Origin of the sequence: Bacillus sp. SIMBA_005 (genome assembly GCF_046535585.1) — a bacterium.
GTDB classification, from domain to species: domain Bacteria; phylum Bacillota; class Bacilli; order Bacillales; family Bacillaceae; genus Bacillus; species Bacillus pumilus.
On the sequence record NZ_JAWRWI010000005.1, the window covers coordinates 288,184 to 345,854 of the forward strand.

The following is a 57,671-nucleotide window of genomic DNA, read 5'->3' on the forward strand; positions in this document are numbered from 1 at the left end:
AATGAATTGAATGTTCTCGACCTGGCGCAGCGATGCACCAATCGTTTTATTCAAGTTGGCTGTTTCACAATTGACGAGCCGGTTCACGGAATTCCGCATATCACGGACGATCCGAACGTCTTCGAAGCGAAGAAGTGAATTATGTGCACCTACAACACTTAAGAATTCGGTAATTTTTTCGGCTTCTTTCATATATGTGATGTAGCCTTTTTTACGCTCAAGTGTTTTACTGTTGAGATGGAATTGGTTCATCAGCTCACAAAGGGCATCATTGTGTTCTTTATATAGTGAAAAAATCTCAAGGTGATAGGAAGACGTTTCTGGATTATTTACAGAACCGCCTGCTAAAAAAGCACCTCTCATATAGGAGCGCTTACAGCATCTTTTCTTTACAAGCTCTTCTGAAATATTGCGCTCAAATACAAATTGCTCACCTAATATTTTCAAATCCTCTAAAATGGTTTTCGCTCGTTCTACCAGTCTGACAATATACACATTATTCTTTTTTAATCTCATTTTCTTACGAACGAGCAGCTCGACTGTGACATCATATTTCTTTTTCAGCAGCGTATAAATCCGTCTTGCGATAGCTGCGTTCTCTGTTTGTATATCTAAAATTAATTTTCGATTAGAGAAAGATAATGAACCGTTCATACGGATGAGGGCAGAAAGCTCTGCTTTTGTGCAGCAGTCCTTCACGTCCAGATTAGTCAGCTCTTTTTTTGTTTCGGATGCAAATGACATCCTTGCCACCCCCATTCCTATTTTTTCTTATGCAGCAGGTCGACAAGCAGCGCAGCTACTTTCAGCGTGTCGTGACGAATCACATGCTGGTCGTATGTAATGATTTCTCCAGGAATGACTTCCAGTCCCATTGCCTTGAGTACATCTGTGTCGAACTGTACAGGCTGTGCCTGTTCTTCTGCATATTTTGCTTTGATCTCTTCTGGAATTTCTTTGTTATTCACAAAAATGGTATCAATAAATGGACGATCCATATGATCGTTTAATGCCTGCACATGATCAGCTGCACTGTAGGAGAGCGTTTCCCCTGGCTGCGTCATGACATTGCAAATATACACTTTTTTCGCCTTAGAACGAATCACTTCTTCGCCAATATGCGGTACAAGCAAGTTTGGCAAGATACTTGTATACAAGCTGCCAGGTCCAAGGACGATCAAGTCGGCTTCACGAATGACTTGAATCGATTCTGGGAGCGGCTCAATCGTATCGGGTGTGAGGAACACTCGTTTAATTCGCTCACCATAGGTTGGGATTTTTGATTCTCCTGTTACCACTTGCCCATTTTCTAATTCAGCATGAAGAACAACACTTGAATTCGCTGCTGGTAAGACTTTTCCTCTCACATTTAAGACCTTGCTCATTTCTGTGACGGCATGAAAAAAATCACCGGTTATATTTGTCATGGCCGCAAGAATGAGGTTGCCAAGAGAGTGGCCTGTTAAGTCATTCCCTTTGTTAAAACGGTGCTGAAATAAGTCTTCTACAAGCGGTTCAACATCAGAAAGAGCCGCAAGGACATTCCGAATATCGCCTGGAGGCGGAATATTCAAATCATGCCGCAGTCTGCCTGAGCTTCCTCCGTCATCAGCAACCGTTACAATAGCGGTAATATCCACTGGCTTTGTTTTTAGCCCTCTGAGCAAAACAGATAAGCCAGTGCCCCCGCCAAGAATGACCACCTTTGGAAGTGTCGTCATCTATTTTCTGCTTCTCTTTTCAATGTCCCGGTGAGTGACATGAGTATAGTAGTCATTTTTAAAATACTCCGATAAGTAGTTCGCTAGCGTCACTGATCGGTGCTGTCCGCCTGTACAGCCAATAGCGATCACAAGCTGACTTTTCCCTTCTCGTTTATAGGCCGGAAGCATAAAGCTGAGAAGGTCAATTAATTTCTCTGTGAATTTTTGTGTCTCGCTCCATTTCATTACATAGGAGCGCACTTCTTCATCGTTTCCAGTCTGTGGACGCATGCTCTCAATATAGTAAGGATTCGGCAGAAATCTCACATCAAATACAAGATCAGCATCAATCGGCAGACCGTATTTAAAACCGAAGGACATCACATTCACTGTAAACACCTGCCCTTGGCTCGTGGCAAAGTGTGCGACAATTTTTTCTCGAAGCTGTTTGGGTTTTAAATCCGATGTATCAAAAATCATTTGAGCCCGGCCTTTTAACTCTTCTAACAGATCGCGTTCCATCTCGATTCCTTCGAGCGGCAAACCTGTAGTCGCAAGAGGATGCGAACGTCTCGTTTCTTTGTATCTTGAGACAAGTACCTTATCGTTTGCATCTAGAAATAATATTCTTGGTGTGATCCAGCCAAGATCACTCATTTCATCTAAGGCTGCAATTAAGCTGTCAAAGAATTCTCGTCCGCGCAAATCCATCACAAGGGCAACCTTGCTCATCTTAGAATTCGATTCTTTCATGAGTTCTAGAAACTTTGGTAAAAGTGATGGCGGCAAGTTATCTACACAGAAGTAACCTAAATCTTCAAAGCTTTGAATGGCAACGGTTTTCCCCGCACCTGACATTCCTGTAATAATCACAAGCTGAATATCTTCTTGTTTGTGCGTATTCATGCCTGCTTCCTCTCCTTCTTTATAAAAACGGTTCATATATTAGTCTCCTTGAGGATCTAACCGATAAGCAATCAATTCAAAATCAGGTGTATACGTAAAAGTACCGTGCAGAAGTCCTTTTCCCTTTAGCATGAAATCAAGAATATGAGAATCTCCTGGTGCCATCGGTAAATGCGGCACATCCTTTACTTCATGCCACTTTAAAATGCCTTCCTCTGACTCTGTCACGTTTTTTCCAGTAAATGAATCTGCCATAAAGGTAAACATCATCCACTCTTGAACGATTTGATCGCCTTCTTTTATGATAAAGGTAAAAACACCTTTTAACTGTGGATTTAAAATATAAATTCCTGTTTCTTCCCTATATTCTCGAACGACTGAATCCTTAACCGATTCTCCGCTTTCCATTTTGCCGCCCGGCGCTACCCACCAGCCCCGTCTTGGCTTTTGCAGCAAGAGAACTTGATCTTCGTGATGCAGCACACAATTGGTTACTCGTTGCATCAGCTGTCACCTACTCTTTTATGTCTTTAACTTATTATACAGGTTCATCCTGACTCCCACAATGAACATGCCCCTTCTTCACCGAAATCAGACCGAATTTCGTCTGAAAGGAGTGGCGGGCAATTTCTCTACTCTTTATTTTACAGCATCTAATGGTTCTCCATGCGTCATTTGTGAACATCTCATGAATTTCTGATTTTAAGCAAAAAAAAGACACGGATTCTCATCCGTGCCAAACATGTATTCCTTATAAAAGGGGGTCAATTACTAGTTTTATCATAACGGAAAATTGTTTCACCCGTGTTACATTCCAGTTAAAAGCCCATGACGCTATATTAAGGATTTACGACAGCCTTTTATTTCGCTGCTTTCAGCTTTTCAGCAAGTTCTTCTACATAATGCTGTGCGCTTTGTGCGGCAATACTTCCGTCACCTGTTGCTGTCACAATTTGGCGGAGTGTTTTTTCACGAATGTCACCAGCGGCGAAAATGCCTTCCACTCTTGTTTCCATTCTTTCGTTTGTCTCGATATATCCTTCTTCATTTGTAATGCCGAGATTTTCGAATGGTTTAGATAGTGGGAGCATCCCGATATAGATAAAGACGCCGTCTGTTTTAAAATCTTCTTCTTCACCAGTCACCGTATCAATCAGGGTTACACTGCCGACTTTACCGTTTTCTTCATTGATTTGTTTAACGGTTTTGTTCCACATGAAGTCGATTTTTTCATTATCAAAAGCACGCGCTTGTAAAATGCTTTGGGCACGAAGTTTATCGCGTCTATGAACGATTGTTACTTTTGACGCAAAGCGTGTAAGGTATACGCCCTCTTCTACCGCAGAGTCTCCTCCACCAATGACGACGAGCTCTTTGTTTTTAAAGAAAGCACCGTCACATACTGCACAGTAAGAGACGCCTCGGCCGCCAAGTTCTTTTTCACCTGGTGCACCGATTTTTTTGTATTCCGCACCTGCTGAAATAATGACAGAGCGTCCTTTGTATTCTTTTGAACCGGCTTTGACGATTTTGTACTCTTCACCGTCAACGATTTCTTTGATATCGCCATATGCATACTCAGCACCGAATTTCTTCGCATGGTCAAACATTTTATTTGAAAGTTCTGGCCCTAAAATGCTTTCAAAGCCAGGATAGTTCTCGACATCTTCTGTATTAGCCATTTGACCGCCTGGAATCCCTCTTTCAATCATCAATGTTGAAAGATTTCCACGTGATGTATAAACAGCGGCTGTCATTCCGGCAGGTCCCGCTCCAATGATGATCGTATCGTAGATTTTTTCTTCTGACACAACTGTCACTCCCTCTTCAATTGCTGCTAGCATTTCTTATTAGAATGCCCTTGGGTGATGCTTCCATTCATGACAGAAAGCATCAATTCCACTCTTACTTTTATTCCTTACCCATATCCTATTAAATCTGCGGATAATAAGCGAATCATTTGCTCATATCTTCAAAAAAAGAAAAAGCTTCCTTAAACTGCTGTTTAAGGAAGCCTGTTTACGGTTATATAGTAAATAATGATTTATTCAACGACTCTTCTTACAACGCCATTGAATGCTTTTTTCCAATAAACATTGCTCATAGAGTCAACTGAAACACCGCGAGAGCTGTTATCGTTCAAGAATGTACCGTTTCCTAAGTAAATACCAACGTGTCCATTTACTTTATACGTATCAAAGAACACAAGGTCTCCGCGTTTCATGTCAGATGCACTTACAGCTCTTCCTTTACCTACAAGCGTATCTGTTGTTGTACCGCCAACTGGTCCAAGGTTGATCCCTGCTGATGCAAATGCCCAGCGAACGAATGAAGAACAGTCAAAACGACGTGCGTTAATATCAGCTTGTGATCTGCCGCCAGCCCATTTATATGGAGATTGTCCAACAATGGAAGAACCTGTGCTGATCGCACCTTCGATTCCGCCTACGTTACTGCTGACAGGTGATCCACCGCCAGTAGATGGCTTCTTGCTTGGTGAACTGCTGTTGTTGTTATTATTATCGTTGTTGTTTGAAGATCCACTGTTACTGTTATTTGAAGACGGGCTGCTGTCGTTAGTTGAGCTGTTGTCTTCTGCTTGAACACTAGCTTGACGCTGCTGTTGTCTTTGTACTTTTTCTTCCTTTGCTTTTTGAGCTGCTTCTCTTGCTTCTTTTTCAGCTTGTTTTTGAGCAGCGATTGTTGCGTCTTTTTCAGATGCAATGCTGTTAGCCTCACTGTTTAATTCGCTGATTTGAGAAGAAGCACTTCCTTTTTGCTTTTTCACTTGCTTGAATAGCTTGTCTTTTTCATCAAGCTGTTTATTCAAGTCAGTTTGAAGTGTTTCAAGCTTTGCAAGTGTCTTTTGAACATCTTCAAGCTTTGTGTTTAATTCGTTTTCAGACTTTTGAAGCTCAGCTTTGTCTTTTTCTTGCTCTTTAATGATTTCGCTGTCTGCGTTGATGAGTGTAGATACTGCACCTGCACGGCTGATGAAATCGCTAAAGCTTTTCGCTCCTAGTAACACATCTATGTATTTCGTAGAACCGCCGCTTTCTTGAAGCGCACGTACACGCTTTTTCAAGAATTTGTTTCGATCTTCAATACGTTTTTCAGTATCAGCAATGTCTTTTTTCAGTGCATTGATTTCTTTTTTCGTTTGTTCATTTTCTTTTTGTTTTTCTTCGATTTGATCACTTGTTTTTAAAGCTTTCTCGTCAATTTCCTTTAGCTTTAGTGCAAGTGCCTCTTGTTTTGCTTCAAGCTTTGAAAGCTCATCTTTTTTCTTTTGAAGGTTTTTGTTGACCTCAGATTGCTTGCTGTCCAGCTCTTGTTTCTTTTGTTCAAAGTTCTGTGCGTTTGCTTCATGAGTAAATGGGATAAATAAACCGCTCGCTCCGATGACCGAAGCTAAACCGAAAGTAATAAACTTTTTCACGAATAGTTCCTCCTTTGACAATTTCCAAGCGACATTAGAAAGCAGCAAATTCTCTGCGACCAATCTGTGCTATCTATGTCTTTCTTCCTGATTGATCAGTCAGATGTTGACCAGATTGTTTCTATCACTAGGTGTTTCATTATGTATAGTAAAATATCTAAATATATGTCTTTGTTTTAATCCACGATTTTCATTATACATGAGACATCGACAAAATGAGCTAATATTTTTATTACATTTATGTTTCAAAAACATGTCGTGATTGTCATACTTCGCCAAATCCTTGCAAATCCCACCTTTTTATCCAAGAAAAAAGCATGACCTTTTTGGCCATGCTGCAATCTTCTAAATCTATTTACCTATTTAATCAATTAATGTACAAATGACTTGTTCATATTTAGACAGTGTTTGAACACTGATTTGAAAAGAGGATGCAATCTCTTTTTTGCTCATAGATTCTTCTTGCTCCTGCATCCATAAATAATAAGATGCTGCTGCCCATGCAGGCGCATTTTTCTTATCTATGCCAGAAGCACGTGCCTGCTGAATGATATGGAATAACCAAAAATAAGGCATATGGCTGTCAGGCTGAACAGCTTCTTCCAAGCTGGATGCCGCCTGTTTTGTGAAAACCGCATCTTCTGAAAAAGACCGTTCTTTCATTTCATCTTCGTATAAGAGCAGTTCAATGAATTGCTGTTCAAAGGCTGTTTTTGCTGCGCGTGCGTCAAGGACAGATTGAAGAACGTCACGTTCCCCTTTTTGTTTGCTTACATAGTACGCCGTCAGCCGCTCCTCAATGGAGACCATTGGCTCAGTCTCCTCAGGTTTATCCTGCCATGGCTTGATTTCATCTGCATCGATATCTTCTTCGACCATCTTATCCCAAACCGTCTGCGCAAGCGTTTTATGACCTGTATAATAAGCTGCGCTTGCAAGCCAGTATAAAAATGTACTATCTCCTTGAAAGCCTGTTTTGTATAAAGAATAAAGCCATTTAAAGGCCCATTCAAATTCTCCAACTAGGGCAAATGTTGCGCCAAGCTTATAACGCTGTTCACTTAATATTGGATACACGTGCGTTAATTGCTTTGCTAACGTCTTGACCTTCTCTTCTTCTTTTTCATAATGATAGAAGACTAGCTGGTTGCAAAGGGCATGCAGATTACCCGGATTTTCATGTAAAACCCGGTTCAGCATCTCTTTTGCCTGATGGATTTGACCAGAATAAAAATAGGCCAATGCGAGATTATTATACGCTGACCAAAATTCTGGATACTCAACAATCATCTGTTCCAGCATCTCAATGGCTTCATCAAGCCTGCCGCTTTCCAGTAAGTGATTTGCTTGATCCTGCTTCACAATCAGGTCATCCTGATCGTAAGGAAAATCTTCGTCCTCTTCGTCACTCATATCGAGCAAGTCGAGAAGGTCATCATTTTCATCTGCAAATTCTCCGTTCTCTTCTAATGAAGCATAGGCAGTCGCTGACCTATATGCCTCTTGAAAGAGTCCTAAATTCGCATAATTATTGGCTTTAAAATAGTGACACTCAGACATATTTTCATCAATATGCTCAAGGATGAAATCAAGCAGTTCATTTGATTGTTGGTAATGACCCATTTCAGTATAAATAATAGCAAGCTGTGACAGCATTTCTACATTTTCAGGCTCGAGTACGATAGCCCGCTGTATGAGCTTACTTGCTCTAGATAGATTTCTTTCTCTATAAGCTTTTAGACCTTTATGAAAAAAGTAATGCCCATCTTGGAAGAGCTGGACGACTTGTGTGTGATTATTTTGAGAAGTGTATTTACTCACTGATACCCTCCATTTCGAACAGTGTACCGTGTGTAGTATAACATACTTCAAGAGTCGTCACATAGAACAAAAGAAAAGGAAGGATTTGTTTTACACTTGGAAAATAAAAAGCCAGAGGTGCCTCCGGCTTTTCACTCACCTTGATGACGTTTTTTTAATACTTTTAATACATCATCAAGCGGCAATTGCTGTTCACGTAATAACACAAGCAGGTGATACAGAAGATCGGCTGTTTCCCATTTCAATTCTTCTTGATCCCTGTTTTTCGCGGCAATGATGACCTCTGACGCTTCTTCCCCTACCTTTTTCAGGATTTTATCGACCCCTTTTTCAAAAAGATAGGTTGTATAAGCCCCTTCTGGCATTTCTGCCTGACGTTTCGCAATCACCTGTTCAAGTTCATTGAAAATGGCAAAACGATCCTGCTCTTCCGTTTGACGCTTCACGCCTTCTTCCGAAAAGCAGCTATAGCTGCCAGTGTGGCAGGCTGGTCCACTTGGTGTGACAAGAACAAGCAGAGCATCTTTGTCACAGTCATATCGAATGGATGTGACTCGCTGAGTATGTCCAGATGTGGCGCCTTTGTGCCAAAGTTCGTTTCTTGACCGGCTGTAAAACCATGTTTCTCCTGTTTCTAGTGTTTTTTCATAGGATTCTTGATTCATATACGCCAATGTCAATACTTCCTTACTTTGAGCATCCTGTACAATCGCAGGTATCAGTCCTGCCTCATTAAAGGATAATTCGTTTGCCTGTTTCATCTGACCTTCACCCCGTGTTCTCTCAAGTATGTCTTTACTTCTTGAATTGAAGTCTCTTTATAATGAAAAATGGAAGCTGCTAAAGCTGCATCCGCTTCTCCTCTTGTAAATGCCTCCAGCATATGCTGAGCATTGCCAGCGCCTCCTGAAGCAATGACAGGTACGGTGACAGCTTCTGACACAAGCTTTGTTAATCGATGATCAAAGCCCTTTTTCTCGCCGTCAGCATCCATACTTGTCAGTAAAATCTCTCCTGCTCCCCTCAGCACGGCTTCTTTTGCCCAATTGCTAACCTCTATATCCGTTTGACGGCGCCCTCCGTGTGTATAAACCATGTACGCTTTTTTCTCTTCATCGTACTTTGCATCTATTGCGACGACGATGCACTGAGAACCAAAAAAATCGGCACCTTCTGAAATCAGTTTTGGTCTTAAAACTGCCGCTGTGTTCACAGATACTTTGTCTGCACCCGCTCTTAATATGCGCTTCATGTCATCAAGGTGGTTAATTCCGCCGCCTACCGTAAAAGGGATGGCAAGGGTTGACGCTACTTGCTTGACCACATCCACCATCGTTTTCCGGCCTTCATGAGAGGCAGAAATATCAAGAAAGACGAGTTCATCCGCCCCTTCCTCATCATATATCTGCGCTAATTCTACCGGATCACCAGCATCCTTTAAGCCGAGGAATTGCACCCCTTTGACCACACGCCCTTCCTTCACATCGAGACATGGGATGATTCGTTTTGTCATCATACGCTGTCAAGCCCTTCAATTGCTTCAGCTAAAGTAAACCGCTCCGTATAAAGTGCCTTTCCAATGATCGCACCAGAAACGCCTGACTGTTTTTGAGCTGACAGCTTTTGAAGATCGGCTACCGAACTGATACCGCCTGAAGCAATGACTTGTTTGCCTGTAGCTTCTGCTAAGCGAACTGTACTTTCCACATTAGGACCAGCCAGCATGCCATCCATTTGAATATCTGTGAAAATAAAGACCTCCGCTCCTTCATTTGCCAACTCTTTGCCGAGATCCTCTGCCTTCACTTTCGATGTTTCAAGCCACCCCTCAGTCGATACGAATCCATTTCGCGCATCAATGCCAATTGCTATTTTCTCCCCATATTGCGCAAGCATTTTTTTCACAAAGGCAGGGTTAGAAACAGCCGAGCTGCCAAGGATGACTCTAGCTACACCATTGTTTATATAAAAAGCAACGTCTTCTTCTGTTCGAATGCCGCCGCCTATTTGTACATTTACGTCTAAGGATGAAGCAATCGCCAGCACATGCTCATGATTGACGCGATTCCCCGCTTTCGCACCATCTAAGTCAACGAGATGAATCCACTTTGCTCCTTCATTTGCAAATCGCGTCGCCATATCGAGCGGCGAATCTCCATAAATGGTTTCTTGATCATAATCTCCTTGCACAAGCCGTACACATTTGCCATTTCTCATATCAATCGCTGGATACAATGTAAATTCACTCATCTGTTCACCCTCTGTTCGTTTGCTAATTGAATAAATTGTTTGAGCAGCGCCATGCCCGTTGTACTGCTTTTTTCAGGGTGAAACTGTGCACCTAGCACATTTCCCTTGCCGACAATTGCTGGTACTTGAACGCCATAGTCTGCGCTTGCTAATTGCTCATCTGCATTCATATCCCTCACATAATAAGAGTGAACAAAGTACGCAAATCCTTCCGGTACCCCGTCAAACAATGGGGAGGGCTGATGAAATGTAAGCTCATTCCAGCCCATATGAGGCACCTTCAGCCTTTGCCCATCCTGGTCACGATCCTTTAAAAGAACGACACGCCCTTTTAGCAGCCCCAATCCTTTTGTACGCCCTGCCTCTTCACTCTCTTCAAATAACAGCTGCATCCCAAGACAAATGCCAAAGAGCAGCTTTCCTTCCTGCACTACTTGGTGGATAAACACCTCAAGCCCTGTCTGTTTTAACAGCTGCATCGCATCACGAAACGAACCAACCCCAGGCAAAATATAAGCATCTGCCTTTTTGAGCTCCTCCACATCAGAGGAGACGATATAACTGGCGCCTGCTCGTTCCAGTGCTTTTGATACGCTGAACAAATTTCCCATTCCGTAATCAATGACGCCGATCATTAGAGCATCCCCTTTGTCGAAGGAATCCCTTTCACACGTGGATCAATGGTTGTTGCTTCATCTAAAGCACGTGCCATTGCTTTAAAAATAGCTTCAATCATATGGTGCGTATTGGTTCCATAGTGAACAATTACATGAAGATTTATACGAGCTTCTAACGCAAACTTCCAAAGAAACTCATGTACGAGCTCTGTATCAAAGGTACCGACCTTTTGACTTGGAAAGGCCGCTCTCATTTCCAAATGAGGACGATTGCTTAAATCGACCACAACCTGAGCAAGCGTTTCATCCATAGGAACAAAGCTGGAGCCATACCGCTTAATCCCCTTTTTATCACCTAACGCTTCCTTAAACATTTGCCCAAGCACGATGCCGATATCTTCTGTTGTGTGGTGATCATCAACATCCGTATCTCCTTTCGCATTGACGGTCAAATTAAAGTGTCCATGCTTCGTAAATAGATCGAGCATGTGTGTCATAAAAGGGACATCTGTTTGTATATCCGCTTTTCCTTCCCCATCAATCTCTAACGATAACGAAATATTCGTTTCATTTGTTTGTCTCGCTGTTTCCGCCTGTCTCATGACGATTCCTCCCGCTTTCTCGATTCAATCGACCTTGCATGTGCCTCGAGCCCTTCTAACCTGGCAAAAGCCGCAATGCTATCCCTGTGTGTCTCAAAGGCTTCTTGACTATATGAAATAATGCTCGTTTTCTTTTGAAAATCGGTCACACCAAGCGGGCTAGAAAATCTAGCTGTTCCGTTGGTTGGCAGCACGTGATTCGGCCCTGCAAAATAATCGCCCACCGGCTCAGGGCTATAACGTCCTAAAAAAATCGCCCCTGCGTGCTTGATTTGACCAAGAAATGATTCTGGATATGCTGTCAGCACCTCTAAATGCTCTGGCGCTAACTGATTGACGACGTCTACTGCACGATCCATGGAATCTGTCACGTATATACGGCCATGATGTTGTATGGATTGTGCGGCGATTGATTTTCTTGGCAAGGTATTCAGCTGCGTTTGCACCTCAGCTTGCACGTTTTCCGCAAGTGTCTTAGACGGAGTCACCAAAATACTAGATGCCATCGCATCATGCTCTGCCTGAGAAAGTAAATCGGCCGCCACTTCATGTGCTATGGCCGTGTCGTCTGCTAGAACCGCAATTTCACTTGGACCGGCAATCATATCAATATCTACCTGCCCAAATACTTCCCGCTTTGCCAGTGCGACATATATGTTGCCTGGACCTGTGATTTTATCAACAGGCTGGATACTTTCTGTCCCATACGCAAGTGCCGCGACCGCCTGTGCACCGCCCATTTTATACATCTCTGTAATACCGAGCTCCTTCGCAGCAACGAGTACAGCGTCAGAGAGATAGCCGTCTTTCCCCGGAGGTGTCACAAGGACAATTCGCTGAACACCAGCGACAAGCGCCGGAATCACATTCATTAAAACAGATGATGGATAAGCAGCTGTTCCGCCGGGGACATACACACCAACTGCATCAAGCGGTGTCACCTTTTGTCCGAGCATCGAGCCATCTTGCTGGTGATAAAACCAAGAGGATGCCAGCTGACGCTCATGGTATGTGCGAATATGACGGATAGCCGTTTGGATCACCTGAATCATGGCTGGGTCCAAGCGTTCGAAGGCTTTTGTCATTTCTTCCTCTGTGACAAGCGAGTCTTCAAGCTGCACTCCATCAAATTGCTTCGTAAAAGACTGTACCGCTTGATCACCATTTTTCCTCACTTCTTGTATAATCCGCTGAACAGCCAGGCGCTGCTCTTCCGTGCCTGTATCTAAAGTCCGCTTGAGTGAGAGTGTCTCTGTCTCACCTTCTTTTATGTAGGTGATGTTCATGATGTTTCCTCCCCTTCAATGATTCTTGCAAGGCGCTGCGCCATTTCATCGATCACCGCATCCTTCATCCGATAGCTCACAGGATTGACAATAAAGCGTGACGTAATATCACAAATATGCTCCGTTTCAACAAGGCCGTTTTCCTTCAGTGTTTGACCTGTAGAGACAATGTCAACAATACGATCGGCGAGTCCGATGAGCGGTGCTAATTCAATGGAACCATTCAGCTTAATGATCTCTACTTGCTCCCCTTGTTCTCTAAAATAGGAAGATGCGACATTTGGGTACTTTGTTGCCACACGCGGCGCGACACCGCCCCAGCTGGCTCCCGGCAATCCGGCAACCGCTAAATGGCATTTACTGATGTTTAAATCAAGCACCTCGTACACATCACGAGCTTCTTCGAGCATGACATCCTTCCCTGCAATGCCAACATCTGCTACACCGTGCTCTACATAAGTCGTCACATCCATTGGCTTCGCTAAAATAAAGCGGAGGTTTTCTTCCGGTACATCAATGATTAACTTTCTTGAATCCTCGAATTCCTCTGGCAGTTGATATCCCGCCTGCCTTAACAGCCCTGCGGCTTCTTCAAATATCCGGCCCTTCGGCATCGCCATCGTCAACACTTTACCCATTTTGCTCTCCCTTTCTAGCGCCGATAAAATAAGTCACCTGCTCAAATGCCTTGGTCATCGCGTCAATATTTTCAATCCCTGCTAAGTCTTGCAGCACGATCTTTTTCCCTTTTGACCGCTCCTTTTCTGCAAAAGCAAAAGCCTCCAGCCGTTGTTCTTTACTAAAAATCACTGCCTCCTGCGACTCATTGATTTCTTTTGCATCAAGTGCTTCAAGCAGACGGTCTAATCGAAGTCCGAATCCTGTAGCTGGTGCAGGTGCATCGAAATGAGCAAGCAATTGGTCATATCTGCCGCCACTTCCGATGACTGACCCAACATGATCTGCAAATACTTCAAACAAAATACCCGTGTAGTAGCTCATATGACTCACCATGCTTAAATCTAGACGGATATATTCTGTACAGCCGTAATCTTCAAGTGTCTCCCAAAGCGACTTTAACTGCGTGAGCACCTCTTTTCCTTCTTGTGAAACGACGATTTCCTCTGCCCGCTCTGTGACTTCCTGGCCGCCTCTTAACTCTAAGAGCTGTAACAGCCTCGTTTTATCGATAGAGGAGAGTGGTAATTGCTTCACATGCTGACGGTATCCTACATAATTCTTTTCATATAAGAATCGGCGAAGAACGTTTGCACGCTCTGTATTTCCCAGCACATCTACAAATAACGTCTCTGCTAAAGCGACATGCCCAATCGCGATTTTGAAGGACTTGAGCCCAGCATTCTTTAATGCGAATACGACAAGCGCGATCACTTCAGCATCTGCACTAATCGAACCGTCACCAATCAACTCAATTCCGACCTGCTCAAATTCTGATGGCCTTCCGCCTTCTCTTTCCTGCGCCCGGAACACATTGGCCGCATACCCAACGCGAAGCGGATATGCCTGTTCATGAAGCTTTGATGCTGCCACTCTCGCAATAGGTCCCGTCATATCAGGTCTGAGTACAAGGGTTTGCCCGTTCTGATCTAAAAGCTTAAAGAGCTGTGTATCTGTAATCGCTGATTGAACACCGACTGTATCGTAAAATTCAAGCGTTGGTGTCTCCATCAACCGGTAACCCCAACCATTCATAACCTCTGTTAAGGAATGTCTCGCTTTTTTCTTCGTCTCATACAATCCTGGTAATGAATCCCGCATACCATATGGTTTCTCAAACATAAACATGTTCTTCTGCACCTCCAACACATTAAAACAAAAAATTCCGAATCCTTTAGTTCGCTAATATGATAATATGCTAACAAAATAAAGTGATTAAATCAATCATTTTTATTTTCTCTCTATTTTCATGAAAAATTTGTGGAATTATTACATTCAAGTGACACCTGTCCCTTTTCTATATGTTCGATGAAAGAACGTGCTATAATACATAAAAATATTGAATAAAACAGGAGATTACAGTGAAGTTCATCCAGACATTAATCTTAACTTTGTTGTGCGCATGCCTTGTTTATTTCGGCTTTATATACGTGACACAAATCGACCAAGTCAAAAAGACAGCTTCACCACACGAAGCAGCCAATGAAAAAGAAAACGATACAGCACTCGCAGCTGAAGAAACACGATCAACGAAAAAAACAGACACCACCTATTCTTCCTTAAAAGGAAGCAAAAAAGCCATGGACGTCATCCTTTACAATCAAATGGATGCCCCAAAGCTTTATAATGGATGCGAAGTTACAAGCTTAGCGATGCTTCTTCATTACAGCGGCTACGAGCAAGTGACGAAAGACGCTTTGGCAAATGAAATTAAACGTGTTCCGCTCAATTATGAAAATGGCTTAAAAGGAGACCCACATGACGGATTTGTAGGCGATATGGAGAATGGACCAGGTCTTGGTGTGTACCATGAACCTATTTATCAGCTTGCGAAAAAATATGCGGGCGCTCAAGTCGTCGATTTAAGCGGAAAACCTGTCAAAAAGGCCATCTATCAATCACTTGAAAAAGGGTATCCTGTTTGGGTGATTACCACATCCACCTTTGACAAAACAGATAACATCGAAACATGGAATACACCAAATGGCAAAATAGATGTAAGCTTTAATATGCATAGCGTGGTCATCACAGGCTATGACAAGGAACATGTCTACTTAAATAACCCATACGGAGAAAAGAATCAAAAAGTCGATCGCGACCAGTTTGAAGATTCTTGGGAACAAATGGGCAGTCAGGCGATTATCATTAAAGCATAGAACAATTTTTCTTTGAAAACATGAAAAACCATCCTCTATCCGAATAGAGGATGGTTTTTTTCATGATGATGCTTCTATGATTTCCTTCAGGCGCTCCTCAAGCTTTTCAGCTGTCATCGCTCCTCCGCCTACATTGAAGTATTCATCCCCTTTTTTTAATAAAAGGGTAGGGTAGCCATTCACTTGAAGCTGATGAACCTTTGCAAAGTCGGCATACGCATCATTGATGACTTCTTTTGTTTTCATTCGTTCAATGACGATATTAGGATCAAGTTGATGTGCCAGAGCGATTTCCTGATACGTTTCATCATCGCTCAGGCTTTTTCCGTCTTGATAAAAAGCCTTTTGCATCGATGAAGCCAAGTACCATGCACGATCTGGAGCAACGGATCTTAATGCTGAAAAACCAATGGCTGCAGCCTCAGAGTCTAAGACAAATGTCCCGTTTGCTAGCAGCTTCTGATAACGTTCACCAAACTCAACGCCAGTTAGCTGACTGATCCGCTGATTCGCTTCTGATATATGTGGATTTTCCTTTATTGGAAGACTTCTTTCTCCTACAAATAAGCCGCCAGATACTAGCGTCAGTGACATTTCAGGATGATTCTCATGCAAAGTACGGATACTGTTGGAAAATCCATAACACCAGCCACAATACGCATCCCATACATAAATGAGAGACAATTCTTGATCATTCATACGTTAAACTCCTTACTCCTCGTTTTTTAGCGGCAACGAATTGATTTATTCTGCTTCAGATACAACAGTAAAACGTTCTCCAACATGGGCAGCCTGCTCCATTTCATCGACAAGCGCAATAGCGTAGTCAGCATAGCTCACATAGCTGTCACCTTTAGAATTGACAATCAGCTGGTCTTTCCCTTTCACATAAGAACCTGTGCGTTTGCCTGCTGGATCAAAGAATGCAGCAGGGCTGAGGAAAGTCCATTTTAACCCTTCGGTTTGTTGAAGGTCTTTGAGGTTTTCACCTTGCTGTGAAGCAGTCGCCATATACTCCTTTGGAAATTCTGGTGTATCGACAAGTCTTGTTGTTTTGGCTTCATCAACAAAAAGACTGCCCGCTCCGCCAACAACGATTAAACGCGTATCGGGTACTTCTTTCAAAATATCAATCAGCTTTTTCCCAGCCTCTACGTGAAGGTGTTCTTGTCCAGCAGGTGCGCCAAATGCATTGACGATGATATCAAAGCCTTTAATGTCTTCTGCTTGTAAATGAAACACATCCTTCTCGATAACAGCTACCGATGAATCTGTCACTTTTTTCGCATCTCGAACGATGGCTGTTACCTCATGTCCTCTTGATTGAACCTCTTTTACAATTTCCTGTCCTGCTTTACCTGTAGCGCCAATAATACCGATTTTCATATGAATTCCTCCTGTAAAATGATGTTATTCGATAAACAAAGGTGTAACCAATTCAGTTACAACAGAGGTAAAAAAAATTGAATAGATCATCCAATTTTTTTGATTAACACCTGCGTTAGTTCACTTAATTTGATCTCAGCAAGCACTTGCTCCATCGCACTTTGAGCGCGGCACAAGATTAACTCAAGCACAGCTTGGATATTTGCACCAATCGGACAGTCAGGATTTGGGCTTTCATGGATTTGAAACAATTCTCCCTCATCCACCACTTCAACCGCTTTATACACATCAAGCAGCGTGATATCGTCTTCACTGCGGTTCAGCTGAGAACCGCCTTTGCCAAGACTCGTTGAGATTAGGCCTGCTTTTTTTAATTTACTCATAATACGGCGGATGACCACTGGGTTGGTATTCACACTTCCTGCGATATCCTCCGATGTCTGTAATGATCCTTTTTCAAGTGATAGCAAGGCCAGAATATGGACAGCGACAGTAAATCTGCTGCTGATTTTCATGTTTTCTCACCTCTGTTGTAATCATTATAGTTACACCACAACATATTGTCAACAAAAAAATCTGCCGAGCTACTCAGCAGACTTAGATTGACGTGCTTTCATTTCTTCTTTCGTATAAATCATGCGCATTGGATTTCCTCCAACAAATGAGCCTGCTGGAACATCCTTATGTACAAGTGTACCAGCCGAAACGATCGCTCCATCCCCAATGGTCACACCAGGTAAAATGGTGGAATTGGCTCCAATTAAGACTTCATCACCAATATAGACTTCCCCAAGTCTGTATTCTTTAATCAAATACTCATGGGACAAAATGGTCGTATTATAGCCAATGACAGTATTTCGACCGACCGTGATTTTCTCAGGAAACATGAGGTCGACCATGACCATTAAGGCAAACGCTGTATCTTCGCCGACCTTCATACGAAGAAAGGTTCGGTATATCCAATTTTTCATTCCCATAAAAGGCGTGTACCGTGCGATTTGAATGAAAATAAAGTTTTTCACCACTTTGAAAAAAGGGACTGTCCGATAGACTTGTCTTAACGAATTGACCCCTTTTACAGGATAACGATCTGTTTTTCTCAACTCAATCAGCTCCAACAATCGCCAGAAGATCACTCATTTTCTTTAGCATAAAATCAGGGCGATGCTTTAAAAGGGCTTCTTCTCCCTTAATTGACCAAGCAACACCTGCTGTTTTTGTCCCTGCCGCTTGACCAGACAAAATATCGTGATAATTATCGCCGACCATCACCGCTTCATGTGGATCACTGCCAAGCTTGGATAATGCCAGCTGGACAGGCTCCGGATGCGGCTTCTCATTTTGGACATCATCGAGCGTCACAATCACTTCAAAAAATGGCTCTAAACCGGTCAGCTTCAATCCCATTAACACTGTGTCACGTATCTTTGTTGTGACAATTCCAAGCTTAAACCCTCGATCCTGCAAGACTTTCAATGTATCCAAAACAGTCTCATATTCAGTGACGAGCAGATCATGCTGTTCATGATTAAACGTACGGTACATCTGAATCATGTCATCCGTTAAATCAGGGTCCATCGCAGAGAATGTATCAAATAATGACGGACCAATGTAATGAAGGATCTCTTCACGGCTGTACTGACCAGGGTAATAATGGTCAAGCGTATGTTGAAATGAAGCAATAATTAATTCATTCGTATTGATTAATGTGCCATCTAAATCAAATAGCACGGTGTTAATAGTTGATTCGTTCATATGGCTTCCTTTCTAACAGCTGCGAGATCGCGCTTTCGCCAAATATAGCTAATGGCAGCTGTTAATAAAATAGCAGATATCAAACGGATGACAAGAAGCGGCCACACAGGAATCCCAAGTGGAATAAATATCAGCGTATCTTCGACCACTGCATGGCAGGCAACGAGGAAAATGAAAGCAAGAGTTAAATCCTTTTTACTCACGCCGTCCTCTTCCACTGCCTTCATCATCACGCCAGCTCCGTATGCCAGACCAATGGTTAATCCAGCGACCATCGTCATCGACGTATTTTCTTTCATTCCAAGCATTCTCGTAAATGGAGACAGCCACTTAGACAACGTATGGAGCTATCCTAAATCTCTCATGAATTGAATGATGATCATGAGAGGGATGACGATACAGGCGAGCTGGAGCACACCGAGTACGGCTTTTTGTAAAGCGATAAGGACAATCATGTACCAGCTGGAAGGCACATCAGCCGTTTGGGCAGCCGTCAGCAGTCCATATTGTGCCGGCTCCTGGCCTCCCTGCCAAACGAGATGAATGACAATAGCCGAAACAACAGCAAGACTGATTCTGACCAGCAAAATGACAGACACTCTCAGTCCAACCTTTGCTGCCACTGTCGATTCGATGATCAGGTTATGACAAAAGGACAGCATCACGGCCAATATGAACACTTCCTTCACAGGAAGATCTAGTGTCAAAATGGCGGCTATGCCCGCATACAAGTTCAGCACATTTCCTAACACAAGCGGAATGGCTGCTTCTCCTGAAAGACCAAACAATCCCATAAATGGCCGTATGAATTGAATAATCCAATCCATAACAGGCGTATGCTGCAAGATACTGACGAGAATGGTAACCGGAAAGATGACTTTTCCAAGTGTCCAAGTTGTCGATAGCCCTGCTTTTAAGCCATTTTTCCATGTCTCCCGCATCCTTCTGATCCCCCCTACTTTAATTCGATGAGTTGTTCTCTTTATACGGAATCGATGCGTGACCTTTTATTCTTCTAAAGATGATCAGCAGAACAGCCACTGCAAAAATGGCAATCGAAATCATTTGAGCGATCCGAAGATGTTCTGTCAGCATCAAACTGTCCGTTCTCATACCTTCTATGAAGAAACGACCGATTGAATACCAAATTAAATAAGACAAGAAGATTTCGCCTCTGCGCATCGATGTTCTACGTAATAAAATCAAGATCACAACACCGGCAAGATTCCATAATGATTCATATAAGAACGTTGGGTGATAATACGTCCCATCAATATACATTTGATTAATGATAAACTCAGGCAAATGTAAATTCTCTAAAAAGGCTCTTGAAACAGCCTCACCATGCGCTTCCTGATTAATAAAGTTCCCCCATCGTCCAATGGCCTGCGCTAGTAAAATACTAGGTGCTGCTACATCGGCTATTTTCCAGAAGGACACCTTTTTCACTTTTGTGAAGACGATCGCTGTCAGCACAGCACCTATCAGCCCGCCATGAATAGCAATTCCGCCATGCCAAATCTTAATGATTTCATTTGGGTGCTGCTGATAGTAATCCCATTCGAAGGATACATAATAAATTCGTGCACAAATAATCGCTATTGGAATGGCAAATAAGATTAAATCAATAAACGTATCTTTATTGATTCCTCTTTTCTCACATTCTCTTAGTGCGAGCCAGAGTCCTAGTAAGGCTCCGACCCCAATGATCACACCATACCAATGAACCGAAAGAGGTCCGAGCTGAAAAGCAATCGGATCAATTGGCTGAATCGCTTCGTTCATATAGACAACTCCTATTCATCTTGGCCATTGTCTTCAATGACATCGGCTAGTTTACTTGTAAATTGTTCCGCCGCATTATGTCCCATGCGTTTTAACCTGAAATTCATCGCAGCCACCTCAATGATAACCGCTAAGTTTCGACCAGGGCGGACAGGAATGGTCAGCTTCGGTACATCTGTATCGATGATTCGCATCTTCTCTTCTTCAAGTCCTAAACGATCGTACTGTTTGCCTTGTTCCCAAAGCTCAAGGTTCATCACAATCGTAATTCTCTTATAGCTTCTGACAGCCCCAGCTCCAAATAAGGTCATCACATTAATGATGCCTAATCCACGGATCTCTAAAAGATGTTCAATCAGCTCTGGTGCGCTTCCGACTAACGTATCCTGATCCTCTTGACGGATTTCCACGCAATCATCTGCGACCAGCCTGTGTCCTCTCTTTACTAATTCTAAGGCTGTTTCACTTTTTCCTACTCCGCTTTTTCCAATTAACAATACACCTACACCATATACATCTACGAGCACGCCATGAATCGCGGTTGTAGGTGCAAGCTTGCTTTCTAAAAAGTTGGTCAAACGACTCGAAAGTCTTGTCGTTTTTAGGCTTGAACGTAACACAGGTACACCATTTTCATTTGAAGCTGCAATTAATTCCTTCGGCACTTCACGATCTCGTGACAAAATAATTGCAGGGGTAATATCAGTACAAAGAGACATCATTCTCTGCTTTCGTTCGCGTTCTGGGAGCTGTTCAAAAAAAGAAAGCTCTGTTTTCCCTAAAAGTTGAACTCTTTCTTTTGGGTAATATGTAAAATAACCAGCCATTTCAATACCTGGTCTGGAAAGATCACTGATTGTAATGGGACGATTAATCCCTTCTTCCCCACTTACCAGTTCAAGATGAAATTGTTCCATTATGTCCTTCGTACGAACTTTCGGCACGCTTCTTCCTCCTTTTATCACAGGCGATTCAGAAATACAGCTCTATTTTATCACTTTCAATGATGATCCCAAAACAGTATTTTATCCTGATCCTGTTTTCCGTTCATCAACTGGTATAGACAACTATACTTAAAAAGGGTAAACTAAGTCAAAGACAATGACTAAAGGGGGCACAATCATGAGCAGCTCTTTATTGCTCTCCAATATTCATATTGTGACAAAGACTGAAATGATGACAAACGGTTTTGTCGGTTTACGCGACGGCAAGATTGACTATATTTCAACATCACCACCGACAGGAAATTATGAAAAAGTATATATTTCCCGGGAAAACTTTTATTTACTTCCCGGAATGATTGATATTCACATCCATGGGGGATATGGAGCAGATATGATGGATGCGACATCAGAAGCCATGAATACACTCGCTGCTAACTTACCATCAGAAGGAACGACAAGTTTTTTAGCCACAACTATCACTCAAAACCATCAGGAAATAGAGCAAGCACTTAAAAATGTCGCCCAGTGGAAACAATACAATGAAGAACAAGCAGGCGTTCAGGCACAATGTTTAGGTATCCATCTTGAAGGTCCTTTTATTTCTAAAGATAAAGCAGGGGCACAGCCTGTTCAATGGATCAAGCAGCCCGATCGCCCTCTTTTTGAAAAATGGCTGGATGCTTCTGAACAGCTTATTCGAATTGTTACGTTCGCACCTGAGGAGGACCCTGACTTTTCTTTTCTTTCTTTGTTGCAAGAAAAAAACATTATTCCTTCTATTGGACATACGAATGCCCATCATGACATGATTGAATTAGCAGCAAAGCATGGTGCACGCCATGTCACACATCTTTATAATGCACTGAGTTCGTTTCAGCATCGTGAACCAAACGCTGTAGGAGCTGCTCTTACGAACGAGGATCTTCATACTGAGCTGATTACGGATGGGATACACTCTCACCCACTTTCCATCAAGCTTGCCTATTTAGCAAAAGGAAGTGATCGTTTAATAATGATCACTGACTCGATGCGCGCAAAAGGACTCGGGAATGGCACGTATGAGTTTGGAGGCCAAACAGTCACAGTCAGCGGCGAAAAAGCTTTACTGGCAGACGGTACACTAGCAGGATCGATTCTGCGCATGAAAGATGGCGTCAAACGGATGAAACAGATCACACATTGCGAATGGACAGAGATCGCAAAGATGACTTCAACTAATGCAGCCATTCAGCTAGGACTGGATCAGCAGCTTGGTTCGATCGAAGTTGGAAAACAAGCAGACCTTGTGATCTGGGATGAGTCTGGCGAACTAATGATGACGATCTGTCATGGACAAATCGTCTTTGAGAATAAGGAGGCCAACCATTAATGAACATCATTGAATTTGAAGATAAAAAACAATTAGGAAAAGAAGCAGCAGCCCTGATCGCGCGCACAATCGCTTCTAAACCAGATGCCGTACTCAGCCTGGCAACGGGCGGTACACCTCTTGATACGTATCAAGAGTTAATTCACCTTCATCAATCGCAACAATTGTCATTCAAACAAACAAAAACAGTCAATTTAGATGAATATGCAGGACTTGAGCCAAATCATGAAAATAGTTATATGACCTACATGAAACGTCATTTATTTGATCATATTGATCTTCCACAGGATCAGTATTTTCTTCCAAATGGCGCTGCACCTGATTTAGAAAAAGAATGCTTAAGATATGATCAGCTCATTCAAGATATAGGCGGCATCGACCTTCAGCTTCTTGGAATCGGTCAAAATGGACATATTGGGTTTAACGAGCCCGGTACCCCATTTAACTCAAAGACTCATGTCGTGCAACTAGATGAAAACACACGGCAGGCCAATGCAAGATACTTTTCTTCTATTGATGAAGTGCCTACACATGCCCTCACCATGGGCATTGCAAGCATTCTTTCTAGTAAAAAGATTCTCCTTCTTGCATCAGGAAAATCAAAAGCGAAAGTGATACAATATTTAGAACAGACTGAGATACATCCAGACTTCCCAGCATCTGCTCTGAAACTTCATGAAGATGTGACGATTTTGATTGATCGAGAAGCTGGTTCACTACGCTAAAGCTAAACACGAGAGGATTTTCACATGTTTATTGATAAGCAGTCACCTATTCCGATGTACCATCAGATTATGGAGAACTTGAAAAAACAGATTGAGGATGGAACATTAGCACCTGATACACTCATTCCTTCTGAAAGAGAATATGCCGAACGCTTTGGTATAAGTCGAATGACTGTCAGACAAGCCTTATCGAACCTTGTGAACGAAGGATATTTGTATCGACAAAAAGGAAAAGGCACCTTTGTGAGTCGAAAAAAATTTGAACAGCCGCTTCAAGGTTTAACAAGCTTTACAGAGGATATGCGTCAGCGTGGTCTTAAAGCTTCAAGCCAGCTGATTGATTTCAAAAAAACCGTCTGTCCAGATCACTTGCTGCCTGTCTTACAACTCTCAAATGGCGATGCTATATTTGAACTCAAACGGATACGCCTCGCAAATGATGAACCGATGGCGATTGAAACGAGCTATATCCCTGAAGCATTTGCCGGAGATTTAACAAGGGAACATTTAACTGGCTCTATATATGAATATATAGAGACTCAAACAGGCCTTACAATTGCTCATGCAAAACAAGAGCTTGAAGCGAATGTTGCTTCAAATGAAGAAGCACATGTGCTGTCTATTTCAATAGGCGATCCCGTGCTCTCAATCGCAAGAACGACTTATTTTCAGAATGATATTCCCTTTGAATATGTCCTTTCCGTTTATAGAGGAGATCGTTACAAGCTGATTCATACAATGGAAAGATAAACAGTGCCCTTATAAAGGAGCACTGTTTTTATTTCCTAAGAAATGTTGCTTCACGATCATCTTTTGTATGAATTTTCCATATCGGCGAAATCGCTTTTCCTTGAAAACGATCTTTTGCTACGGTATACCAATAATAATCTTCGTTTGGCTTTAAGCCTTTCCACTCAAAGCTTGCTTTTTTGCCGCTTCTTACGCCACGCGCCTCTCCTATCAAAACATTTGTGTACACATTGAGTTCAAAATAGTTGGTTTTGACAGATTTCATTTTCGGTGTCAAATCCACATCGATTGAAAATTCATCTTGATCTCCATACGTTTTAGGATCGTAGAAATGCTCTTGATTCATGTAAGGTGAGTACGTCGTAAAATGAAGCTGGTTTTTTTCTTGATCGGCTGTTATCAATCGCATAAACCCTTGTCCCCCTTCAGGTCCTGACTGATAATCAGCGAGTATTTGATATACTTTCCGGTCTACTTTACCATCCTTGTCATCGTCAAGCTCATCTACTTTCCTGCTCGCTCCGTGATAGTGTCCGCTAAATACCGCCACTATATTGGGATGGCGCTTCACCACCTGATGAAAGATGAGGTCACCAATCGGACTGCGGTTTCCACTGACCAACAAATACTCATGGAAATTTAAAATGACAATACGGTCTGGATGCTCAGAAATCACACGGTTCAACCAATCAATTTCATCTTGCTTAATCCCCCAGCCCATGTATACCATCATATAATCATTGCCACCGGCAGAAATGAGATCATAATGACCTCGATTGTTTTGATAGGATTCACCATAATACGGTTTATTTGCAAAGCGTTTCTCACCGAAATATTTCCCATATTCCGCATAAAAACCGTCCTTATGTCGAACATCATGATTTCCTGCTAAAACACCATAAGGAATCTGCTGCTCATCTAACACGCGCATAAAGGTATCAGCACGATGCCATTGTTTATCTTTTGAATCATCCACAATGTCACCTGTATGGAACACATATTGAATGTTTAACTTTTCTCTCTGGTCTCTGATCCACTCGACCATTTGTTTAAAGATATGGGGATAGCTCTTTGCATAATATTGTGTGTCAGACATCCAAACCATCTTATATGGCTTTTGCGCTTTACTGATTTCATCCTGTACAAGCAAATCAAACGTATAATTCTTCATGTACTGTCTGACTGACAGCAGTCCTTTCAGGTAAAATTCCTTCTGATCCTTAGCAAAATGATGAGTGATTTTATCCCACTTTTCTTGCTGATGATTCCATGCATACATGGTCACCTTTCTACCTGACAATGAACTCCCTTTCCACATCGCCTCGACGACATCCTTTTCACGTACATCTTGATCAACCTTGATTTGAAAACGATGATAGGGAAAACGATGTAAATCCTTCGTTTCAACTGACTTACCATCAGCAAATGCAATGCGATTCCTTTCTTGATTAGAAAAGATCATTTCTCCCTTTTCGTTAAAGCTCTTTGGCGGTTCTGTCTCCGCTGCATATTTCAAAATCTTCATTGATGGATGGAGTGATGTATATTGATAGGCACGGTAAAAGGAATAATCCAGCTTATCATTCGTTGGATCCTTGGTGAGCACAGTTTGCTTAGACGATTTCATTTTTGTCTTATCTGCTACTCGTTCTGGTGGCTCAGGGTGCTCATGTACCGTCTTGAATTCCTTTTTCAACGTTGACATGTTTCCTGCGGCATCTTTTGCTTTAATTATCAACGTGTGTTCCCCCGGGTTTAATTCGCTAGAGGACGTCTGGTATGGCAACGAAACTGGCTTGCCATCTACATATGCTTTCATCTCTTCTATGTCACTCCAACGATCTGTTACCTTTGCTTTTAACGTAAAAGCTCCTTTATATGGATCCTTTGTTTGCACGTTGGTTTTAATTTTTGGACCTGTATTATCGACCATCACATGTAAAGATGCATGCTCGTCTGAGGTTTTGGCCTCAATCAGGTGCGGTCCCTCTTTCAACCTTCTTGTATCCCACTTCATATACGTTGAAACATAAGCTTCTTTTGGTATGTCAAATTGAAATGTTCTGACCTTTTTGGCGTTACCGCTGTCTCCCATTCTCCATTCTTTTTGCGGCCTTGCATTGATTGGAGGAATTTGAGTTCCATTCGACAGAATCATCCGGACGTTTTTTAGTTCAAAATCATCGTGATTCTCGCCAGGCAGCCGGTCTACTGGAGAAGTCTTCGTTCCAGCATGGAAGGAGATCGATTGGAGACCTGCTTTTTTCATCTCTGCTTCTGGTATTGGCATTGTATAGGTACGATACACTTTTGTCGAATCATCAAAAATAGAAAGTAAGTGCTTACCTATGGACACACCATTTTTAAAATATAAATTTGTCCCTTTGACATCAAATGCAATATATGGATCTGCTTCAAGGGCAGAAAATACTTGCTGATTCCGCTTTCCATCTATCAATAATTCAATGCTTTTTTTCTGATCAGACGTCGCCTTTAATGGAAATAATCCTGAAACCGTATCTCCTTCTTCTACGTTGAATCGAAGGCCATGAGCTTTGCTAACTTGCTCCACATCAATCATTTTTTTCATCGTCATTGCTGTATTTTCACCGTCTGACGCTTCTAGCTGATATTCCAATTGTTCTTTACCAATCAACTCAGGTGAGTAAATAATATGATGAAATAACCGGTCGTTATGATCTTTTTGAAGTAGTAATTCTTTGAAATCATCTTTCCGATTTGTTCGATAGCGAAGCTTGACGGTTTTGACGACCTGATCATCCTGTACATCTGCTTTAATCTCTATACTTTCAGTTGGTTTCACTGGTTTTTTCACTGTCATATCTTCAATCACAGGTTTATGGATATCCTGCGACATTTCTTTTTTCTCAGATGGAATTTGTGCTTTTAGCACTTTTCCAGGCGTAGGCTCTTCTTCAATTTTCGAGATCAGCTTCATTTGCGAAGTACCGTCCATTGGATATTTGAACAGCAAAGATTTATGCTCACTAAACCATGAAGGTTTCAAGCGAAATGCTGCTGAAGAAATCTCCTCCCCTATATTTGTTGTGATGGAAACAAGACGAGATTTAGAGTTGGACAGCCCTTTGCTTTCGATGACAGATACATCCTCTCCCTCTTTTAATTCACTTTTGTACATGGCATTGAAGTCCGCTATAGTTAAATGCTCCTGCCCTTTTTTCCTCAGCCAGAAAACATACGGTTTTCCAGGCGAAAGAGTAACTGGATTTGTGTGAAAGGAATACACATCATCCATGTCGGTTCCTTGTGCAGGATTGCGATAGCGAAGCTGATAATGTTTAAGAGAGATCGGCTCATGTGTTGTGTTATATACTTCAATAAATTCAAATGCATCTTTGCCTTTGCGATTTTTTGAATTGACCACAATTTCTGTGATGACTAAGTCCGGAATGCGTGAAAGATCCTCTTCAAATCCATTTAAGTGGACAGATTGTTCTGCCGTTTTGATCACGGACTTTTGCGTAAGAAATTCTGTATAGTAACGAACGGTTGAATTCCATAATTGATCTGGCGGAATTTTCGCTGTAAATTCTGGCTTCATACCTGGCAGCCGTTCCATTGGGATCAAACGGTACCCTAGCTCATCACTTTGTTTATAATACAAGTTCGCAGACAAAATTTGTTCCGCATCCGTAATAGACGCACGAAACTGGAGATCACGGCTTTTTTCCCCTAGAACTGGACGGACATCCACATGAAAGGGATCAAAGATAAAAGGAGAAAAAGGCTTGTCCGGTATATTGACTTGTGTTTGAATAAAAGGCCCTGCTGAAGCAGGCTGATTGAAACAAAAAAGAATGATAAAAAAACATAAAAGCATGATTTGTCTGCTCACGTTCACCATCGTGCACCGCCTCCCTTCGGATATTGTGTCTCCTGAAGGAAGTTTTTATGTCAGATGAAACGGAGAAACGATACAAAATGGGTCAAAAAAAACCGTTAGCTTTTTTTCGCTAACGGCTCCACAATTCCTTTTTGTATTAACAGATGGAAAATGGATAATATGACAGCCATCCAAATGGCCGTTCCAAACCCATCAATGTTAAAACTGTCGCCCATAAAACTTGATGTCATCATAAGTGTGATGGCATTAATCACAAATAAGAACAATCCTAGTGTGAGGACGGTTACTGGAAGCGTTAAAATGATCAAAAACGGCTTCACTAAAATATTGAGCAAGGATAAAATGATACTTGCCACAATGGCTGCGCCAAACCCTTCAATATATACGCTCCCAAGCCCTGGCAGAATGCCTGAATCAAAATATCCAGCAATGACGATTAAAAGTAATGCATTTACTAAAATACTGACGATCCATCTAAACATTTAGTTAGTGCCTTCTTCCGGAACAACAAAATACCAGATGAAGTAGACTAGGAAAATTGGCATAAATGCTGTCATAAATCCGATGATGACCGTTAAAATGCGAAGCAGGGATGCATCGACACTTAAGTATTCGGCAAGTCCACCAACAACACCCGCTATTTTTTTATCTGTTGCTGAACGATAAAGCTTCTTCATGTAGAATCACTCCTTGTCTGATTGGTGCTTCACTTGTATTGAACCTGTTTTTGTTTCTGCAAAAATGGATATACTGTTCACTGCCTGTTGATTGGCTTTGATCATTTTCTCTTTTTGTAATGTCTCATTTTTCTCTTTAATCATCTCTGCATCAAGCAAATCGTGAGAAATAGACCCAAGATTGCTTTTCAGCTCAGCGGTCACTGCACACGCACGCGGGATCTGGACGTCCACACTGCCTGTTGTCGTTTTCGCATAGATGGAACGGCACTTCTCATCCGACAGCTGAACAGCAATATTTCCGTTAAAGCTTTGGGCATCAATTGATTCACTTTTCCCGCGCAGGTCAATAAGCCCATTAATGGTTTCTACTTCAATCATACCACACTCGTGATCCGCCAGTTTAATTTGTCCGTTTGCTGTTTCAATTCCAACCTTTTCCGCCTGTAAAGAGGCAAAAGAGACAACACCGTTGGTGGTTTTCGCAGCAAGTTCTTTTGTCTTTAGCTTTTCCCCGCGAATCGGACCATTAAACAGCTTAACCTTGATTTTATCGTATTGGATACGCGGTACATATAAAGTAACATTGACTTTCATTGTCTTCTTTTCGGTCCGGATAAAAAATTTATCCCCTTCGAGGCCGCAGTCCAATTGATTGAGAAATTGCTGTCTTGCCTGCTCTCCGTCTTCTGCACGGTAGATTTTCGCATGGCATTCTGCTCGAATATCGCCATCGTCCCAAGGCATCAGATTCCCATCGTCCCAAGGCATCAGATTGAGACTGCCATTCGCCAATTGAATATCTAAGTGAGTGAGTGAGGCGTCTTTGAACTGAAAAATGTGCTCAACGTCGACCGACTGTCCAAAGTTCAAATCAAGATCTACGTCTTTCACCTTTTTCACCGCAGAATCTAACCAGCCAAACAGCTTTGCACCAAGATTTTCGGTACCTGTTCCTTTGCTCTCTGTGCCAGCTTTTTCTTCATGAAAGGTGTGATCAGTCGTTGATTTTTCTAATGAAACAGACGGACTTTCCTCCAGTTTTTCAAGCAGCGTAATCGCTTCTTTTGCCGATAATGTCCCGTCTTCTACTAATTTTAAAATGCGTTCTTTTTCATTCATACAAAACCCTCCTACGATTTGATGGATTGAAGTACTTTAATACCTTGAATGATATTCCAAATGACAGAGATCAAAAATCCAATAGCGACTAAAAAGGACAAGATGAGCATCGTGATCACTGGCATGAGTGAGTCACTTGCCTGTGTCGACAATAAAAATGGGATTGACCCAAAAACCAGCAACACGCACGCTGCGACTGGCAAAACGTGTGACCATAATGCCCGCAACGCGTGCCGTTTCGGTTCCTTTTGGTCGACTACAAAATATGCCACAATCGGTACAATAAACGGCATAAAAAAGACACTAAAATAACAAATTGATGCAATGATCGACTGATCTCTATTCATTTATATTCGCTCCTTCATGATGAAAATTCCTTTCTAACTCATACGTTTATTGCGTATCAAAAGTTTCAAAATCATTCGATTTACATATGACCTTAGACACAAATTACATCTTTTTGCACCTAAGTGTAGATTCTTCACGGATTACCCTTTAAAATATGTTGAAAAGATGGTGATTATCATTATAGGGGGTAATTATTTTGACAGATCATCATAATACTAACCACACGGCTCAAACGCTTTTAGACCTTATACAGAAACAAAAAAGCATGAACAGCGATATGATCAGGGAGCTTGAGACCATTCATCCGTCTCATCCAAAGTATGGTGATATCCGTTATTTAAAAGTACTGCTCGACAGCAGCAGCACGCATATTTTAAAGGATTTAACGCAAATCAGTCATTTAGTGCCAAAGGAAGATGCGCAATAAAACAAAGCCCCCTCTTAAAAGAGGGGGTTTTTTATGATGAAGTCACACTTTCTGTTTCTTTGACCAACTGTTTCATTCGTTTACGGTCACGCTCTAAAACAGGCTTTAAGTATTGACCAGTGTAAGAAGCTTTTTCTTTTGCAATCTGCTCAGGAGTTCCAGAGGCAATGATCGTTCCGCCGCCTGCACCGCCCTCTGGTCCGAGATCAACGAGGTAATCAGCAGCCTTGATAATATCAAGGTTATGCTCAATCACTAGTACCGTATCTCCGTTTTCGACCAAACGCTGAAGTACTTTTAATAAACGGGCAATATCATCCACATGCAAACCTGTTGTCGGCTCGTCTAAAATATAAAGAGACCTTCCGTTTGAACGGCGGTGAAGCTCAGATGCCAATTTCACACGCTGTGCCTCTCCTCCAGACAATGTCGTCGCAGGCTGTCCAAGTGTAATGTACCCTAGTCCAACATCAAAAATCGTTTGAAGCTTCCGCTTAATTTTCGGGATGTTCTCGAAAAATTGGAGTGCGTCCTCCACGGTCATTTCAAGCACATCAGCAATGTTTTTCCCTTTATATGTGACCTCAAGTGTTTCGCGGTTATACCGTTTCCCGTGGCATACCTCACAAGGCACATACACATCCGGTAAAAAGTGCATTTCGATTTTAATGATGCCATCTCCGCGACACGCCTCACAGCGGCCACCTTTGACGTTAAAGCTGAATCTTCCTTTTTTATACCCTCGTACCTTTGCTTCATTCGTTTGTGCAAACACATCCCGCACATCGTCAAATACACCTGTATACGTGGCAGGGTTAGATCTCGGCGTACGACCGATTGGAGATTGGTCAATATCAATCACCTTATCTAATTGATCCATTCCTTTGATTTCTTTGTGCTGTCCTGGCTTCGCTTTTGCTCTGTGCAGTTTTTGCGCAAGTGATTTTAATAGAATTTCATTCACAAGCGTACTTTTCCCTGAACCAGACACCCCAGTCACAGCTGTAAAGACACCTAGTGGGAACTTCGCATTGACGTTTTTCAGGTTGTTTTCTTTTGCACCTTTGATCTCAATATAGCGGCCGTCAGGCTTTCTTCTTTCGATCGGCAGCGGGATAAATTTCTCTCCAGATAAATATTGTCCTGTTAAAGATTTCTTGTCCTTCATGACTTCTTCCGGCGTTCCAGCTGAAATCACTTCTCCTCCATGAACTCCTGCTCCAGGTCCAATATCAATCAAATAATCAGCGGCTAACATCGTATCTTCATCATGCTCTACGACAATGAGGGTATTCCCGATGTCGCGCATGTTTTTCAATGTCCCGATCAATCGGTCATTATCACGCTGATGCAGACCAATAGATGGTTCATCTAATATATAAAGAACACCTGTCAGCCTTGACCCGATTTGAGTCGCCAGACGAATCCGCTGGGCCTCTCCTCCGGATAGTGTGCCAGCCGATCGGCTCAATGTAAGGTAATCTAATCCCACATTATTTAAGAAGGACAAGCGCTCATTGATTTCACGTAAAATGAGCTGAGCTATCTGCAAATCTTTCTCAGACAATTCGATTTCACCATATAAATCAAGGGCATCAGAAACAGACAAATCAGTGATTTCCCCAATATGTTTGCCATTGATCAGAACCGCAAGCGTCTCTTTTTTCAGACGATAACCTTTACATGTCGGACATGGCTGGTTCGCCATATATTTTTCCATTTGCTCACGAATATAATCAGAGCTGGTTTCCTTATAGCGTCGTTCAATGTTACGAAGAACACCTTCAAATTCAATTTCATTTTCACGTACCTGACCAAAATCATTTTCATATTTGAAATAAATCCGTTCAGAGCCGCTGCCATATAAAATTTTATCGAATAAATGCGACGGTATATCTTTCACTGGAATGTCCATGTCAATGCCGTAATGGGTACATACTGCCTCAAGAAGCTGAGGATAGTATTGTGAGCTCTGCGGTTCCCAAGGGGCAATGGCATGCTGTCGTAACGTCAAATCCTTATTAGGAATGACAAGCTCAGGGTCAACTTCTAGTTTAGAGCCAAGCCCATCACAGCTCGGACAGGCACCAAAAGGACTATTAAATGAAAACATTCTCGGCTCAAGCTCACCAATAGAAAATCCGCAGTGCGGACAAGCATGATGTTCACTGAATAACAGCTCTTCTTGTCCAATCACGTCAATCATCACACGGCCTTCACCTAGTCGCAGCGCCGCTTCAAGGGAGTCAGACAGCCGAGCCGCAACGCCTTCCTTCACCACGATTCGGTCGATCACGACTTCAATGGAATGCTTCTTGTTCTTTTCAAGCTCGATCTCTTCTGACAGATCTTCCATCTCTCCGTCGACTCTTACTCGCACATAGCCTTGCTTTCGAATTTGATCAAGTACTTTGACATGTGTCCCTTTGCGGCCAGATACGACCGGCGCAAGCACTTGCAATTTCGTTCTTTCTGGATATTCTAAAATACGATCTGTCATCTGCTCAATCGTTTGGGACGTAATTTCAATTCCATGTATCGGACAAATCGGTTTCCCAACTCGAGCATACAAGAGTCGTAAATAATCATAGATTTCAGTAACGGTTCCCACTGTTGATCTAGGGTTCCGGCTCGTCGTCTTCTGATCAATACTAATCGCCGGAGACAGACCTTCAATGGCATCTACATCCGGTTTATCCATTTGACCGAGAAATTGACGCGCATACGCTGAAAGAGATTCAACGTACCTGCGCTGACCCTCTGCATAAATGGTATCAAAGGCAAGCGACGATTTTCCTGAACCAGATAAACCCGTGATGACCACTAGCTGGTCACGCGGGATATTCACATCAATATTTTTAAGGTTGTGGGCTCTAGCACCTTTCACCTCTATTCGTTCCATAGCCATCAGGCAATCATCCTTCCGCTTTTAGCTCTAGCAATAGATCTCTTAATTCTGCTGCTTTTTCAAAATCAAGCGCTTTTGCTGCATCTTTCATTTCCATCTCGACCTTTTCGATCACTTTTTCTCGCTCTTTTTTGCTCATTTTTGACAGCTTTGGTGCTGCATTTGTTTCATATTCTTCCGATTCCTCATGTATCTTTGTTGCTTTAATGGCATCTCTAATTTTCTTATGGATGGTTTGCGGAGTAATTCCATATTTCTCATTATACGCCTCTTGCTGCTCTCGTCTTCGTTTCGTTTCTTGAATCGCAATATCCATTGATTTGGTCATTTTATCTGCATACATAATGACCCGGCCTTCTGAATTTCTCGCTGCCCGGCCAATCGTCTGGATAAGGGATCTTTCAGAGCGCAAAAAGCCTTCTTTATCTGCATCTAAAATCGTCACGAGCGACACCTCTGGAATATCCAGTCCTTCACGAAGAAGGTTGATTCCCACAAGCACATCATATTTTCCGAGACGTAAATCGCGAATAATCTCAATCCGCTCAAGGGTCTTAATTTCTGAATGAAGATAATTGACCTTGATTCCGATCTCTTTTAAATAATCTGTGAGATCCTCAGACATTTTCTTCGTCAGCGTCGTCACGAGCACACGCTCATTTTTCTCAACCCGCGCATGAATTTCTCCAATTAAGTCATCAATTTGACCTTCAATTGGACGCACTTCAATAATCGGATCAAGTAAACCTGTTGGACGAATAATTTGTTCCACAACCTCTGGGGTTTTCTCAAGCTCATAAGGACCCGGAGTGGCAGATACATGCACAATATGGTTAATATGCTTTTCAAACTCATCAAAGGTGAGCGGTCTGTTATCAAGTGCTGAAGGCAGACGGAATCCGTGATCAACCAACACTTGCTTTCTTGCTTGGTCCCCATTGTACATCGCGCGGATTTGCGGGATCGTCACATGTGACTCATCGACAACAATCATAAAATCATCCGGGAAATAATCAAGCAATGTATAAGGTGTTGAACCAGGAGGACGCAAGGTCAGGTGCCTTGAGTAGTTCTCGATTCCTGAACAAAAGCCCATTTCTCTCATCATCTCAAGGTCATATCTTGTCCGCTGCTCAAGGCGCTGCGCTTCTAGCAATTTTCCATTATCTCGAAGCTTTTCGAGCTGCTCCTCAAGCTCTTGCTCAATATTAATAATCGCTTTTTCCATTTTTTCTTCTCTTGTGACGAAGTGAGATGCTGGGAAAATAGCCACATGTTCACGATCACCGAGTATTTCTCCAGTGAGTGCATCCACTTCACGAATACGTTCAATTTCATCACCGAAAAACTCCACTCTGATACAATGCTCATCACGTGAAGCAGGGAAAATTTCAACGACGTCTCCTCGTACTCGGAAGGTTCCACGCTGAAAATCTATATCATTACGAGAATACTGAATGTCCACAAGCTTACGAAGAAGCTGATTACGTTCAATCTCCATTTCAGTACGTAAAGACAGCACAAGCTCTCGGTATTCCTCTGGCGAACCTAAGCCATAAATACAGGAGACACTGGCAATGATGATGACATCTCTCCGCTCAAATAACGAGGACGTAGCGGAGTGTCTCAGCTTATCAATCTCATCATTGATGCTGGCATCCTTTTCAATAAATGTATCAGTCTGAGGCACATATGCCTCTGGTTGGTAATAATCATAATAACTCACAAAATATTCGACAGCATTATTCGGAAAAAATTCCTTGAACTCGCTGTATAGCTGGCCTGCAAGTGTCTTGTTATGTGCAATGACAAGTGTCGGTTTGTTCACTTCTTTGATCAGGTTGGATACAGTAAAGGTCTTTCCCGTACCTGTAGCACCTAACAGCGTTTGATGCTGTTTCCCCTGATGGATGCCCTCGACAAGCTTTTCGATTGCCTTCGGCTGATCTCCTTGGGGCTGATAGTTAGAAACTAATTCAAAGCGGTCACTCACATCAAAGCCTCCGTTTCGTTACGAAATCTATCTAATGAATATATTATCATAAAAGAACACAAAAATACGAACTAAAGTTCGGCTCTTACTTGATTTTTATTTCCAATACAGTCATACCCTCTCTTCAATGGCAAATAACCCTCTTACGAAAACCTTCCTTTCAGTATGGAACATTTTGGTGAGAGATATTCGATGAGCAGAAAAAGAGAAAAAAAAGAAAGCTGCACTCACTAGAATTCGTAAGCACAGCTTAAAAAACGTCATCTTTCGGCCTAACACGCTCTTGATGATGACATCAATGATGTTTTTCAGCCTTTTCTCTCTTTTCAATTTCTTTTTTAGCCATATATAATGCACCAGCTACTAAAGAAATGATATCTAATCCCACAATAAAGTAGGTTTCTGTATAGCCCTTCATGTACGAAGCAAATAAAAGCGCTGCTGTTAATGCAATGCCCACATAATGATTATAAGTAACCTTTGAAAATAAAATAACGAGCAGGAAAGGAAAAACAAGTGCAAAAATGGCTTTTGTAATCACAAAAACCCTCCCTCTTCATGGTCTACTCCCTTGATTATAGTAAAGTTTGGCATATTGAACAATTCACAGTTTTCAATTTCACCTATTTTTCTTTCTGCTCGGAGACTTTTGTTATAGATATAGAAGGAAATTAGTGAGAATGTCCCCTTTGAAAAGATAGGTCTTTCCGTCTTTGACAGTAACATCCAATAAATCCTATGATTAAAATGATAGTGCGCACTATCATTTTAGAAACGATAGAGAGACAGACAAACCATTGGCTATTTGGATAAGGGGGCATTCCCATGTATTCAGTTTTATTTCATGCGGCTGAAGAATCAGCAGCACTCGCAGGGGCAAAGGGCCTAAATTTAATCAAATTAAACAATCACGGCCTACCAGTCCCAGATGGATTTATTATCAAAACCAACAGCTTTTCAAGCTTTCTTTCATATCACAACCTGCATCCAACTGAACAAAACCTTGCTGACAAAATCAAAGAAGCATCGTTTCCTTCTCAAATGGAAGCAGAACTCCTTTCGTCCTTTCAATCATTGCGGAAGACTTATCCCTCAGTTGCAGTCAGGTCCTCTTCTGTTGCAGAAGATCTCGAAGGCGCCTCATTTGCAGGACAGTACGAAACTTATTTAAATATCAAAACAAATGAGGAATTCTTACAGGCTGTCAAAGAATGCTGGTCTTCTTATTTTGGAGCGAGAGTGACAGAATATAAGGAAGAGATGGATGAAAACGAGGAAGAGATGCCGCTCATGGCTGTTGTCGTTCAAGGGTTGATTCATTCTGACGTCTCCGGTGTCATCTTTAGCGAGAATCCTGTAACAGGAAAAAACAATGAAATGATGCTGACAGCAAGCTACGGACTAGGAGAAGCAATCGTCTCTGGGCTTGTGACACCAGACACATTTGTTATAGACAAAGAGACACTTTCTATTGAAAAATCACTTGGAATGAAAGAGCTGCAAATTATTCCTTATCAAGAAGGTGTCATTGAACAAGCAGTGACGGAGGAAATGGCTGGTCAGTTTTGCCTGAATAATGACCAATTAGTAGAAATCACGCAAATCACCAAACAAGTAGAAGCACTTTATGGCCATAGCGTGGATATCGAATTTGGAATAGCAAATGGCACATTTTATTTACTCCAAGCCAGACCGATTACCGCAGCCCTCTCAAAAGCAGCAGATGAAACAGCGGGTGCTTCTTTTCAAATGCAGCCAGACGAGCTGCAGGATTTCTGGATCTCAATGGACGATCATATGCCGGGCCCAACAAGTCCTCTCTTTTCAAGTCTGATCATCCCAGCATTAAAAAGCGGTATGAAGAAAAACGGTGAAAAATATCAAGTGCCTGATCTGAATATTAAAGATATCAAGCTTTATAGAGGTCACCTGTATTCATCACCGTCACTGCCTGAAGCGAGTGCAGAAGCTGCACCAGTATTCGATGAGAGTATATTTGAGTTATTTCCGCATTTAAGTGAACGTATGTATGAGATTTTAGAGAAAAATTTCTTTCCCTTTTACGAAAAACTCGATCATAAAATGAAGGAACCGCTGACCATTGAAGAAGCCATCATCGGATTTGAAGAATTAAAGACTTTTTATATACAAGCATATGATGATCATTTTGATATTGTCATACCTCAAGTCATTTTATCGGCTATGATTGAAGACATGCTTGTGACATATACTGGTGATCAATCACAAGTGATCCTGCTGCATGAGATGATGATAGGCGTGATGAACAAATCTCTTGAAACAGACAAAAAGCTATCTGATTTTGCAAAGAGTGTCCTTCAAGATAATGAACTTCATCAAGCATTTATGAACTATGAAAAGAATCCAGAGCTGCTTGATGCACTCACTCAATCGGAAAAAGGCAGACACTTCATTTCGACACTAGAGGAATTTCTTCAAATCTATGGCTGGAGATCTGTTAAAAGTCATGACCTTACGGAAGAGACATGGGTGGAAAACCCTGAGTTTATACTAGATATCATTAGAAACAATATTCAACACCAAAGTAATTTTGATGAAGAATTTGCACAAGCCGTCATCAAAAGACAAGAGACATATGAACATTTTATGAGCCAAGTGAAGGATGAAGCGTTTAAAACGAAATTTGAGACACTTTACCAATTTGCTCTACAGGCTGCTAATATCCGTGATGATCATCACTTCTACATTGATGCCATGTTAGATGCTAAAGCCAGGGTATACCTATTAAAGATTGGTGAACTTCTTGTACAAAAAGGAGCGATTCCTCATCAAGAAGATCTATGGTACCTCTACGATGAGGAGGTACACACAGCTCTCACAACGTCTACAACATTTAATACAGTCATCGCACAAAGAAAAATTGACATGAAAGATAATGAAGCCATCCAACCACCAGCTTATATGGGCACCCCAACTGAAGCTGAATTGCAGCAAGTAGAAAGAATGCTCGGTTCATTAAGAGAAAATGAAAACAACACAAGCGATGTGATCTATGGAATTGGTGCATCTAGCGGTATTGTTTCTGGAAGAGTAAAGGTCATTACATGTGCTGAGGAATTCTCACAATTCCAAAAGGATGATATTTTAGTTTGCAAAACAACCACACCTTTATGGACGAGCTTATTTAGAGATGCAAAAGCAGTCATCACCGATGCTGGAGGCATTTTGTCTCATTCGGCTATTATCGCTAGAGAATATATGATGCCAGCTGTCCTAGGAACCCGAATAGCGACTGAAACACTTCAATCCGGTGACCTTGTGACAGTAGATGGGAGCAATGGACGCATTCAGATATTAAAACAGCATGCACGTGTCTAACTTTATCGTTTTGGATCATATTGGCGGTCATAGGTTTTATCGGTATACTTACTTTGTTGCAAACACATTCATAACCTGAGGTGAGTATGCTTGTTAAAAACTACAAATCAACGAATCATTCGCGCAACAATGGATTTATTGACTGAAAAGGGCTATCAAAAAACCACAACCAAAGAAATAGCCGCAAAAGCGAATGTCAGTGAAGCAACAATTTTCCGCAACTTTAAAAACAAACGCGGAGTTATTGCTGCCATTATGAAAATGAAATCAACACCGACGAAAACCTTAGAAGCAGAATTCAAAGGCGATTTATACACCGATTTAAAGTTTCTCGGTTCCTATTTCCTTGAGGATTTAACTTCAAAAAAAGAATTCATTTATATCAGCATGCGAGAACCGGCTATGTTTAAAGATCTGACTAGTCATGAAAAAGTTTATCCTCAAGAACTAAGAGAAATGCTGATACAATACTTCAAAAAGATGAGCGCTCAGCATCATGTCTTAAAAGGAAAAGAAGACATTTATGCAGACATTTTCATTAGTACGTATTTTGGTTTTTTTATTCAGCAGCTAGAGCAAGACTTCCAGCTCGTATTAACACAAAAAGATGATTTTATTGAGACATACACACACATTTTCATGAGAGGAATTTCTCCCGCTTAAAGGGTGGAATTCTTCTTTTTTACAAAAGGTGGTATACACATTGAAATTGCAAAAAGAGAGTTTGATCATCTATTCTTTGTTACTAGGAGCTATACTAGTTCCGGTCAACTCAACGATGATCGCAGTCGCTTTATCATCCATATCAACTTATTATGATCAATCCATTTCAAACATTACTTGGGTTGTCACGATTTATCTTATTGTCATGGCGGTCACCCAGCCTATCGCTGGTAAGTTGGGAGATATATATGGGCATCGCCGTATGTATTTAACCGGAGTGACACTCTTTTTAATCGGCTCGATTGGCTGTGCTTTAGCACCTAATCTAGCATTTCTCATCATCTTTCGCTCCATTCAAGCAGCTGGTGGGGCCATATTAACACCGAATAGCATTGCTTTGATTCGTGCAACAGTCTCATCAGAAAAGCTATCTAAAACAATGGGTTACTTTGGATTTGGTGCTGGTATTGGTGCCGCACTTGGGCCTTTTATTGGATCAATTCTCATTCAGAGTTTTGATTGGCATTCCATATTCTTAGTGAATATCCCATTCCTATTTCTTACACTAGTCACCGGTGTTTTACTTATTCCAAAGATAAAGCATACACGTATACATGCAAAAGTAGATATGATCGGTTCATTGTATTTAACCATCGGAATTGCCACAGTCATTCTATGCTCAAAAAGCCAGCTACTAAATGAATATTTAATTTATGGCATTCTAGCATTGATTGTCATTCCTTTATTTTTTAGACATGTACGGAAAGTAAAGAATCCGATCATCGATTTGTCCCTATTTAAAAACAGTTCATTTACAAATGCGAATCTGTCGATCATGCTAAGTAATTTTGTGATGTATGCCATCCTTCTCATCATGCCACTGTTTATGGAACAACAACTTGCCCTTTCTCATACACAAAGCGGTATGATTCTATCGGTATTTTCTCTTTGTATGTCTCTTAGCGGTTTATTAGGCGCAAGACTCCATCCAAAAAAGGGCGCGAAAAAAATGATTCGCTTTTCATTTCTCTGCCTTACTTTATCAGGCATCATGTTAATTGCACTGAGTCAGTACCCAACCTTACCTCTGCTTATCGTGACACTAGTCGCAGGTGGAATTTCATCAGGGATTGGTATGACAAGTATGCAGATGGCTTCTTTAACAGCTGTTGATCAAAGTTTATCTGGTTCGGCCTCTGGTATTTTCTCAACCTTTCGATACTTTGGCAGTATCATTTCGTCGACATTGATTGGGATCATGAGTGGTTTCCAATCTTTATTTATTGTATTAATGGGCGCAGGAATCCTTGGCTTCCTTTTATCCCAACGCGTCAAAACGAAATCTACCTCCCCATCATCTGGGCATTCTGCCTAATGACTCCCTGCGCTCTATGTCGATTTAGAGCGGGGGAGTTTTTATTATTTTTATCACTGTAAGCTATAACAGGCACAGGAATCAAATATTGAAAATCCTTTTTTAAAGATGAAAAAAAACCATATGACTAGACAAAAAAGGAACTTTAAATCGAATTGTCCTCATTCATCCACCTAAAATCTGTTTTTCATCTCTTTCAGTATTGATAACTTCGATTTTTTTTCACAATTTTTGTGGTATGCTTTTTGAAAATAGAGGACACAAAGGAGCGGAAGAATGGAACGTGTAAAATATGTTTTGATCTATTTATCAGCTCTATTGTTATTCCTGTCAGGCTGTGGAAAAGACCAGCAATTTACTCCACCTGGCAGCTCTCAATCGATCGCGGTCATCTCTCAATTAAAAAAAGCCTCCTTTTCAATAGTTGATTTACAAAAGAATAAAATGATCTCTTCCGTTGATTTAAAACATCCGCTCACTGATCTTATCCAAATCAACAAAGACGTCATCATCGCAACTAGTAAAGAAGGAGAATCGCTGATCGAAATTAATTTAAAAAAAGGTACAGCAACAGATTATATGGATGTGAATAAAGGTCTGACTTCCCTTACATATGATGCAGCTTCTCACACCTTAATTGCAGCGGATTCACAGAAAAGTGTCGTTTATTTTATTGATACGCAGCGAAAAAAAATAAAAGCAACTGTAAAGACCGGAAAGTTACCTTCTTCTATGACACTTTCTCCGTCAGGTACTTTATTTGTTTTAAATGCAGAAAGTCATACTGTCTCTGTCATAGATATTGAGAAGGAAAAACATATACGTACGTTCTCTGTACTTGAACGACCTTCTGGTATTCATTTTGATGGACAATCCATATGGATCGGTGGTCACGGTAAACCAGGCACCTTAAATAAAAGCATTTTTGCTTACGACCCTAAAACAGGTAAAAAGCAGCGAGAAATAAAACTAGGCGTTATGCCTGTTGCATTCTTTTCAGAGAAAAACTCTTCTACTTTATATGTTCTTTGTCATGGAGATCATACGCTATACAAAGTAGATACAGAGACGAATAAGCAGCTTGCTTCTGTTGAAACTGGTCAAAATCCGAATTATATCACCGCTGATACCACATCAATATATGTGAGTAACTTAGATGACAATTCAGTATCAATTATCGATAAACAGACATTCATGATGAAAAATCGACTGAATGTCTCATCAGGACCTTATGCTATCGTTTTGGAGGAAAAGAAATGAAAGAACAAATGCATATTTTAATCGTAGACGATGAGTTCGATATGCTTGAGTTAATCGGATCCTTCTTAAAAAGACAAGGCTTTCACATCATCACAGCTAATAATGGAATGGATGCCTTACATCAGCTTGAAAAGGAACCCGTTGACCTTGTAGTACTAGATATCATGATGCCTGACATGGATGGATTTGAAGTCTGCCAGCGTATTCGGCAAACATCTCAAATCCCCATCTTATTCTTAACAGCTAGAAGTTATGAGGAGGATCGAATTAGAGGTTTAGAAATTGGTGCGGATGACTACATCATGAAGCCTTTCAGTCTACGTGAGCTTGCAGCAAGAATTGAAACAACTTTGAGACGAATTAGAGGTCTTTCGCTAAAGCGCAGCCGCATACAGTTTGATGACATGGAGATTGATCAGGATGGTAGACAAGTCTATATCCATCAGGAGCCCATTAATTTAACTAGAAGAGAATTCGATTTGCTCATGTTTCTTTTACTCAATCAAGGCCAAGTGTTTTCACGAGAACAGCTCTATCAAAAACTGTGGGAATCACATTCTACGAGCGGATCTTTACGAACAGTCGATACACATATCAAAACGCTGAGACTGAAATTAAAGGGAGCGGAACGGCATATAAAAACCGTTTGGGGTGTCGGCTATAAGTTTGAGGAGGAAGAATGAAGCCTTTATCTATTAAAAAGAAGGTGCTCTTCTTAATCCTTGTAGTGACCGGAATCGTTGCTGCCTCAGCTCTTGCCCTCACCTATTACTTATACCAGCACTTATATGTTGATAAACAGATTGATTCCTTAAGTTTACAAGGTAAAAAGCTGGCACAAATCTATCATAAACACGGGAAAGATACGTATTTTACCGATAGAATAAAATGGGCTAACGACTCGAGTCAGGCGAACATTATTTTTACAGATGATCCAATGGAGCTTTCAAGTGGTCTTCCTTTTGATACGAACACAAATGATAATCTCATCACGTTCAAGGAACGCCAAAAGCTCCTTCAAGGGGATACTGTCGTGTTGATTAGAGAACTCTCTCAGTTTCATCAAGATATTCTTGGCATCGCCATCCCTGTTTTCTCAAACAAAGATGAGCTATCAGGGACAATTTTTCTATCCATGCCCTTATCGGATGTATATGAACCCTTTGTCCAAATCAGATTGACACTTGGCATATCTATTTTATTAATCCTGCTCCTGATTTTCTTTATCGGATATAAAAGCTCCAATAAAGTCGTTCGGACAATTAATCAGATGAAAGAAATTGCTATGGAAATGGAATCTGGTGATTTTTCAAAACGGATGGCTGTGACCAAAAATGGAGATGAGTTAAACCAACTGAGCCGCTCTTTTAACAAACTGTCTTCTACCCTTGAAAAAGTTGAGCAGCACCGCAGGGAATTTCTTGCGAATGTCTCTCACGAACTTCGGACTCCGCTAAGTTATATGAAAGGATATGCTGAAGGTATTGAAGAAGGGATCATTGATCAAAAAAAAGGAATGCACATCATCCAGGATGAGGCCGCACGTTTAAGCCGGCTTGTGCATGATCTTTTAGACCTTGCGCAGCTAGAAGGAGATTCTTATCCACTAACGATGGAGCCAATCGTCTTTGCTCAGCTGATTCATGACGTTCTTGATCAAATGAAATTCATTGCTAGTCAAAAGGGAATCTCGTTCAACCGAGCACTCGAAGAGGATTGTATTATTTATGGTGATAGCGATCGACTTGAGCAAGTCGTTCGTAATTTATTGGACAATGCCATCCATTACACGCCATCAGGAAAGTCGATTTCAATTAAATTATTCGTTCACAAAAACACTGCTGAATTAAGTATTACAGATGAAGGTAGCGGAATTCCAAAAGAAGAACTTCCTCATGTTTCTGAGCGTTTTTATCGAGTGAATAAAGCGCGCACAAGAAAAGATGGCGGCTCTGGTCTTGGACTAGCCATTGTGAATCAAATTATTAAAAAACATCGTGGCACGTTCGTTCTTCAATCTGAACAAGGCATAGGTACGACCGCTATTATACAATTACCAAGTGCAGAGAGCACTGAAATTCCACCTGTCTCCTCTTAAAATAACATACACCTTAAACAAGACAGCTCTTTTCTAGAGCTGTTTTTTATTCAACAGAAAAATAAAAAATTGGCCTTTTTTTATTAATAATTTATTCATATTTGCTTGTTACACTTTTTTCAAGTTAAGAAAAAGGAGTGACAAACTTTTGATTAGACGCTTTCAAAAATTTGATCTTTATTTATTTTTTATATTGATTTTATCTGCCATTTTAAACATTTATAACATTTGGAACAACGATACAGTGAACGCTTATTATACAGCGGCGGTCACAAGTATGATGCAAAGCTGGCATAATTTCTTCTTTGCTTCGTTCGATCCCTCAGGTTATGTCACGGTGGATAAACCACCGCTCGCCTTCTGGCTGCAAACGATCAGTGCCAAAATTTTCGGTCTGCATGGCTGGAGTGTGATCTTACCCCAAGCTTTAGCTGGCATTGGTTCTGTTTATTTAATTTACCGCCTAGTCAAACCTACATTTGGGCAGGCTGCTGCAAGATTGTCAGCACTCATTATGGCGTGCACACCAATCGCAGTTGCTGTATCTCGTACAAATAACATTGACAGCTTACTCGTTTTTATTCTTTTACTCGCAACAGCCATGATGTTCAAGGCTGTGAAACAGCAGAAGGTGCTTTGGGCGATTGCTTCTTTTGCAATGATCGGTGTCGGTTTTAATACAAAAATGCTTCAAGCGTATATGATTGTACCGGCTCTCGTCTTGTTTTACATCATTGCCTTTCGAACGACATGGAAGAAAAAGCTGTTTTCACTATTGATTTCAATGATTGTTCTTTTAGGTGTATCTGCTTCTTGGTCTATAGCAGTTGATCTCACTTCCAAAGACAATCGTCCTTATATGGGATCAAGTCAATCGAACTCAGCATTAGAATTAGCCTTTGGTTACAACGGTCTTCAGCGGTTAACTGGTCAACAGTCTGGCGGGAGAGGCGGTACAAATCAGGGTGAGGGGCAGCCACCTTCACAGCAGGGTGATCAGCAAAATGACAATGATTCATCCAACATGACTCAGCCGCCATCCAATGGTAATCAAAACAACTCAGACAATTCAAACCAATCATTCAACCAGCAACAGCCTTCTATACAAGGACCATCACGCAGTGCAAACGGGACAACACCACCTGATATGCCTTCAGGCGGTAATAGTGATGGACCTCCAAATGGCGGGGGCGGAAAGATGGGAAATGGTTCTGGCATGTTTGGAACTGGAACAAAAGGGCCATTACGCCTGTTCCAATCTGAACTGTCCGATCAAATCAGCTGGCTGCTTCCATTTGCGCTCTTCGGTGCGATTGGTATCTTCTTCTCGACAGTCTTTGAAAGAAGACGTCTCAATACAAAACAAAAAGAAACACTATTTTGGTTAGCTTGGCTTATACCCGTTGCTGCATTTTTCAGTATAGCAGGATTTTTCCATCACTATTATTTAATCATGCTGGCACCGCCAATTGCTGTATTAGCAGGAGCCGGGTGGGTTTCTATGACTCAATTGTTCCAAACAGGAACTGGCTTTAAAAAATGGCTGCTTCCTATTGCGATATTCGTCACAACCGCATTTGAAATCTTTATCCTATCCACATTTACAAGCACGATCGGTCTTGGACTAAGCATTGCAGTCGGTATCATTGGTATTGGAACGATCCTTTCTCTACTTTTGATAAAAGGAAAAGAAAAACTAAAACAATTCGTGTCTCTCATCGCCATCCTTGGCATGCTGATCGCACCACTATACTGGGCAAGCACACCTCTTCTTTATGGAGGAAACAGTATGCTTCCAGAGGCTGGTCCTCAGCTTGCAACTTCAAGGGGCAACATGAGTTCACAAGTCAATGTAAAGCTGATCAGTTATCTTGAGAAAAACAATACGGGAGAAGAATTCCTATTTGGGACAACAGATGCAACCACTGCTTCGCCTTACATTATTAAAACAGGAAAAGCTGTTATGGCATTAGGTGGATTTAGTGGATCTGATAACATTCTCACGCTTAGTGAATTCAAACAGCTCGTCAAAGACGGCAAAATCAAATACTTCTATCTTTCTGGTATGAGAGGCGGCAGCTCTGACATTCTCACTTGGATTCAAAAAAATGGAAAAGAAGTATCTACTTCTAAGTGGCAGAACAGCTCTTCATCCAAAACAAATCAGCAAACAGACAGCTCAGACAGCCAACAATCAGAACAAAATGATCAGTCAAATGGACGAATGGGCGGAATGGAGAGCGGCACTCTTTATGAACTATCCGTTGATTAATTCATCTATTAAAAGGGAGGAACGATGACTGATGGAAAAGAACATACAATATTCTGTTGTAGTCCCAGTTTATAATGAAGAACTTGTGATCCATGAATCGTATCAACGCCTTAAGACTGTTATGGATTCGACGGGAGAAGCATACGAGCTTCTCTTCGTCAATGACGGCAGTATGGACCGAACAGCTGAACTGATTAAAGGGTACTGCCAGAACGATCCGAATGTGAGACTCGTTGATTTTTCTCGTAACTTTGGGCATCAAATTGCCATTACAGCGGGAATGGATTATGCAAAGGGAGAAGCTGTCGTCGTGATTGATGCGGATTTACAAGATCCACCTGAATTGATTTTAGACATGATTGAAAAATGGAAGGAGGGCTATGAGGTCGTATACGCAGTCCGTACCATGCGAAAAGGCGAAACAGTTTTCAAAAAGTATACCGCTTCCCTTTTCTACCGAGTGTTACGTCAAATCACCGAAGTAGATATTCCACTTGACACCGGCGACTTTAGATTGATAGATCGTAAAGTATGTCATGAAATGAGAAAAATACGTGAGAAAAATCCATTTGTCCGCGGGTTAGTGAGCTGGGTCGGCTTCAAACAGGTTGCGGTAGAATATATTCGGGATGAGCGGCTGGCAGGAGAAACAAAGTACCCTCTCAAAAAGATGCTCAAGCTCTCGATGGATGGGATCACATCTTTTTCTTACAAACCTTTAAAACTAGCCAGTGTGGCAGGTATTGGCCTTTCAGCAATTGGCTTCATTTCGATGTTTCTAGTTTTATATTTAAAGCTTTTTACAAACAGCACCATCACCGGCTGGAGTTCATTAATTGTCATTCAGCTATTCTTTAGCGGGATTATCCTCTTTATGTTAGGCATGATCGGAGAGTATATTGGCCGAATCTACGATGAAGCCAAGGACCGGCCGCTTTATATCGTCAGAGATAGCTATGGCCTTCAGGCAAAGCCACATCCAGTTCAATCCCCTGTACATTTCAAGCAATATAAACAGCATTAAAAAAAGCGTGCGAGACCTCTTCAGAAGGTCCTGCACGCTTTTTAGCTTATACGGCTGTTTCAAACCGTTTTCTATTAATAAAGAAAGAAAGTGTAATGATTAAATAAATGCACATTGTGACCAGCGTTTGGACAATGGGTGTATTTAAAACAACGCCGACAAAAATGGCCATGATCGCAATGACGGAAAACCACGTTGTGAAAGGATACAGCTTCACGCGATATCCGCCTGGCTGTGCGACGCTTCGAGATTTCAAATGACCAACGGCAATGATAAACCAGATGAATAGAACTGTGTAACTTAAAGAGCCCATCAAGTAATTAAACGTTTGACTACCTACAAAAAGAGAAATCAACACAGCTGCATACAAGGTAGATGTACATACAAGGATCGCTCGAACAGGCACTTGTTGTTTTGACAGTTTAGAGAATCCTTTCCATACACGGCCATCCATTGCCTGTGTAAATAGTACCCTTGAAGAAGCATACAGACCAGAGTTCATAGAAGACAAGATCGCTAATAAAATAATCCCGTTCATGATATCACTTGCATATGGCACACCAATCGTTGCAAACACTGTGACGAATGGGCTCACTTGTTCATTATTTACTTGATTCCAAGGAATTAAGCTGACGATGATGAAGAACGGAAGTACATAAAAACCGATGATTCGTACAAATGTACTTTGAATGGCTTTTGGGATGACTTTTTCAGGGTTTTTCGTTTCTGCTAATGTAACCCCAATCATTTCAGTTCCGCCATATGAATACACGACCACCAGCATTGCCGCAATTAAGCCGCCCGTTCCATTTGGGAAAAATCCTCCGTGGTCGGTTAAGTTGGATAATCCCGGTGCTGCATGCTGTCCGAATGAGACAAACAGCATCGTTAACCCGATGATAATAAATAAAAGAATGACAGCAATTTTAATAGAAGCTAACCAGTACTCTGTCTCAGCAAACATTTTGACTGAACAAACATTGATCAATGTCACAACAAGTGAAATGATTAACACAAGTGTCCAAATCGGTACTTGTGGGAACCAGTACTGAATAAAGATGGCAGACACGATCGCTTCTGCTGCAATGTTCAACACCCACATTTTCCAATAGATCCAGTCTAAGAAATAGGCGGGGTATTTGCCTAACACAGGTTCAATTAAATCACGGAATGTTCTAGCGCCAGGTCGTGCAACTGTCATTTCGGCAAGTCCTTGCATAATAAATAATAAAATAAGACCACCAATCATATATGCCAAAATGACAGCAGGACCCGCGATATCAATGGCAGAACTGCTTCCTTTAAACAGACCAGCACCAATGGCTCCCCCAAGTGCGAGCATCATGATATGCCTTGACGTCATTGTTCGTTTTAACTGTACATGTTCCTTTTCCATTTTCTATAGCTCCTTTAAATTTGAATCTTCAGACAAATATAAGATAAAAGCATATAAAAAAGGCCAGTCATCTCCTCGAAGAGACGACTGACCTTTCAACCGCGTTACCACTCTTATTGACTCAGACATAGCTGAATCCAACTTGAAACCCGATAACGGAGGTCACACGTAAAGACTTACTATTCATTCAGTCTTACCGCTCCTTGAGCGAGTTCAATGATTCGTTTTACTGCGTTGCACCAACCCGCAGCTCTCTTAGAAAACGGATATTCATTTACTATTCTCAAGTCAAAGCGTTTATAGTCAATTTGTCTATTTATCAAAGATTTTATTTTTTAAATATACTGACTAACCACGCAATTGTCAACAGCCTTTTTCCGACATTTCCTTTTAACGAATCCAAACGGCTACTTCATCCATTGGACGACGCGTTTTTCCGCGCTTTGGCTCAACGACTCGATACCCAAAGGCAGCCATGACAGAGATGTCGTACTGACCATCTTCAAGTAATCCTTCTTCCTCAAGCATACGATGAATTTCATCGTAGCTGAATCCCTCAACAGGGCATGAATCAATGCCGATTTGTGCCGCAGCTGTCATCATATTTCCAAGGGCAATATACGTTTGTTTGGAAGCCCAATCGAAGAGCGTACGGTCAGTTTCCATCAAATGAAGATCATTCTCTTGGAATTGTTTGTAGCGTTCTTTTACCATCTCAAACGTTTCGTCTGTCATTCCTTTGATTTCCTTATTGATGTATTCTGCATATGGTGAATCATACCGGGCGTCTGTTCTTGCCAAAATGATCACAAAATGGCTGGCAGTTGGCAGCTGCTTTTGCGCCCCCCATGTATATTCTTTTAATTTCTCTCTAAATGCTTCATTTTGAACGACGAGGAACTTCCAAGGCTCAAATCCGACAGAGCTTGGGGAAAGTCTTCCTGTCTCTAAAATGAACGCAAAATCATCTTCTGGAATCTTTTTCGCCGGGTCAAACTCTTTTGTCGCATGACGGAATTCATACGCCTCAATGATTTCTTTTTTTAATTGCTCTTTGTCTCGCATGGTATTCATCCTTTCTAGTGAACGGTTAGGGTGTGAAGTTTCACCAATCCAATTTCTTTCCATTCCCATATAGAAATTGTTATGATAAGAAAACAAACAACCCGATGTGTGATGTGATATCTCTATGGTAAAAGAAAAGCTTCCTTTGATTCAAGTACGCACATTTTTGTTCGTTAGGTACAATCATGTTCGTTTATCACCCATTTCGTCTTAGAAAGGAGCGTAAAGATGAGTGCACCATCCAATCCAGTCAGTATTGTCAATCATGGCTGTCCCGTTTCAACCACCTCGAGTGTAATAGGAGGAAAATGGAAAGGAGTGATCCTTTATCATTTGACTTGCGGTCCAAAACGATACAATGAATTACGCCGGCTTCTGCCAAGAATTTCTCAGCGTGTTCTTACGCTGCAATTGCGCGAACTAGAACAAGACGGCATTGTTCACAGAGAAGTCTATGAGGAGGTCCCTCCTCGTGTCGAATATTCACTCACTTCTCTAGGAGATACGTTAAAGCCTATCATCTTCGCTATGCGTGAATGGGGCGAATCCTATGGAAAAGAAGTGCGCCCAAAAGAAAAAAGCTGCCATCTTTAGCAGCTTTTTTTATGATGAAATCGCCGTTGATTCTTGCTGTGGATCATCCTTCACAAACAGGATGCCAAGCTGATGATGCTCCCCTTCGTAAGAAGCGCGTTTCTCAAACCTTGTCTGACCATTCAAGCCAATGATCTCAAGCTTTGCCAGAGCACGATTGGTTTGAAGGGCTTCGTAAAATTCCGAAACGGTTTTGACTTCGATTCCATTCACCTTTGTAATGACTTCTCCGATCTCAAGCTTTAAATCAGCTGCTGGTGTATTCGGAATGATACCGAGCACCATTAGCCCTTGATTACGCTTAGAGAAGTAGAATGGAGCCGCATTGTCGTTGACTCGCTGTTTCCATGAAAGGAAAGCTCTACCGGCAATCGCTATTAATACAGCTCCCCATGCAATCGGCTCAAACCAAATACTTGCAGCACCTAGTAAAGCAACAGCAAGTCCAAGCATGAGAATACGCCGAGCTGTAATTTGAATGCTCACAATTGGCAGCGATCCTTGAATCCGCTGCCCGAAACCGATGATGTATGGAATCAAAATAAAAGAAAAGCTTTGATCGTGTACTTGAAGCACCGGCCACCATGGCAGAGAAGAAGTAAATTCACCTGCCGGCATCAGCAAAACAAGCGGTAAAAGCCACAGACGGTTTGCCCGCTGCTGGCCAATCAAAAGTCCTCTCGCACTCATCACCATTGCAGGCGATGTTCGTAAATGCGCCGTTCGATAGGCTAGAATCCCCTCGGTCATTAATAAAAGACCTAGCAGAATGACAACGGCTGATGCATTCATCATTGAGAGCTGCGGCAGCCATGAATGGCTCACTTGGACATACAATAGTCCAAGTGCCGCAATAAAACTGAAACCGAGTGTGTATGCAGACGAAAGCGCACTCGCCTTAAAGAATAAAGAGCAAACGATGGTCATCGCTGCAATCAGCACGATGAATCCAGGCGGGAGGGCAATCCCTAAGCCTACTGAAATAATGGATAAGCAAATTCCTAGAATCCATCCCTTTGAATATGTAAATTTAAGTTCATCGTATACATCTTCTATTCTTGTTTGAAACGCTTTTCTCTCCCGCTTTACGCGGATGTAGCCATGTAACAGGCTGATTAATATCATGAAATAAAAAAGAGGGTGGATTAAAAACAGACCGACCGCTTTTAATCCAGCTCCCATCCACTCCGAGCTCATTATCGTTCACCGCCCAAGTCAAGCATTTTCTCTTATTCTATCAAATAAATCGATGCTTGACACCAGGTTTATTTCTCCTGATTCATCCAAAGTGTGACATTCGACAGTGAAAAATCTTTTAAGTAGTGATTGACATCTACATCTAGTATGCCGCCGAGCAGCTGCATCGACCTCTTGATGTCGGTTAAGTTTATACCAAGTCTCTTATGATTATCCATTAAATAATTGAAGTATATCTCAGCACAGTCTTCATCGATTTCGTCGACTGATTCTACCGTTGTGTAATTGACCAAGTACCTGCTCAACAGCATGAGCAGACTTAATGCCTTTGTAGCGGAAAACGTCACATCTTTCGTACGACTCTTAAGCTCCTCTACCAACTCGTAATATTTTTTCTCTCTCACAATACTTGCCCTTTTCAATTGTGTACCCCCATTTACTAGTTCTTTTAAGAAAAGCGCAAACCTCGGTACAGCTTAATGCTCAAGCTGAATATCCGCAAAAAATAAAATATTTAAAATGAGTGCTACTTTATATTGTAAGAATTATTTATGTAACATACAACTTTCAAAAGTTTCATTTTCATGACATGTTTAAATCAACAGAAAGTCTCTTATATAAATATGTTATCGGGTAAAATTGAAGGAATGTTATGTTTTTTGTAAAATAAATGAACATATTTCTCGATATAATATATTTTTAAGAAGAAACTATTACATGTTTGTGACACTTATGAACCAAAAAAAAGAGGCATTTATTCGCCTCTTTATTTTTTAAGATATAGTGCTTTTAGTGCAGTCTGCAGTTGAAGATCATTTTTTTCATAGGATTTCACTTCATCCACCATTTTGTTCATCATTTTCGCTGTCTTCAGATCAATTACACCTGATTTATTAAGATTGTATGTGCTTTGGAAGGCTAATACCGCCTTTTTCGTTTCTTCATCAAAGTAGCCGTCTACTCTGCCGGGGTCGAATGACAAGCCCTTTAATAGCGTCTGTGCTTGTCTCACTTCTTCATTGTTCATATCAAGCTGAAGAGGTTCTTTCAGCTGAAGCGGACCTACAGTAAAGTAATCTGGCTGATGAATCGCAATGGTCGGTACGACACCTTTTTTGTGAATCCAATTCCCTTTTGGCGTGAGCCATTTATACAACGTTAATTTAATGTTACTGCCGTCACCCATTGGAACCGCCTGCTGCACAGTGCCTTTGCCAAAGGAGACATCACCGACAACTTCATATTTTCCGGCTTCTTTCATAGCACCTGCAAGTATTTCAGAAGCGGAGGCACTGCCTTTATCAATTAAGACATTAACTGGGTAAGGCTTCTGTTCCTTCCGCTTTGAAAAATATCGTTTCCTGTCGCCGTTCCGTTCTGCAATTTGAATATATGGCTGATCCTTTGTAATAAAGTGCTTTAAAATGTCTTCTACACTTTGCAGATAGCCGCCAGGGTTTCCTCTCACATCAAGCACAAGGCCTTCTATGCCCTTTTTCTCGAGCTGTTTCAGGCTTGACGTGAAATCCTTCGCAGTATCTTCTGAAAAGCTTGAGATCGCGATATAGCCTGTTTTATGTCCATTTACCTCTTTCACAGAGGAAGTCACGGTTTCAAGCGGGATTTCTTCTCGTTTGATTTGGAAGGTTAACTCTTTTTCAATCCCATTTCGTCTGATTTTCAGAGCGACGGATGTTCCTTTTTTCCCTCTTATTTTCAGTACAGCATCGTTTAAGCTTTTTTCTTTCATCGACTCACCATCAATGCTGATGATTTCATCTTTCGGCTTTAATCCTGCTTTTGCTGCAGGGGATTTTTTAAAGGCAGAGACGATAATGATTTTTCCTTCATCCATCCCCACTTCTGCCCCAATTCCCTCAAAAGAAGAATCAAGCGAATCAGAAAATTGCTTGGCAGTTTGCTTGTCCATGTATACTGAATATGGATCATTTAAAGTTGAAAGCATTCCTTGAATGGCGCCTTCAAGCAGTTTTTGGCGATCCACTTCCTCTACATATTCATTCGAAATAAGGTCATAGGCTTTCTCAATTTTCTCCATCCCATTCTCTTTCGCCTTATCACTTGATTGAGCTTGTCCAGCCATTGCGGCAGCTGCTTGCGGTGACTCCGCATGAGTTCCCTCTTTATGCGTCATCACCCCTGCACTAATTAATAGAACGACACTTGCCATAATAGATGCGATTTGTTTTTTCATATTTGGCCTCCTTCTTCAACTCTTCCTGATGACCTGAGTTATTATATGCCAGAAGAAGGGATTTCATGTAAAGACATTCTGCCGCGAAGGCTTGACTAATTATTTTATTAGGTGTAATTTTTATTTTGTTATGATCGAGAAGGAGTCTTCGCTATGTATATTATATTGACGATGCTATTATTAGGAATTTTATTAGGATTTGTAGGAGCAGGCGGGGCTGGTTTTGTCATCGCATTGCTTACGTTAATTTTTGATATCCCTATCCATACCGCACTTGGGACGTCTTTAGCCGCAATGGCATTTACGACGTTATCAGGTGCATACAGCCACTACAGGGAAGGGAATATTCAGCTGAAACCTGGTTTGATTGTCGGAGCTTTGGCTTGTGTGGCTTCCTTTGCAGGAGCTAAGATTGCTCCTTTTATTCCAGAAGGAAATCTGCACTATTTAACAGCCGGAATGCTCTTTTTATCCGCTGTGTTTATGATGATCAAATTATTTGTTCTGAAGGAAGAAGCTGAGCAGCAGCCGCTTTCTTCACGTCAGCTGCTTATAAGGGGTATTATTTTAGGACTTGTATCTGGATTGCTGTCAGGTATGTTTGGTATCGGGTCCGCACCATTTATCCAAGTAGGACTTTTGATTTTACTGAGACTTTCCATTCGGCAGGCAGTTGGCACGACGATGCTTGTCATTATTCCGATTTCCATCGGTGGTGGAATTGGATATATTACAGAGGGCTATGTTGATTTTATCTTACTCATTCAAATTTTAATCGGAACAGTATTAGGGGCTTATATTGGCGCAAAATTCACACGTCTTGCACCGAAGCTTTTATTAAAATCAGCTGTACTGCTAACACCTATTATTGCCGGTATACTGCTGTTATTTTAATTTTATTTAGAATAAAAAAAGCCGATAACATGATGTTATCGGCTTTTTGATTAGCGGATATATTGCGCTGGGTTGACTGCATTTGATTTAGCACCATTCCATAATCCTTTATGAATTTCAAAATGGAGATGCTGACCATGTGACTGGCCTGTATTCCCCATATATCCAAGGAATTGTCCTTGCTCGACTCTCTGCCCTGTGGACACACTTCTTGTAGATAGGTGGGCATATACCGTTTGATAAGTCTGTCCATTGATATTATGCGTAATGAATATCACGTTCCCGTAGCTTGATGAGTAGCTTGAGTTCGTGACTGTTCCAGATGCTGCTGCGACGACAGATACTGTGCCTTTTGCTGCAATATCTAATCCAAAGTGGTTTCCGCCAGAACGCCCGCCAAAGCCAGATGAGAAGCGCCCTGCAGCTGGTTTAATAAAACCTGAGCTGCTTGCTGGTGTATCAGATACTTGATCTGAGCCGCCACTTTGAGGTGCAGGTGCACTTTTTTCAGCAGCTGCTTGTTCTGCTTTCTTTGCTTCTTCCTTTTGTCGGCGTGCTTCCTCAGACTTCACAGCCGCTTTTTGGTTCGTTAGAATTTCTTGTTCATTTTCGAGTTTGCCTAATTCATCATGGGCATGGTTCTTTTTATCTGTTACATCCCCTAAGATTTTCTCTTTTTCTTTTTGCTGTTTAGACAAATCCTTTTTCAACTCTTCTAGCTCTTTCAGAGATGTTTCAAGTCCACTTAGCTGATTATTTAGCTCTGCTTCTTTTTGCTCCACCAGCTTTAAATCATTTTCATGTTCTGTAATCATGTCTTTGTCTGCTTCGACAATGGTTGTGACAGCTCCAACACGACCGACAAAATCACTAAAGCTGCGAGCACCCAGCAGCACATCTAAATAGTTGATCGTACCGCCGCTTTTTTGCATCGAACGAATTCGATCTTTGAAAATAGCTTTTCTTTTTTCAATTCGATCATTGATGACTTGAATGTCCTTTTTTAGTTTCTTGATCTCTTGCTTCGTTTGTTTGACTTCTTTTTCTTTTTCTGCCACTTTTTCAGTTGCAGCACTTACCTTATGATCAATCTTTTCAATTTCTTTTTTGAGCTTTGATTCTTTCTTTTCAAGCTTAGCCAGCTCTGATTTCTTTTTCTTCAAAGTTGATTCAGTCTTTGATGTTTTCTCTTCGATTTGTTGACGCTTTTGATCTAGGTCTTCGTATGCGAATGCACGATTCTCATTCCCTGGAATATATAGCCACGTTGTTCCAATAAACGCTGCCATTCCAGCCATCATCAGCTTTCTTTTCAAAACGATATTCCCCTCCTATGACAACTGCCTGCATGAAGAGTCGACCGGATGAACTGGTTCAACCGGTCACACCTTCTATCAAATTCTCGAGTGCTGCCATCAAAAATAGATTTATACTTTTAAGAATTTACGGATGGACGTCAAGCTTCCCCATACACCAATGATTGCACCGATCAAAAGAAGGACCAGTGACACTTGATAAACAAACGGGTTATATGGAAGCATGGAAATAAATGAGCCTTGTACTCTCGGTGCCACCCAGCCCACTGCATATTGATATGTGCCAAGTAATAGAGCAATTGGTATAATGGAACCAAATACACCAAGCAGTAATCCTTCAATAAAGAATGGCCAGCGGATAAACCAGTTCGTTGCACCTACAAGCTTCATAATCTCGATTTCTTTACGTCTAGCAAAAATCGTAATTTTGATCGTATTTGAGATCAAGAACATGGCTGTAAATAAAAGCCCAATAATAAGCGCAATCCCTACATTTCGCGCCACTCCGACCACATTAAAGAGTCGGCTGACTTCTTCTTTACCATAGGTTACTTTATACGTACCTTTTAGGTTTTCTAATTTCTTCGCAACTTTTGGTGTATCGTGTGGATCTGATGTTTTCACAATAAACGCATCGTTTAATGGGTTTTCTTGATCAACAAGTCCCATGGATTGTCCATTTTCACCAAAGCTTTTAATCAGTGCTTTTAGTTCATCATCCTTGGATGAGTATTTCACATCACTGATTTCAGGAATCTTCTCAATTTCTGCTTTTAATTCATCCTGCTGCTTTTGATTCGCGGTTAAATCGATTAGAACTTTTACTTCTACTTCTTTCTCAGCGTTCGATGCCATGTTATTCAAGTTGAGCATAATCACAAGAAAAACCCCAACTAAAATCAATGTGACAGTGACCGCACTAATTGATGCAAATGTCATCCACGTGTTTCTTCCAAGTGAACGGAAGCTCTCACGTAAATGCCGCGAGAGAGTTTTAATCATAAATGCCGTACTCCCCTCTTGCTTCGTCACGCACAATCATTCCATCTTCGATTGCGATGACGCGTTTCTTCATGCTGTTTACAATCTCTTTGTTATGTGTTGCCATAACGACTGTTGTTCCTCGGTTATTAATCTCTTCGAGTGTCTTCATGATTTCCCAAGATGTGTCTGGATCAAGGTTTCCTGTCGGCTCGTCTGCAATGACTACCTCAGGATTATTCACGATCGAGCGAGCGATGGATACACGCTGCTGCTCACCGCCAGACAGCTGGTCAGGAAATTGTCGCGCTTTGTGCTTGAGCTGTACCAAATCAAGTACATCCAGCACTTTTTTCTTAATGATTTGAGGCTGTTCCCCAATGACTTCGAGAGCAAATGCCACGTTCTCAAACACAGTGAGAGTTGGGAGT

53 protein-coding genes, 1 pseudogene and 1 other annotated feature (2 of these 55 only partly in view) are annotated in these 57,671 nt (G+C 41.5%); of the genes and pseudogenes, 15 read left to right on the forward strand and 39 right to left on the reverse strand.

Going from position 1 to position 57,671, the window contains the following annotated elements; genetic code table 11:
- The 15 genes from whiA to SB660_RS10955 form a co-directional block, all read right to left on the reverse strand.
- On the reverse strand, nucleotides 1-744 hold the 5' portion of the coding sequence (gene whiA / locus SB660_RS10885; protein WP_003213321.1) for a DNA-binding protein WhiA. 207 nt of this gene lie to the left of the window's left edge; the window shows 744 of its 951 coding nt (coding positions 1-744); its start codon is at nucleotides 742-744; the stop codon falls past the left edge of the window.
- 17 nt (nucleotides 745-761) lie between these two features.
- Nucleotides 762-1,721 carry a gluconeogenesis factor YvcK family protein gene (locus SB660_RS10890; protein ID WP_169055754.1) on the reverse strand — a complete coding sequence of 320 codons (960 nt, stop codon included), beginning with the start codon at nucleotides 1,719-1,721 and terminating at the stop codon, nucleotides 762-764.
- The gene (gene rapZ, locus SB660_RS10895; protein WP_058013892.1) at nucleotides 1,722-2,609 is read right to left on the reverse strand and encodes an RNase adapter RapZ; all 888 of its coding nucleotides are present in this window, start codon (nucleotides 2,607-2,609) and stop codon (nucleotides 1,722-1,724) included. It abuts the gene before it with no gap.
- A 39-nt stretch (nucleotides 2,610-2,648) separates the two neighbouring features.
- Nucleotides 2,649-3,113, reverse strand: a complete 465-nt coding sequence (locus tag SB660_RS10900; protein WP_003213484.1) for an 8-oxo-dGTP diphosphatase — start codon at nucleotides 3,111-3,113, stop codon at nucleotides 2,649-2,651.
- 356 nt (nucleotides 3,114-3,469) lie between these two features.
- A complete protein-coding gene (gene trxB / locus SB660_RS10905; protein ID WP_088001298.1) occupies nucleotides 3,470-4,420 on the reverse strand; it encodes a thioredoxin-disulfide reductase in 951 nt (316 codons plus the stop codon).
- A gap of 233 nt (nucleotides 4,421-4,653) precedes the next feature.
- On the reverse strand, nucleotides 4,654-6,048 hold the full coding sequence (locus SB660_RS10910; protein WP_169055755.1) for a C40 family peptidase: 1,395 nt from the start codon (nucleotides 6,046-6,048) through the stop codon (nucleotides 4,654-4,656).
- Between the two features lie 363 nt (nucleotides 6,049-6,411).
- On the reverse strand, nucleotides 6,412-7,869 hold the full coding sequence (locus SB660_RS10915) for a tetratricopeptide repeat protein (RefSeq protein ID WP_144461771.1): 1,458 nt from the start codon (nucleotides 7,867-7,869) through the stop codon (nucleotides 6,412-6,414).
- 131 nt (nucleotides 7,870-8,000) lie between these two features.
- Complete coding sequence (gene hisIE / locus SB660_RS10920) at nucleotides 8,001-8,630, reverse strand: bifunctional phosphoribosyl-AMP cyclohydrolase/phosphoribosyl-ATP diphosphatase HisIE (protein WP_144461768.1); 630 nt, start codon at nucleotides 8,628-8,630, stop codon at nucleotides 8,001-8,003.
- On the reverse strand, nucleotides 8,627-9,385 hold the full coding sequence (gene hisF, locus SB660_RS10925; protein WP_180310044.1) for an imidazole glycerol phosphate synthase subunit HisF: 759 nt from the start codon (nucleotides 9,383-9,385) through the stop codon (nucleotides 8,627-8,629). The genes hisIE and hisF overlap by 4 nt, the downstream gene beginning before the upstream one ends.
- Entirely contained in the window at nucleotides 9,382-10,119 is a 738-nt protein-coding gene (gene hisA / locus SB660_RS10930; protein WP_410582500.1) for a 1-(5-phosphoribosyl)-5-[(5-phosphoribosylamino)methylideneamino]imidazole-4-carboxamide isomerase, read from the reverse strand. Before hisA ends, hisF begins: the two co-directional genes overlap by 4 nt.
- The gene (hisH, locus tag SB660_RS10935) at nucleotides 10,116-10,754 is read right to left on the reverse strand and encodes an imidazole glycerol phosphate synthase subunit HisH (protein ID WP_180310042.1); all 639 of its coding nucleotides are present in this window, start codon (nucleotides 10,752-10,754) and stop codon (nucleotides 10,116-10,118) included. The genes hisA and hisH overlap by 4 nt, the downstream gene beginning before the upstream one ends.
- A complete protein-coding gene (gene hisB / locus SB660_RS10940) occupies nucleotides 10,754-11,338 on the reverse strand; it encodes an imidazoleglycerol-phosphate dehydratase HisB (RefSeq protein WP_410582503.1) in 585 nt (194 codons plus the stop codon). Before hisB ends, hisH begins: the two co-directional genes overlap by 1 nt.
- The gene (gene hisD, locus SB660_RS10945; protein WP_410582505.1) at nucleotides 11,335-12,624 is read right to left on the reverse strand and encodes a histidinol dehydrogenase; all 1,290 of its coding nucleotides are present in this window, start codon (nucleotides 12,622-12,624) and stop codon (nucleotides 11,335-11,337) included. The genes hisB and hisD overlap by 4 nt, the downstream gene beginning before the upstream one ends.
- Nucleotides 12,621-13,262 carry an ATP phosphoribosyltransferase gene (hisG, locus tag SB660_RS10950; RefSeq protein WP_003213329.1) on the reverse strand — a complete coding sequence of 214 codons (642 nt, stop codon included), beginning with the start codon at nucleotides 13,260-13,262 and terminating at the stop codon, nucleotides 12,621-12,623. Before hisG ends, hisD begins: the two co-directional genes overlap by 4 nt.
- A complete protein-coding gene (locus SB660_RS10955; protein ID WP_410582507.1) occupies nucleotides 13,255-14,430 on the reverse strand; it encodes an ATP phosphoribosyltransferase regulatory subunit in 1,176 nt (391 codons plus the stop codon). Before SB660_RS10955 ends, hisG begins: the two co-directional genes overlap by 8 nt.
- A 233-nt stretch (nucleotides 14,431-14,663) precedes the next feature.
- Here SB660_RS10955 and SB660_RS10960 point away from each other — a divergent pair, with 233 nt between their 5' ends.
- Nucleotides 14,664-15,458 carry a C39 family peptidase gene (locus SB660_RS10960; protein ID WP_180310039.1) on the forward strand — a complete coding sequence of 265 codons (795 nt, stop codon included), beginning with the start codon at nucleotides 14,664-14,666 and terminating at the stop codon, nucleotides 15,456-15,458.
- A gap of 60 nt (nucleotides 15,459-15,518) precedes the next feature.
- Here the strand turns inward: SB660_RS10960 and SB660_RS10965 are convergent, their stop codons facing one another.
- The 8 genes and pseudogenes from SB660_RS10965 to hprK form a co-directional block, all read right to left on the reverse strand.
- Entirely contained in the window at nucleotides 15,519-16,157 is a 639-nt protein-coding gene (locus tag SB660_RS10965; RefSeq protein WP_410582509.1) for a DsbA family protein, read from the reverse strand.
- Nucleotides 16,158-16,202: 45 nt separating this feature from the next.
- Nucleotides 16,203-16,844 (reverse strand): NAD(P)-dependent oxidoreductase, encoded by a 642-nt coding sequence (locus SB660_RS10970; protein WP_180310037.1) that lies wholly within the window; start codon nucleotides 16,842-16,844, stop codon nucleotides 16,203-16,205.
- 86 nt (nucleotides 16,845-16,930) lie between these two features.
- A complete protein-coding gene (locus SB660_RS10975; protein ID WP_003213266.1) occupies nucleotides 16,931-17,359 on the reverse strand; it encodes an Rrf2 family transcriptional regulator in 429 nt (142 codons plus the stop codon).
- Nucleotides 17,360-17,428: 69 nt separating this feature from the next.
- Complete coding sequence (locus SB660_RS10980; RefSeq protein ID WP_144461752.1) at nucleotides 17,429-17,947, reverse strand: acyltransferase; 519 nt, start codon at nucleotides 17,945-17,947, stop codon at nucleotides 17,429-17,431.
- A gap of 1 nt (nucleotide 17,948) precedes the next feature.
- Nucleotides 17,949-18,599 carry a pyrophosphatase PpaX gene (gene ppaX, locus SB660_RS10985; RefSeq protein WP_410582512.1) on the reverse strand — a complete coding sequence of 217 codons (651 nt, stop codon included), beginning with the start codon at nucleotides 18,597-18,599 and terminating at the stop codon, nucleotides 17,949-17,951.
- Nucleotides 18,596-19,540, reverse strand: a pseudogene (locus SB660_RS10990) (nucleoside recognition domain-containing protein). Before SB660_RS10990 ends, ppaX begins: the two are co-directional and overlap by 4 nt.
- A 19-nt stretch (nucleotides 19,541-19,559) precedes the next feature.
- Nucleotides 19,560-20,384 (reverse strand): prolipoprotein diacylglyceryl transferase, encoded by an 825-nt coding sequence (lgt, locus tag SB660_RS10995; protein WP_119125435.1) that lies wholly within the window; start codon nucleotides 20,382-20,384, stop codon nucleotides 19,560-19,562.
- A gap of 11 nt (nucleotides 20,385-20,395) precedes the next feature.
- Nucleotides 20,396-21,328 carry an HPr(Ser) kinase/phosphatase gene (gene hprK, locus SB660_RS11000; RefSeq protein ID WP_058013598.1) on the reverse strand — a complete coding sequence of 311 codons (933 nt, stop codon included), beginning with the start codon at nucleotides 21,326-21,328 and terminating at the stop codon, nucleotides 20,396-20,398.
- Between the two features lie 178 nt (nucleotides 21,329-21,506).
- Between hprK and nagA the strand changes: the two genes are divergently transcribed.
- The 3 genes from nagA to SB660_RS11015 are packed head-to-tail and all read left to right on the forward strand — an operon-like array spanning nucleotide 21,507 to nucleotide 24,172.
- Nucleotides 21,507-22,697, forward strand: a complete 1,191-nt coding sequence (gene nagA / locus SB660_RS11005) for an N-acetylglucosamine-6-phosphate deacetylase (protein WP_410582515.1) — start codon at nucleotides 21,507-21,509, stop codon at nucleotides 22,695-22,697.
- A complete protein-coding gene (gene nagB, locus SB660_RS11010) occupies nucleotides 22,697-23,422 on the forward strand; it encodes a glucosamine-6-phosphate deaminase (protein WP_180310033.1) in 726 nt (241 codons plus the stop codon). Before nagA ends, nagB begins: the two co-directional genes overlap by 1 nt.
- 24 nt (nucleotides 23,423-23,446) lie before the next feature.
- A complete protein-coding gene (locus SB660_RS11015) occupies nucleotides 23,447-24,172 on the forward strand; it encodes a GntR family transcriptional regulator (RefSeq protein ID WP_180310032.1) in 726 nt (241 codons plus the stop codon).
- A gap of 28 nt (nucleotides 24,173-24,200) precedes the next feature.
- On the opposite strand, the gene SB660_RS11020 is transcribed toward SB660_RS11015, so the two are convergent.
- From SB660_RS11020 to SB660_RS11040, 5 genes are all read right to left on the reverse strand, one after another.
- Complete coding sequence (locus SB660_RS11020; protein ID WP_410582517.1) at nucleotides 24,201-28,058, reverse strand: lamin tail domain-containing metallophosphoesterase family protein; 3,858 nt, start codon at nucleotides 28,056-28,058, stop codon at nucleotides 24,201-24,203.
- Nucleotides 28,059-28,153: 95 nt separating this feature from the next.
- Complete coding sequence (locus SB660_RS11025) at nucleotides 28,154-28,540, reverse strand: phage holin family protein (protein ID WP_012011384.1); 387 nt, start codon at nucleotides 28,538-28,540, stop codon at nucleotides 28,154-28,156.
- A complete protein-coding gene (locus tag SB660_RS11030; protein ID WP_044139369.1) occupies nucleotides 28,541-28,735 on the reverse strand; it encodes a PspC domain-containing protein in 195 nt (64 codons plus the stop codon). It abuts the gene before it with no gap.
- Between the two features lie 6 nt (nucleotides 28,736-28,741).
- A complete protein-coding gene (locus tag SB660_RS11035) occupies nucleotides 28,742-29,857 on the reverse strand; it encodes a DUF4097 family beta strand repeat-containing protein (protein ID WP_410582520.1) in 1,116 nt (371 codons plus the stop codon).
- Nucleotides 29,858-29,868: 11 nt separating this feature from the next.
- Complete coding sequence (locus tag SB660_RS11040; RefSeq protein ID WP_012011387.1) at nucleotides 29,869-30,204, reverse strand: hypothetical protein; 336 nt, start codon at nucleotides 30,202-30,204, stop codon at nucleotides 29,869-29,871.
- 197 nt (nucleotides 30,205-30,401) lie between these two features.
- On the opposite strand from SB660_RS11040, the gene SB660_RS11045 reads away from it, so the two are divergent.
- On the forward strand, nucleotides 30,402-30,632 hold the full coding sequence (locus tag SB660_RS11045) for a hypothetical protein (RefSeq protein ID WP_058013592.1): 231 nt from the start codon (nucleotides 30,402-30,404) through the stop codon (nucleotides 30,630-30,632).
- Nucleotides 30,633-30,663: 31 nt separating this feature from the next.
- Here the strand turns inward: SB660_RS11045 and uvrA are convergent, their stop codons facing one another.
- The 3 genes from uvrA to SB660_RS11060 all read right to left on the reverse strand — a co-directional run bounded on the left by uvrA (nucleotide 30,664) and on the right by SB660_RS11060 (nucleotide 36,074).
- On the reverse strand, nucleotides 30,664-33,540 hold the full coding sequence (uvrA, locus tag SB660_RS11050; RefSeq protein ID WP_180310030.1) for an excinuclease ABC subunit UvrA: 2,877 nt from the start codon (nucleotides 33,538-33,540) through the stop codon (nucleotides 30,664-30,666).
- Nucleotides 33,541-33,547: 7 nt separating this feature from the next.
- Nucleotides 33,548-35,533, reverse strand: a complete 1,986-nt coding sequence (gene uvrB / locus SB660_RS11055) for an excinuclease ABC subunit UvrB (protein ID WP_050944300.1) — start codon at nucleotides 35,531-35,533, stop codon at nucleotides 33,548-33,550.
- Nucleotides 35,534-35,828: 295 nt separating this feature from the next.
- On the reverse strand, nucleotides 35,829-36,074 hold the full coding sequence (locus SB660_RS11060) for a CsbA family protein (RefSeq protein ID WP_012011392.1): 246 nt from the start codon (nucleotides 36,072-36,074) through the stop codon (nucleotides 35,829-35,831).
- 284 nt (nucleotides 36,075-36,358) lie between these two features.
- On the opposite strand from SB660_RS11060, the gene SB660_RS11065 reads away from it, so the two are divergent.
- From SB660_RS11065 to SB660_RS11100, 8 genes are all read left to right on the forward strand, one after another.
- Nucleotides 36,359-38,890 carry a PEP/pyruvate-binding domain-containing protein gene (locus tag SB660_RS11065; RefSeq protein WP_410582524.1) on the forward strand — a complete coding sequence of 844 codons (2,532 nt, stop codon included), beginning with the start codon at nucleotides 36,359-36,361 and terminating at the stop codon, nucleotides 38,888-38,890.
- A 90-nt stretch (nucleotides 38,891-38,980) separates the two neighbouring features.
- Nucleotides 38,981-39,553 (forward strand): TetR/AcrR family transcriptional regulator, encoded by a 573-nt coding sequence (locus SB660_RS11070; RefSeq protein WP_180310027.1) that lies wholly within the window; start codon nucleotides 38,981-38,983, stop codon nucleotides 39,551-39,553.
- A gap of 40 nt (nucleotides 39,554-39,593) precedes the next feature.
- Nucleotides 39,594-40,928, forward strand: a complete 1,335-nt coding sequence (locus tag SB660_RS11075) for an MFS transporter (RefSeq protein ID WP_058013587.1) — start codon at nucleotides 39,594-39,596, stop codon at nucleotides 40,926-40,928.
- 276 nt (nucleotides 40,929-41,204) lie between these two features.
- Entirely contained in the window at nucleotides 41,205-42,188 is a 984-nt protein-coding gene (locus tag SB660_RS11080; protein ID WP_410582527.1) for a YncE family protein, read from the forward strand.
- Nucleotides 42,185-42,871, forward strand: coding sequence for a response regulator transcription factor (locus tag SB660_RS11085; protein ID WP_169055777.1), 687 nt, complete (start codon nucleotides 42,185-42,187; stop codon nucleotides 42,869-42,871). The genes SB660_RS11080 and SB660_RS11085 overlap by 4 nt, the downstream gene beginning before the upstream one ends.
- Nucleotides 42,868-44,286, forward strand: a complete 1,419-nt coding sequence (locus tag SB660_RS11090; RefSeq protein ID WP_410582530.1) for a HAMP domain-containing sensor histidine kinase — start codon at nucleotides 42,868-42,870, stop codon at nucleotides 44,284-44,286. Before SB660_RS11085 ends, SB660_RS11090 begins: the two co-directional genes overlap by 4 nt.
- A 148-nt stretch (nucleotides 44,287-44,434) precedes the next feature.
- Nucleotides 44,435-46,558, forward strand: a complete 2,124-nt coding sequence (locus SB660_RS11095) for an ArnT family glycosyltransferase (protein WP_410582532.1) — start codon at nucleotides 44,435-44,437, stop codon at nucleotides 46,556-46,558.
- A 31-nt stretch (nucleotides 46,559-46,589) separates the two neighbouring features.
- On the forward strand, nucleotides 46,590-47,582 hold the full coding sequence (locus SB660_RS11100) for a glycosyltransferase family 2 protein (RefSeq protein WP_180310023.1): 993 nt from the start codon (nucleotides 46,590-46,592) through the stop codon (nucleotides 47,580-47,582).
- 46 nt (nucleotides 47,583-47,628) lie between these two features.
- On the opposite strand, the gene SB660_RS11105 is transcribed toward SB660_RS11100, so the two are convergent.
- Both SB660_RS11105 and SB660_RS11110 read right to left on the reverse strand, forming a co-directional pair.
- The gene (locus tag SB660_RS11105) at nucleotides 47,629-48,978 is read right to left on the reverse strand and encodes an amino acid permease (RefSeq protein ID WP_012011401.1); all 1,350 of its coding nucleotides are present in this window, start codon (nucleotides 48,976-48,978) and stop codon (nucleotides 47,629-47,631) included.
- A 76-nt stretch (nucleotides 48,979-49,054) separates the two neighbouring features.
- Nucleotides 49,055-49,279: a binding site (T-box leader), on the reverse strand.
- Nucleotides 49,280-49,368: 89 nt separating this feature from the next.
- On the reverse strand, nucleotides 49,369-50,043 hold the full coding sequence (locus tag SB660_RS11110; protein WP_061409740.1) for an NAD(P)H-dependent oxidoreductase: 675 nt from the start codon (nucleotides 50,041-50,043) through the stop codon (nucleotides 49,369-49,371).
- Between the two features lie 228 nt (nucleotides 50,044-50,271).
- Between SB660_RS11110 and SB660_RS11115 the strand changes: the two genes are divergently transcribed.
- Nucleotides 50,272-50,637, forward strand: a complete 366-nt coding sequence (locus SB660_RS11115; protein WP_180310021.1) for a winged helix-turn-helix transcriptional regulator — start codon at nucleotides 50,272-50,274, stop codon at nucleotides 50,635-50,637.
- A 9-nt stretch (nucleotides 50,638-50,646) separates the two neighbouring features.
- Here the strand turns inward: SB660_RS11115 and SB660_RS11120 are convergent, their stop codons facing one another.
- The 3 genes from SB660_RS11120 to ctpB form a co-directional block, all read right to left on the reverse strand.
- Complete coding sequence (locus tag SB660_RS11120; RefSeq protein ID WP_061409742.1) at nucleotides 50,647-51,834, reverse strand: PDZ domain-containing protein; 1,188 nt, start codon at nucleotides 51,832-51,834, stop codon at nucleotides 50,647-50,649.
- Between the two features lie 68 nt (nucleotides 51,835-51,902).
- Complete coding sequence (locus tag SB660_RS11125) at nucleotides 51,903-52,256, reverse strand: swarming motility protein SwrAA (RefSeq protein WP_007500014.1); 354 nt, start codon at nucleotides 52,254-52,256, stop codon at nucleotides 51,903-51,905.
- A gap of 344 nt (nucleotides 52,257-52,600) precedes the next feature.
- Nucleotides 52,601-54,049 carry a carboxy-terminal processing protease CtpB gene (gene ctpB / locus SB660_RS11130; RefSeq protein ID WP_144461722.1) on the reverse strand — a complete coding sequence of 483 codons (1,449 nt, stop codon included), beginning with the start codon at nucleotides 54,047-54,049 and terminating at the stop codon, nucleotides 52,601-52,603.
- A gap of 153 nt (nucleotides 54,050-54,202) precedes the next feature.
- Here ctpB and SB660_RS11135 point away from each other — a divergent pair, with 153 nt between their 5' ends.
- Nucleotides 54,203-54,943, forward strand: a complete 741-nt coding sequence (locus SB660_RS11135) for a sulfite exporter TauE/SafE family protein (RefSeq protein WP_410582536.1) — start codon at nucleotides 54,203-54,205, stop codon at nucleotides 54,941-54,943.
- 50 nt (nucleotides 54,944-54,993) lie between these two features.
- Here SB660_RS11135 and SB660_RS11140 read toward each other — a convergent pair whose 3' ends face one another.
- The 3 genes from SB660_RS11140 to ftsE all read right to left on the reverse strand — a co-directional run.
- On the reverse strand, nucleotides 54,994-56,259 hold the full coding sequence (locus SB660_RS11140; protein ID WP_180310019.1) for a murein hydrolase activator EnvC family protein: 1,266 nt from the start codon (nucleotides 56,257-56,259) through the stop codon (nucleotides 54,994-54,996).
- Nucleotides 56,260-56,370: 111 nt separating this feature from the next.
- On the reverse strand, nucleotides 56,371-57,261 hold the full coding sequence (gene ftsX / locus SB660_RS11145) for a permease-like cell division protein FtsX (protein ID WP_012011409.1): 891 nt from the start codon (nucleotides 57,259-57,261) through the stop codon (nucleotides 56,371-56,373).
- Nucleotides 57,254-57,671, reverse strand: the 3' portion of a protein-coding gene (gene ftsE / locus SB660_RS11150) for a cell division ATP-binding protein FtsE (RefSeq protein ID WP_061409748.1). The gene runs 269 nt beyond the window's last position; only the last 418 of its 687 coding nucleotides appear in the window; its start codon lies off the right edge, out of view; its stop codon occupies nucleotides 57,254-57,256. Before ftsE ends, ftsX begins: the two co-directional genes overlap by 8 nt.

Excerpts from the sequence above, each read along its gene's own strand:
- SB660_RS11115 (WP_180310021.1), top strand. The coding sequence starts at position 50,272 with ATGAGTGCACCATCCAATCCAGTCAGTATTGTCAATCATGGCTGTCCC.
- ftsX (WP_012011409.1), bottom strand. The coding sequence starts at position 57,261 with ATGATTAAAACTCTCTCGCGGCATTTACGTGAGAGCTTCCGTTCACTT.
- SB660_RS10975 (WP_003213266.1), bottom strand. The coding sequence starts at position 17,359 with ATGAAAATCAGCAGCAGATTTACTGTCGCTGTCCATATTCTGGCCTTG.
- SB660_RS11120 (WP_061409742.1), bottom strand. The coding sequence starts at position 51,834 with ATGAGCTCGGAGTGGATGGGAGCTGGATTAAAAGCGGTCGGTCTGTTT.
- SB660_RS11040 (WP_012011387.1), bottom strand. The coding sequence starts at position 30,204 with ATGAATAGAGATCAGTCGATCATTGCATCAATTTGTTATTTTAGTGTC.
- SB660_RS11110 (WP_061409740.1), bottom strand. The coding sequence starts at position 50,043 with ATGCGAGACAAAGAGCAATTAAAAAAAGAAATCATTGAGGCGTATGAA.
- hisA (WP_410582500.1), bottom strand. The coding sequence starts at position 10,119 with ATGAGTGAATTTACATTGTATCCAGCGATTGATATGAGAAATGGCAAA.
- hisH (WP_180310042.1), bottom strand. The coding sequence starts at position 10,754 with ATGATCGGCGTCATTGATTACGGAATGGGAAATTTGTTCAGCGTATCA.
- hisB (WP_410582503.1), bottom strand. The coding sequence starts at position 11,338 with ATGAGACAGGCGGAAACAGCGAGACAAACAAATGAAACGAATATTTCG.
- SB660_RS11030 (WP_044139369.1), bottom strand. The coding sequence starts at position 28,735 with ATGAAGAAGCTTTATCGTTCAGCAACAGATAAAAAAATAGCGGGTGTT.
- SB660_RS10955 (WP_410582507.1), bottom strand. The coding sequence starts at position 14,430 with ATGTTTATGTTTGAGAAACCATATGGTATGCGGGATTCATTACCAGGA.
- ppaX (WP_410582512.1), bottom strand. The coding sequence starts at position 18,599 with ATGAACGAATCAACTATTAACACCGTGCTATTTGATTTAGATGGCACA.
- SB660_RS11100 (WP_180310023.1), top strand. The coding sequence starts at position 46,590 with ATGGAAAAGAACATACAATATTCTGTTGTAGTCCCAGTTTATAATGAA.
- SB660_RS11065 (WP_410582524.1), top strand. The coding sequence starts at position 36,359 with ATGTATTCAGTTTTATTTCATGCGGCTGAAGAATCAGCAGCACTCGCA.
- SB660_RS11080 (WP_410582527.1), top strand. The coding sequence starts at position 41,205 with ATGGAACGTGTAAAATATGTTTTGATCTATTTATCAGCTCTATTGTTA.
- hisG (WP_003213329.1), bottom strand. The coding sequence starts at position 13,262 with ATGGGTAAAGTGTTGACGATGGCGATGCCGAAGGGCCGGATATTTGAA.
- nagB (WP_180310033.1), top strand. The coding sequence starts at position 22,697 with ATGAACATCATTGAATTTGAAGATAAAAAACAATTAGGAAAAGAAGCA.
- SB660_RS11135 (WP_410582536.1), top strand. The coding sequence starts at position 54,203 with ATGTATATTATATTGACGATGCTATTATTAGGAATTTTATTAGGATTT.
- hisIE (WP_144461768.1), bottom strand. The coding sequence starts at position 8,630 with ATGAAACAGGCAAACGAATTATCCTTTAATGAGGCAGGACTGATACCT.
- uvrA (WP_180310030.1), bottom strand. The coding sequence starts at position 33,540 with ATGGCTATGGAACGAATAGAGGTGAAAGGTGCTAGAGCCCACAACCTT.
- SB660_RS11015 (WP_180310032.1), top strand. The coding sequence starts at position 23,447 with ATGTTTATTGATAAGCAGTCACCTATTCCGATGTACCATCAGATTATG.
- hisF (WP_180310044.1), bottom strand. The coding sequence starts at position 9,385 with ATGATGACAAAACGAATCATCCCATGTCTCGATGTGAAGGAAGGGCGT.
- SB660_RS10900 (WP_003213484.1), bottom strand. The coding sequence starts at position 3,113 with ATGCAACGAGTAACCAATTGTGTGCTGCATCACGAAGATCAAGTTCTC.
- rapZ (WP_058013892.1), bottom strand. The coding sequence starts at position 2,609 with ATGAATACGCACAAACAAGAAGATATTCAGCTTGTGATTATTACAGGA.
- lgt (WP_119125435.1), bottom strand. The coding sequence starts at position 20,384 with ATGAACGAAGCGATTCAGCCAATTGATCCGATTGCTTTTCAGCTCGGA.
- SB660_RS11085 (WP_169055777.1), top strand. The coding sequence starts at position 42,185 with ATGAAAGAACAAATGCATATTTTAATCGTAGACGATGAGTTCGATATG.
- SB660_RS10970 (WP_180310037.1), bottom strand. The coding sequence starts at position 16,844 with ATGAAAATCGGTATTATTGGCGCTACAGGTAAAGCAGGACAGGAAATT.
- SB660_RS11025 (WP_012011384.1), bottom strand. The coding sequence starts at position 28,540 with ATGTTTAGATGGATCGTCAGTATTTTAGTAAATGCATTACTTTTAATC.
- SB660_RS11090 (WP_410582530.1), top strand. The coding sequence starts at position 42,868 with ATGAAGCCTTTATCTATTAAAAAGAAGGTGCTCTTCTTAATCCTTGTA.
- SB660_RS11020 (WP_410582517.1), bottom strand. The coding sequence starts at position 28,058 with ATGGTGAACGTGAGCAGACAAATCATGCTTTTATGTTTTTTTATCATT.
- ctpB (WP_144461722.1), bottom strand. The coding sequence starts at position 54,049 with ATGAAAAAACAAATCGCATCTATTATGGCAAGTGTCGTTCTATTAATT.
- SB660_RS11105 (WP_012011401.1), bottom strand. The coding sequence starts at position 48,978 with ATGGAAAAGGAACATGTACAGTTAAAACGAACAATGACGTCAAGGCAT.
- nagA (WP_410582515.1), top strand. The coding sequence starts at position 21,507 with ATGAGCAGCTCTTTATTGCTCTCCAATATTCATATTGTGACAAAGACT.
- SB660_RS10890 (WP_169055754.1), bottom strand. The coding sequence starts at position 1,721 with ATGACGACACTTCCAAAGGTGGTCATTCTTGGCGGGGGCACTGGCTTA.
- hisD (WP_410582505.1), bottom strand. The coding sequence starts at position 12,624 with ATGAACATCACCTACATAAAAGAAGGTGAGACAGAGACACTCTCACTC.
- SB660_RS10965 (WP_410582509.1), bottom strand. The coding sequence starts at position 16,157 with ATGAATGATCAAGAATTGTCTCTCATTTATGTATGGGATGCGTATTGT.
- SB660_RS11035 (WP_410582520.1), bottom strand. The coding sequence starts at position 29,857 with ATGAATGAAAAAGAACGCATTTTAAAATTAGTAGAAGACGGGACATTA.